Origin of the sequence: Bradyrhizobium sp. Rc3b, assembly GCF_900114915.1 — a bacterium.
Classification (GTDB): domain Bacteria; phylum Pseudomonadota; class Alphaproteobacteria; order Rhizobiales; family Xanthobacteraceae; genus Bradyrhizobium.
Genome location: NZ_FOUS01000023.1, coordinates 57,672 through 115,342, shown reverse-complemented (window position 1 = coordinate 115,342; position 57,671 = coordinate 57,672). Strand labels below are relative to the sequence as shown.

The 57,671-nt window shown below is 58.1% G+C and carries 41 protein-coding genes, 2 pseudogenes and 1 riboswitch (1 of these 44 only partly in view); of the genes and pseudogenes, 19 read left to right on the top strand and 24 right to left on the bottom strand.

Annotated features, from left to right (window positions below):
* Positions 1 to 1,092: 1,092 nt before the first annotated feature.
* The 3 genes from BM190_RS36615 to BM190_RS36600 all read right to left on the bottom strand — a co-directional run bounded on the left by BM190_RS36615 (position 1,093) and on the right by BM190_RS36600 (position 3,602).
* Positions 1,093 to 1,314 (bottom strand): hypothetical protein, encoded by a 222-nt coding sequence (locus BM190_RS36615; protein WP_244550878.1) that lies wholly within the window; start codon positions 1,312 to 1,314, stop codon positions 1,093 to 1,095.
* 724 nt (positions 1,315 to 2,038) lie between these two features.
* On the bottom strand, positions 2,039 to 2,350 hold the full coding sequence (locus BM190_RS36610; protein ID WP_177237500.1) for a hypothetical protein: 312 nt from the start codon (positions 2,348 to 2,350) through the stop codon (positions 2,039 to 2,041).
* Positions 2,351 to 3,347: 997 nt separating this feature from the next.
* Positions 3,348 to 3,602: a hypothetical protein gene (locus tag BM190_RS36600; RefSeq protein WP_244550869.1), complete on the bottom strand. Its 255-nt coding sequence runs from the start codon at positions 3,600 to 3,602 to the stop codon at positions 3,348 to 3,350.
* A 1,275-nt stretch (positions 3,603 to 4,877) separates the two neighbouring features.
* On the opposite strand from BM190_RS36600, the gene BM190_RS36595 reads away from it, so the two are divergent.
* The 4 genes from BM190_RS36595 to BM190_RS36575 all read left to right on the top strand — a co-directional run bounded on the left by BM190_RS36595 (position 4,878) and on the right by BM190_RS36575 (position 8,885).
* Positions 4,878 to 5,276 carry a hypothetical protein gene (locus tag BM190_RS36595; RefSeq protein WP_143109167.1) on the top strand — a complete coding sequence of 133 codons (399 nt, stop codon included), beginning with the start codon at positions 4,878 to 4,880 and terminating at the stop codon, positions 5,274 to 5,276.
* A gap of 638 nt (positions 5,277 to 5,914) precedes the next feature.
* Positions 5,915 to 6,424: a PAS domain S-box protein gene (locus BM190_RS41420; RefSeq protein ID WP_244550868.1), complete on the top strand. Its 510-nt coding sequence runs from the start codon at positions 5,915 to 5,917 to the stop codon at positions 6,422 to 6,424.
* 187 nt (positions 6,425 to 6,611) lie between these two features.
* The gene (gene fixJ / locus BM190_RS36580; RefSeq protein WP_092262374.1) at positions 6,612 to 7,217 is read left to right on the top strand and encodes a response regulator FixJ; all 606 of its coding nucleotides are present in this window, start codon (positions 6,612 to 6,614) and stop codon (positions 7,215 to 7,217) included.
* A 1,068-nt stretch (positions 7,218 to 8,285) separates the two neighbouring features.
* A complete protein-coding gene (locus BM190_RS36575) occupies positions 8,286 to 8,885 on the top strand; it encodes a hemerythrin domain-containing protein (protein WP_092262347.1) in 600 nt (199 codons plus the stop codon).
* A gap of 917 nt (positions 8,886 to 9,802) precedes the next feature.
* Here the strand turns inward: BM190_RS36575 and metE are convergent.
* On the bottom strand, positions 9,803 to 12,145 hold the full coding sequence (metE, locus tag BM190_RS36570) for a 5-methyltetrahydropteroyltriglutamate--homocysteine S-methyltransferase (protein ID WP_092262346.1): 2,343 nt from the start codon (positions 12,143 to 12,145) through the stop codon (positions 9,803 to 9,805).
* A gap of 102 nt (positions 12,146 to 12,247) precedes the next feature.
* Positions 12,248 to 12,450, bottom strand: a riboswitch (cobalamin riboswitch).
* A 956-nt stretch (positions 12,451 to 13,406) separates the two neighbouring features.
* On the opposite strand from metE, the gene BM190_RS36560 reads away from it, so the two are divergent.
* Positions 13,407 to 14,189 (top strand): nodulate formation efficiency C protein, encoded by a 783-nt coding sequence (locus BM190_RS36560; RefSeq protein ID WP_244550867.1) that lies wholly within the window; start codon positions 13,407 to 13,409, stop codon positions 14,187 to 14,189.
* 543 nt (positions 14,190 to 14,732) lie between these two features.
* Here the strand turns inward: BM190_RS36560 and BM190_RS41415 are convergent.
* Positions 14,733 to 15,029, bottom strand: coding sequence for a hypothetical protein (locus BM190_RS41415; RefSeq protein ID WP_244550866.1), 297 nt, complete (start codon positions 15,027 to 15,029; stop codon positions 14,733 to 14,735).
* 355 nt (positions 15,030 to 15,384) lie between these two features.
* Here BM190_RS41415 and BM190_RS36550 point away from each other — a divergent pair, with 355 nt between their 5' ends.
* From BM190_RS36550 to BM190_RS36535, 5 genes are all read left to right on the top strand, one after another.
* The gene (locus BM190_RS36550) at positions 15,385 to 16,125 is read left to right on the top strand and encodes a thermonuclease family protein (protein ID WP_244550877.1); all 741 of its coding nucleotides are present in this window, start codon (positions 15,385 to 15,387) and stop codon (positions 16,123 to 16,125) included.
* Between the two features lie 10 nt (positions 16,126 to 16,135).
* Complete coding sequence (locus BM190_RS36545; protein WP_092262342.1) at positions 16,136 to 16,879, top strand: carbonic anhydrase; 744 nt, start codon at positions 16,136 to 16,138, stop codon at positions 16,877 to 16,879.
* Positions 16,880 to 17,267: 388 nt separating this feature from the next.
* Positions 17,268 to 17,480 (top strand): hypothetical protein, encoded by a 213-nt coding sequence (locus BM190_RS40060; RefSeq protein ID WP_143109166.1) that lies wholly within the window; start codon positions 17,268 to 17,270, stop codon positions 17,478 to 17,480.
* A gap of 90 nt (positions 17,481 to 17,570) precedes the next feature.
* Positions 17,571 to 18,737 (top strand): acyl-CoA dehydrogenase family protein, encoded by a 1,167-nt coding sequence (locus BM190_RS36540; RefSeq protein ID WP_092262341.1) that lies wholly within the window; start codon positions 17,571 to 17,573, stop codon positions 18,735 to 18,737.
* Between the two features lie 258 nt (positions 18,738 to 18,995).
* Positions 18,996 to 19,355 carry a hypothetical protein gene (locus tag BM190_RS36535; protein WP_092262340.1) on the top strand — a complete coding sequence of 120 codons (360 nt, stop codon included), beginning with the start codon at positions 18,996 to 18,998 and terminating at the stop codon, positions 19,353 to 19,355.
* A gap of 13 nt (positions 19,356 to 19,368) precedes the next feature.
* On the opposite strand, the gene BM190_RS40055 is transcribed toward BM190_RS36535, so the two are convergent.
* Both BM190_RS40055 and BM190_RS36530 read right to left on the bottom strand, forming a co-directional pair.
* Positions 19,369 to 19,581, bottom strand: a complete 213-nt coding sequence (locus BM190_RS40055) for a hypothetical protein (protein WP_143109165.1) — start codon at positions 19,579 to 19,581, stop codon at positions 19,369 to 19,371.
* 514 nt (positions 19,582 to 20,095) lie between these two features.
* A complete protein-coding gene (locus BM190_RS36530) occupies positions 20,096 to 20,743 on the bottom strand; it encodes an FkbM family methyltransferase (protein ID WP_092262373.1) in 648 nt (215 codons plus the stop codon).
* Between the two features lie 1,053 nt (positions 20,744 to 21,796).
* Here BM190_RS36530 and BM190_RS41995 point away from each other — a divergent pair.
* The 3 genes from BM190_RS41995 to groL all read left to right on the top strand — a co-directional run bounded on the left by BM190_RS41995 (position 21,797) and on the right by groL (position 24,042).
* Entirely contained in the window at positions 21,797 to 21,967 is a 171-nt protein-coding gene (locus BM190_RS41995; RefSeq protein WP_092262339.1) for a hypothetical protein, read from the top strand.
* Between the two features lie 35 nt (positions 21,968 to 22,002).
* Positions 22,003 to 22,317, top strand: a complete 315-nt coding sequence (locus tag BM190_RS36520) for a co-chaperone GroES (RefSeq protein WP_092262338.1) — start codon at positions 22,003 to 22,005, stop codon at positions 22,315 to 22,317.
* An 84-nt stretch (positions 22,318 to 22,401) separates the two neighbouring features.
* Entirely contained in the window at positions 22,402 to 24,042 is a 1,641-nt protein-coding gene (gene groL, locus BM190_RS36515; RefSeq protein ID WP_092262337.1) for a chaperonin GroEL, read from the top strand.
* A gap of 619 nt (positions 24,043 to 24,661) precedes the next feature.
* Here groL and BM190_RS36510 read toward each other — a convergent pair.
* Positions 24,662 to 25,229: pseudogene (locus BM190_RS36510) on the bottom strand (class I SAM-dependent methyltransferase); the annotation flags it as partial.
* A gap of 195 nt (positions 25,230 to 25,424) precedes the next feature.
* Between BM190_RS36510 and BM190_RS36505 the strand changes: the two are divergent.
* On the top strand, positions 25,425 to 26,975 hold the full coding sequence (locus BM190_RS36505; protein WP_092262336.1) for an acyl-CoA dehydrogenase family protein: 1,551 nt from the start codon (positions 25,425 to 25,427) through the stop codon (positions 26,973 to 26,975).
* A gap of 226 nt (positions 26,976 to 27,201) precedes the next feature.
* Here the strand turns inward: BM190_RS36505 and BM190_RS36500 are convergent, their stop codons facing one another.
* Entirely contained in the window at positions 27,202 to 29,952 is a 2,751-nt protein-coding gene (locus tag BM190_RS36500) for a Ulp1 family isopeptidase (RefSeq protein ID WP_244550864.1), read from the bottom strand.
* Between the two features lie 2,081 nt (positions 29,953 to 32,033).
* Complete coding sequence (locus BM190_RS41990; RefSeq protein ID WP_502687024.1) at positions 32,034 to 32,441, bottom strand: DUF7694 domain-containing protein; 408 nt, start codon at positions 32,439 to 32,441, stop codon at positions 32,034 to 32,036.
* 3,766 nt (positions 32,442 to 36,207) lie between these two features.
* Here BM190_RS41990 and trpD point away from each other — a divergent pair.
* From trpD to BM190_RS40050, 4 genes and pseudogenes are all read left to right on the top strand, one after another.
* A complete protein-coding gene (gene trpD / locus BM190_RS36470; protein WP_092262330.1) occupies positions 36,208 to 37,221 on the top strand; it encodes an anthranilate phosphoribosyltransferase in 1,014 nt (337 codons plus the stop codon).
* Between the two features lie 255 nt (positions 37,222 to 37,476).
* On the top strand, positions 37,477 to 37,662 hold the full coding sequence (locus tag BM190_RS36465) for a hypothetical protein (protein WP_177237499.1): 186 nt from the start codon (positions 37,477 to 37,479) through the stop codon (positions 37,660 to 37,662).
* A gap of 376 nt (positions 37,663 to 38,038) precedes the next feature.
* Positions 38,039 to 38,394 (top strand): annotated as a pseudogene (locus BM190_RS36460) (M20 family peptidase); the annotation flags it as partial.
* Between the two features lie 946 nt (positions 38,395 to 39,340).
* Positions 39,341 to 39,604: a hypothetical protein gene (locus BM190_RS40050; RefSeq protein ID WP_143109164.1), complete on the top strand. Its 264-nt coding sequence runs from the start codon at positions 39,341 to 39,343 to the stop codon at positions 39,602 to 39,604.
* A gap of 83 nt (positions 39,605 to 39,687) precedes the next feature.
* Here BM190_RS40050 and BM190_RS40045 read toward each other — a convergent pair whose 3' ends face one another.
* Positions 39,688 to 40,038 (bottom strand): hypothetical protein, encoded by a 351-nt coding sequence (locus BM190_RS40045; RefSeq protein ID WP_143109163.1) that lies wholly within the window; start codon positions 40,036 to 40,038, stop codon positions 39,688 to 39,690.
* A 71-nt stretch (positions 40,039 to 40,109) separates the two neighbouring features.
* Between BM190_RS40045 and BM190_RS36450 the strand changes: the two genes are divergently transcribed.
* The gene (locus tag BM190_RS36450; RefSeq protein WP_092262327.1) at positions 40,110 to 41,426 is read left to right on the top strand and encodes a preATP grasp domain-containing protein; all 1,317 of its coding nucleotides are present in this window, start codon (positions 40,110 to 40,112) and stop codon (positions 41,424 to 41,426) included.
* Positions 41,427 to 41,870: 444 nt separating this feature from the next.
* Here BM190_RS36450 and BM190_RS36445 read toward each other — a convergent pair whose 3' ends face one another.
* The 13 genes from BM190_RS36445 to nodC all read right to left on the bottom strand — a co-directional run.
* A complete protein-coding gene (locus tag BM190_RS36445) occupies positions 41,871 to 42,548 on the bottom strand; it encodes a 2OG-Fe(II) oxygenase (protein ID WP_092262326.1) in 678 nt (225 codons plus the stop codon).
* Between the two features lie 6 nt (positions 42,549 to 42,554).
* Complete coding sequence (locus BM190_RS36440) at positions 42,555 to 43,649, bottom strand: GFA family protein (protein ID WP_244550863.1); 1,095 nt, start codon at positions 43,647 to 43,649, stop codon at positions 42,555 to 42,557.
* Between the two features lie 1,230 nt (positions 43,650 to 44,879).
* Positions 44,880 to 45,722 carry an electron transfer flavoprotein subunit beta/FixA family protein gene (locus BM190_RS36435; protein WP_092262324.1) on the bottom strand — a complete coding sequence of 281 codons (843 nt, stop codon included), beginning with the start codon at positions 45,720 to 45,722 and terminating at the stop codon, positions 44,880 to 44,882.
* 492 nt (positions 45,723 to 46,214) lie between these two features.
* On the bottom strand, positions 46,215 to 47,969 hold the full coding sequence (nifA, locus tag BM190_RS36430) for a nif-specific transcriptional activator NifA (RefSeq protein ID WP_502687023.1): 1,755 nt from the start codon (positions 47,967 to 47,969) through the stop codon (positions 46,215 to 46,217).
* A gap of 252 nt (positions 47,970 to 48,221) precedes the next feature.
* Positions 48,222 to 49,058 (bottom strand): SDR family NAD(P)-dependent oxidoreductase, encoded by an 837-nt coding sequence (locus BM190_RS36425; RefSeq protein WP_092262371.1) that lies wholly within the window; start codon positions 49,056 to 49,058, stop codon positions 48,222 to 48,224.
* A 481-nt stretch (positions 49,059 to 49,539) separates the two neighbouring features.
* A complete protein-coding gene (locus BM190_RS40040; RefSeq protein ID WP_143109162.1) occupies positions 49,540 to 49,743 on the bottom strand; it encodes a hypothetical protein in 204 nt (67 codons plus the stop codon).
* Positions 49,740 to 50,849 (bottom strand): nodulation protein NodZ, encoded by a 1,110-nt coding sequence (locus BM190_RS36420; protein WP_092262322.1) that lies wholly within the window; start codon positions 50,847 to 50,849, stop codon positions 49,740 to 49,742. The genes BM190_RS40040 and BM190_RS36420 overlap by 4 nt, the downstream gene beginning before the upstream one ends.
* 165 nt (positions 50,850 to 51,014) lie before the next feature.
* The gene (locus tag BM190_RS36415; RefSeq protein WP_092262370.1) at positions 51,015 to 53,042 is read right to left on the bottom strand and encodes a carbamoyltransferase family protein; all 2,028 of its coding nucleotides are present in this window, start codon (positions 53,040 to 53,042) and stop codon (positions 51,015 to 51,017) included.
* Positions 53,043 to 53,358: 316 nt separating this feature from the next.
* On the bottom strand, positions 53,359 to 54,147 hold the full coding sequence (locus tag BM190_RS36410) for an ABC transporter permease (protein WP_092262321.1): 789 nt from the start codon (positions 54,145 to 54,147) through the stop codon (positions 53,359 to 53,361).
* A gap of 3 nt (positions 54,148 to 54,150) precedes the next feature.
* The gene (gene nodI / locus BM190_RS36405) at positions 54,151 to 55,071 is read right to left on the bottom strand and encodes a nodulation factor ABC transporter ATP-binding protein NodI (RefSeq protein ID WP_092262320.1); all 921 of its coding nucleotides are present in this window, start codon (positions 55,069 to 55,071) and stop codon (positions 54,151 to 54,153) included.
* A 1-nt stretch (position 55,072) separates the two neighbouring features.
* Positions 55,073 to 56,782, bottom strand: a complete 1,710-nt coding sequence (nodU, locus tag BM190_RS36400) for a nodulation protein NodU (protein ID WP_092262319.1) — start codon at positions 56,780 to 56,782, stop codon at positions 55,073 to 55,075.
* Positions 56,783 to 56,795: 13 nt separating this feature from the next.
* Complete coding sequence (gene nodS, locus BM190_RS36395) at positions 56,796 to 57,425, bottom strand: nodulation methyltransferase NodS (RefSeq protein ID WP_092262369.1); 630 nt, start codon at positions 57,423 to 57,425, stop codon at positions 56,796 to 56,798.
* Between the two features lie 11 nt (positions 57,426 to 57,436).
* Positions 57,437 to 57,671, bottom strand: the final stretch of a protein-coding gene (nodC, locus tag BM190_RS36390) for a chitooligosaccharide synthase NodC (RefSeq protein ID WP_143109161.1). The gene runs 1,133 nt beyond the window's last position; 235 of the gene's 1,368 nt are visible here — the last part of the coding sequence; the start codon falls outside the window, past its right edge; it ends in the stop codon at positions 57,437 to 57,439.

Here is a 57,671-nt window from a genome sequence, read left to right as displayed (position 1 = left end):
ACGGTGGACGCCCGTGATGGTTGCGATCAATTTGGGCAAAGAAAAGGGTGCACCGGTCAACTTGCTGTCACGAATAATGCACGTCGACCCTTCCTGGGTGATAAACTACTCAAAGCTGCTAGAGAAAAACGGTCTCCCGCGGCATCGCAAGCGATGTCGGGGTCGCGATGATGTGGTTGACGGCGGAACACGCAAGCATCTAGCGGCGCGACAGTCGGCGCAGGATGAGCTCGCCTTTGATGAACGCGACCTTGACCGATCAAGCGCGTTCGTTCATTGCCAAGGCTGCTGCGATGAGGCATGGCTTGGAAAAGGGCCCGCTCTGCCATCCAGAAGACCAAACGTACGACTGTCAGAAATGAGCTCGCTAATCATGAGTCTCCCATCCTTCGAATATGTCTTGAAGCAGCGCGGTCGAAGGTGGTTTGTGGTCGGTTCACAACGCCGACGCCGCGCAGGTGATTACCGGTTCAGGAAGTAACCGCTCCGCCGCCATCTAGCAAGCTAACAGAGCGCTTTTTCAATTGCTGCTGAGCGTGCCATATCGCCTTGGAGCTCGAGCTAGCCAACAGGCTCGGCAAGGTCGGATTACGCCCAAACTTTAGCCGGGCATGAGCTTCGAGGATGAGCGATTAGCCGATGAGTTCGGCCCCGCGCGGCCAGGACTGCCTCGGCGAAGCTGAAAAGCTGCTGGCCGAACGGATGCTAGATTCGGCCCTACGGGAGCTCGTTTGAGACGGGTTAGCTTCTCGAAAGCTAACGGGCCTAGGGCTGGGCGTTTTGGCCCCATCGCATGCGCTTTCGGGAACGAGCGTTTGGGGATTTTATCTTTCGAGACAGGCCTACGGCTAAGACAATGTCTTCACTCGCAATCATACATCGCAAGCGGCCGTCGAAACCGCCTTTCCAAAACACTTGATCAAAGATAAGGAGACCCTGGATCCCGTTCCGCGGCAAAAGGCCATCCAGCACGCGCGCGTGAAACACTCTCTCAGCGCGGAGCGGCAAAGCTATTTGTGCGACAAAGTTTCTATGATCAAAGAGGGCGGCCCGCGAGCCGCCCTACCGCGCCATTAGCCAGCGTTGTTGAAATTAACGCTGATGTCCGAGTCCGATTCCGAGATTTAAGGCCTTCTGGCGTAGCGCGCCGACGCTGCGCTTTGTCATTTTTGCTATTTTGATTACCGGGGTCCGAACCTTCGAATGGACTTTTAGGTCTTTGATATCTTCCTTTGTCCACTCGCGCCGCTTAACGCGTATCTTGGTTGCTTTTTTCACGATGAATGCTCCTTCTGAGAGGAGCGCTTGTAGCATAGTTTTTTCGGAGCGACGACCGTAAAAAAAAGGCACAGTCATCGGAACTCGCGCCAGGTATTAGCTTGGTCATGCCTTCGGAAGACAAGGCTCTGGACTACTGCAGCTGCTGAACTTTAACTTTCGTACAGACGCTGTGTTGAGGGAGCTTCGTTATAGTTGAATGCAGCCCCAAGCGACGCCCCTTCTATCCAAGCTCAGCACGTAGACTAACGTATTCTGGAATGAGCAAGCCTATCGCGATAAACCTCAATAGCTGCATGTCACGGAGGTCCGTCATTTGTAGTTATGCCTAGAGCGATCAAACATCGATGCTCTATGAGATCCGTGACGGTCTCTTGCTATGATCACCTATGACGATTTAGCGCGCGCTCGTTAACTCAGTGCCGGAGCATCCTCGGGGCGTGCGCGAATACTAGATCGGTCTCGTCTTCGTGTCCGTCGTCCGGGCTGGGCTCAACGCGTCGGAGTGCACGAAAGACATCAGCCCCTCCCTCACTTGGATGAAGCCAGATCATCCTTGGTCGCGTTGAACCGCTTCACAGTGCCAATAGCTGCTGCATTATCTCCAGACTTAACTTGCGCGATCTAATCGGGGTACTCGGCCATCAGCAAGGGATTGAGCGGCAGGCCGTCACGCTGATGCGCCCCTACGTCAGCTCAATTGCTGGCCGAGGAGCGCTTTGTGCCCGCTCGTTGGTAGCTGCGAAGATTATATGGGCGGCTACTCATCTTCGGGCTGTTTTGAGATCTCCCGCTCAACCTGCCCCTGCATAGCACGCTGATCTAGCAGTTCGAGCCCCTCAAGAGCCTTCCTTCCCTCGTCAGTGATACTCCACCACCCGGCCTCTTGCTTGACCAGCCTTTGGCCGAAAATATCGAGCTGCGGCGCGCGGCTCGCGATTCGCTTCATACGCGCCGGCCACTCTGGGCCGCTGCTGTAATAGATCGCCAAATGCTGTTTAACGACTTCGATGCTCGCCCGTCCGTGCCGCTGGCCTGCAAGTATCTTCAGTATGGACAGCTGAAAACTCACGCGCGCACGCCATCGAGTCGAGGAAAAGCTCCATAATACTTATCCTGAGGGAAGCCGCAGCGCCTTGCGCCGCTTTTCAAAAGCAACCTTGCGTTATAAGCCTAATGAAGCAGGATACCCACCTGCCGTGGACGCGGTAACCAAGGTCTCGACGGCATCGGCGACATCCTGCCCAGAGTGCCTTGAAGAATGGGTCATCGGAGATAGCCGCGTTGGCTACGCGTTTGACGGGGTCTCGACTGCCGTCTTCGACCGATTTGAGATCAAACTACGTCGGTGGTAACCGCGCTGTTGCACATCTTGGCGAATGACGTCGCTCACTGAGCGCACCGCCCGCTTCTTTCGCCTCCAACTGCCGTCCAACCCTGCGGGGATCGCAAACCCTCGCGGAACCACCAAAAGATCGCGTCTTCCGTTCAAATAAATATCGAACATGTCGCCCTCGTTTGGCACGAGCGTAGATCGCCGGTTCATCCATTTGGTGACATCGAAGCAACACCTGCGCTCAAAGACTCTACGCCAGTTTTCACCGGATTTCGCCCCCACTGGAGCGTGCCCGGCGCAATCCCCTTGTCCCTTCACGCGCTCCTCATCGCCGAAAATACAGAAGCCTTCGGATGCTTTTTTATCGCTAACAGATCCTCGGGGCGGCGGTCTCGATAAGGTAATAAGCCTTGCAGGTAACCCGGGATCGATAACGAGGTGGTTGAACCGAATTGCCCTCAGTAGACATGGGCAGATCTATGATGCGACGATCTCTTGCCGCTCGGACGGAGTTGATTGAACATTGCCTACCGTGGCAATTTTCCTTTGTTCTGAGCATTCCCAATCGCACGATCAATCGTCCGACTCGGGGACTGCTGGTCCACTGTACGTGAGGACCGTCGCGGGCACGATCGTGCCGCCGGACGTGGACGTGTTCACGTCGTGTCGGGGATCACGCTCAGATTACAGATTGATCCGATTCAATTCGCAGACCTTCCCCGCCAAAGTCAACCTACCCAGCCCATGCCGGTGGCAATCCAGGCGGGCTCCGAAGCTCTATCACATCGGCGAAGACCGTCCAATCGCGGACACTGTTTTGCTTGCAGAAATCGGCCTCAGCCTGCTGTGCAGCGGCACTCAGCGAGGCGGCATCGACCTTGAACGCTGCCTGACAGGCACGATGTTCGTGGCCGGTATCGTCACGAACGGTCTTGATGAACCGGACGTTAAATGAAGGCATGGCCCCCTCTTCTTGCGGATTGCTCATTCACCATCCTGCCATCCGCGCCCCACCAGAGTATTTGATCTGCCTCAAGCAGCATCCCCAATAAGCTGTCCGCTCCTTCATCGAGAGGTCGAGACTTTGGCTGTCCAGCTCGAGCGCTTTGTTGTTCCGCAGACCACGCGATCTCTACTTATCTAGCTTGTCGGATCGCACTCTATTTTAGGCCGAGGTATAACGCCTTCTGGTCTGCTCATGCCCTTGACGGACAAAATTGATTTGTCGATGAATCGGGTAAGCCTTGAACAGACAATTGAAGGCAGCATGCGCTGTCACGCCCGAGATGCCGCCTATTGTTCTCTACCGATCCCATACCCGGCCGCTGGTATGGAGTCTCGAAAGACCGCGAACTTTACACGCGATACTTGGTCGTCTTACGAGACATTGCCGCAAATACCAAGTCAGTGCGCCAATCATCCGGGCAAAGCCATTTCTGACGCGTGCCGGCGGCGGGGGCTATCGATTGGGGGACCTGGCATACGTGATCGTGTGCAAATGAGGCGAACCGCCCCGATCTCGCTTCTGACGGTCCATCCGTGGGTCGTCACAGTAAAGCTGATGACCACGCTTGCCGCAGCCAACGTTTCGATAAGTCCAGGGTTCAGGACTATTTCTGGCATGTGCCCGGCAAGGCCACCGATAACGCGAGGCGAGCGATCAATTGACGATCGGCTTGCCGGCTAGCCAGCACTGGGACAATGCTGTCGCGGCCCATTTGCGAGCGGTGCGCCGCAAATGAACGAGGCTACACGCTTTCGTGTTGCGGACCAACGCGAGGCCACGTTGGATCGCCCGAATTGGGACATGTCGCCTGCCAGCGCGCGGCTCGCAGCGGCCGCTCGAGCTCGGCCATTCTGGACGCGCCTCAGCTCTTTTTGACCTGTATCAATACTGCGGCGACTGCCGACTGATACAAGCGAGCTTCCGTCCAAGGTCACACACATGGCAGACAGAAGGGCTTGGTGTCCCATCATCTTTTCATGTCCACATACCGGCGATCGAGTTCAAGGAGTGCTGCCGGAAGTACCTAAGCCGCGTGCCGATGACCTGCACGCAATGACCTGCGCCGCGTGCGAAGGCGACCACTTCATCGACCCGCGGACGGGCGCGATGATCGGCGCCGAGCGCAGCTAGGCTCTCCCAACGGGGTCAAGCCGAATGATGTCAAGCGGGTTCCGGCATCTTCTGACTCTCTGGGATGCCGCCGCGCTCACAACGGCGCGGCTGACCTCATCACAACCGAATGGCCCAGGTGACGCCGTGGGACAAGAAGATTTCCCGCCAACGAAGGTGTTCGACATGACAGATTACAGGGACATTCGTCCCGCCGCGGGTCAGACTGCGGGAGCGGCAATCCAGTTCAACCTCTGCAGAACAGCGGTTAACACCAGCCGTCGACGTCTTGAGCTGATCCAGATCGATTCGATCGAAAACCGGGGGTTGTTTCGCAGCGCCAATCCTAATCTTTCGGTTGGCGAGCCGATCATGTCCCGCCAGGATAGGTTCAACGGCGCCCCGGCCGATAAAAGCCCGGCCACGACTGGCGCAACTGAGACCACGCCGCCTGGCCAATATTGCGCCGAGCCTACTCGCGGCGGCAACGCTATCTCGTGCGAACTGTTTAAAAGGTTGCCTGAATTTGTCAGCCAGCAGCGATGAGCATCGTTCAATATCTACTGGCGACCTGATCTGGGAGCGGCTCGAGACGGCGCCGCCCTTTGATCGGGATCTGGAGATTGCGGTGATCGAGGGTAATACCATTCACCGGGTGGTCTTTCCTTGCCGCCGGGCCTTCGGCGGTTGGATCAAGGCCAAGACCGGAGAACACGTAGCCGTGCAGCCTACGCACTGGCGCATATGGCCTAGATAGCGGCGACCATCCTGCACCATAAATCCGTGTGAGTTGAGGCGCGTTCTGCCTCGCTGGCCTGTCGTGGGAAATAACGTAGAGTCAATCGAATGAAAGAGTCCGCCAGGGAAGGTTTCCGATCGCGTCTGGTATTGCTATGGCACTGCCGCGACCGCCGCCGCGCGGGTTCTCGTGCTTTGCCCGGCGCAAACTCCATATCTCCAGGAGCCCACGTTCACGAACATCTACCTTCCAGTCTCGTCTTGCCGCTTTCGTGCCGGCCGCGGCCCGGCGAACGTCGCTCCCCTGTTCTGCTTCATCATCCGCGCGGCCTTTCTAGTCAAAGGCCTCATTATCGATCTCGCAAACATGATCGATATCGCGGAGTTTGCGAGCGCCATGATCGTGATGGAGGAGAAGAGGATTTCGCTCGTTCAGCGCCCCGGCGGTGCGTTCATTTGGTTGGTCTCCGGACGCTGCGGTCGGAAATGTATCGAGGTTAATGCCGCACCTTTACCGCGCCGAGCACGATCGCTATATCGAACGGTATTTGACGAACGGCGAGCGCCACATCATCGACATCGGCCGCATCGTACTCGGCGAACGGAGCGACGGTTCGACCTTCTTGGGTGAGGCCAAAGCGCGCGCCGAGCAGTCCTTCACCGGTTTCATCCGAAACTCACGAAAGACGGGCGCAGAAACGTCGGTTGCAGTCTGCGGGAATTCGCTGCCAGGGGGGCGCACCTTCCGCAGACCCCGCCCACGCTCCTTTGAAGAACCTGTTGCTCTGGTTCTAGTCAGCAGCAAGGAGCAAGGCGTGGGCGTGATGACCCGCAGTGACCGCGACATGATTGTCGACAAGATCCAGGTTCAGCAGGTCGCCTTGAAGATGCAATCAAGGCCATGGCTTCCTGCCCGCGCCGCGAAGCTGCCAACGTCGATAGGTATCCCTTGCTGATAAGGTCCCAGGCATCAGCGCTGATATCGCCGACGGACTGTTCCGGCCCTTTGTCACGATTGAACGGCATGGCGCGGGTGTGGAGCTATCAATCAACCGGTCGATCTCGAGCCACATGGTGGCCACATCGTCGGGCGACGGCACGATCCTTCAGTTCACCGCCCGATTGCGGAGCTTAGTAAGAGAAATGATTGTACGACGCATTCTTGTGATCGACGATGACGCCGCAATGCGGGACTCGCTCGCGTTTCTGCTTGATGTGAACGGCTTCTACGTAGCAACCTACGAGACGGCGACCGCATTTCTCGATGACGTCGCGGGCGGACCAGTCGATTGCATCGTGTCGGACATCCGTATGCCGGGTATGAGCGGTCTCGAACTGGTCAGCAAAGCGAAGGCCAATCGCGTCGACTGCCCCATCATCTTGATAACTGGTCATGGCGACGTATCGCTCGCAATCGAAGCGATGAAGGCGGGTGCGGTCGATTTCATCGAGAAGCCGTTCGGGGAGGAGGTGCTATTGCGTGCGATCAATAGTGCTTTGGAATTGCGGCCAACAAAACCAGCCGATGACGCATCGAAACTACAGGCGGAAGCCCGCCTCGCGGCGCTCTCGTCGCGCGAGCGTGACGTTCTGCAGGGACTATTAGCCGGCAAAATTAACAAGGTGATCGCCCATGATCTCGGCATTAGTCCGCGAACAGTCGAGGTTTACCGTGCCAACCTCATGGCCAAGATCAATGTCCGCAGCATGTCCGAGTTGATGCGGATCGCCATTACCGCGGGACTTTAGCACCAGCCCAGATGGCTTATTCACGTATTCAAGCTGCAATCCAGACGACGAAGCGAGGGTTCTCAGGCGCACCGCCACCTGAGCAGATCATCTCTTTGATAACGGCTCCCGATGCAACACACGCTGTTGGCTCTTGAACCACGACGGCAGATGAAGCAGAGCAATCAATCGGCCACAATTGTGCTCCGTTGGACAGCAGGTCTGGTACCCCGGAGAGCGGCATCGGCCATATCCTCTTCCAACCCCCAACAGAGCTCCGATGCGGGCTGCCATGATCGGTTCGATTTTCCTCAAATGGCACTGCCGCACGGAACCCCGGCATAGCGCCGCGCGCTGAGTGCGGTTCCGGAGCCGCGCCGGCCTAACCATCGTCACACATCGTTGAGGACCAACCACAGCAGTATCGCATGATCATCTTGTCCGTCGACCACGTTGGCCAGCGTACGTCGATCGGGATGGTGTCACTATCCGCCTCGTCACCTGCGCGGCCGCCCCGTCGAGGATCCGGGTCAAGGCGCCCGAACAAGACTTGCCACGGCGAACCGAAATGGGGACGACAACGTTTCGGCTGGCTGGAGCTCTTCACGGGCGCAGCTGTGAGCTTCTGACTGCTCCCATGGACGCGGCCGGCGAAGCCAGCATGCAGCTTTCTAATCTTACTTGAACATGTTTGAGCAACAGGACCGTGCCAGCCCGATCAAGACGCTCTCCTCATCGGACTTACGTGTAAATACTTAGGGGCTTCTACTTAGGGAAAACATCCAGATTTTCCAGTTCGTCGGGAACAGACAATCTGCGTCCCATCGACGTTCGCAAGACAAGGTCCGCCATGCACGCCCAGTCCGTCAGTTTTATCGAGAGCAGCCGCCATCAGACCAGGGTCTTGCGGGGCCAACCTCAACGCTACGGCTAGGTTGCTTACGCCAGCTCAAATTGAAGCGCGCTACCTTTTTCGCGTCGTATTGCGCGGGCACATTGCGGCGCAGCGAAGGACACAGATTTGGCTTGGGCGATCTTGCAAGCCGCAGAAACGCTTCGAGCCTACATTGTGCCTCCAGGAGCACCGCAATGATCATCGGCCTTTTACTTCGAGAGCATCGCAACATTGATCTGCTTCTGGTCGCTCTCCAACGCGAATTGGAGATTTTTGAGAAAGGGATCCGTCCCGATTATGAGGTCATTCGCGCCATTATCAGCTATTTCGAGGTTTACCCCGAGTTGTACCATCATCCACAGGAAGACTTGATTTTTTCCAAGCTCAAGGCTCGCGATCCGGATGCAGCTGCAGTCGTCGGCGATCTCGCGCTTGAACACGAGGAAGTCGTCGACCGTTTGCACCACTTCGCGCGGGCTACTGACGCCATCCTCGCGGATCGTGAACTTTACCGGCAAGACGTCGGCAATATCATACGCGAGTTTATAGTACGCGAGCGGCACCACATGATGTGGGAAGAACGAGATTTCTTTCCGGCAGCCTTGAAGGCTCTCTCGGCTCAGGATTGGACCGAGATTGCTTCCGCCCTCACCGATCACGGAGATCCGCTGTTCAACGAGACAGCTGCAGCGACTTCCGATGTCCTCAGAGCGCATATTCTGCAATTGGAGCAAGAAGCTGAGGCGGAACGGAGCTCCGTCGCGCTTTCCTCCGCCAAGGTCGGCAACCCCTGACACGGCGCCGAGACAGACGGGCCGCAGGAATCGTTGTTTTTCACAGGAGGAAGTGGACCTCGTGGCTCATCCTATCGAAATGACAATGGGGGTGCTGGCCGCGGGTGAGGCGAAGCACTCCCACTCCGTTTGCGGTCAGCCCGGTACGCTCTGAATTAGCTGACTGCAGCCGGTTCGACCCACTGCACGCCAACGGCGAGGTACTGCCGTGCCCGATCCGTAACAGGAAGGCGCTGGACGTCGATCGCCACGACCAGTTCTGGTTCCATTGAATTACAACGAGCTATGGCGATCCACATCGTAAAGGATGCTCATTCATTACGTGTGACCCTTTATTCGCGATCCAACATACCTGTATGTAGCGTGCAGCATGCCCTTCCAATGCGGCTTGGAGCGGCCGAGCCATCAGCGACACTCCGATAATCGGGTTCAGCAAGCAAGAAAGGCATCCGAACGCGACCGGACTTGCACAAATGTGCGGCCTGCAACGCCTACCGCGTTACACCAGCTATCCGTCGTTCTCGCACATATCAGCGTCCGTTCATGAGTCGGACTGCGGTGTGCGCCCGGCATCAGTGCCCCTCGTTGCTGTCCTAGTCGTTGCCGGCGTGCTTATGAGCGACAAACCTAGGTGTAGATTTATAAACCTCAAGCTATACCGTCGCATACCACGGCATAATTGAGCTGCGGTGAGCTTCTGACTCACACTCGGCTCAGATTTTCGGCGAATGTCCTCCCCGTTATCGAATCGGCGGCTGTCCTCCCTCCGCCGATGCGCGATGCGTCAGCGTCGCTCCTCCCAGACTTTGGCCCGGCCCGCTAAGCGGGACCGGGCATTTTTTGTTTCCAAGGATCCCGAAAGCGCCAAATGACCATAAGCGCGGATCCGCCTTGTCGAGAAGAGACCCAAGCCTCCATCAACGTGGCCGATTGAATGCAGCGCGCAGTTCGCGGGCGGCAGCGACCATGTTCGCTAGCGCCGGCCGAACCTCCTCCCATTTGCGCGTCTTCAGGCCGCAGTCCGGATTGACCCAGAGCTGCGAGTCCTGCAGCCGCGTCCGAGCCAACGCCATCAGCTCCTTAATTTCGCCCGTCTCAGGAATGCGCGGAGAGTGGATGTCGTACACGCCCGGCCCGATCTGATTCGGATATTCGTAGTTACTGAATGCGTCGAGTAATTCCATTCTCGAGCGCGACGTTTCGATCGAGATGACATCCGCGTCCATCGCGGCGATCGCGCCGATGATGTCATTGAACTCCGAGTAGCACATATGTGTATGAATTTGCGTTTGATCAGCGACACCTGATGAGCAGATGCGGAAGCACTCCACGGCCCAGTCGAGATAAGCCGCCCACTCCGATCGGCGCAACGGCAATCCCTCGCGAAGTGCAGCTTCGTCGATCTGGATCATGGTCGCACCAGCATTCTCGAGATCGTGGACTTCGTCGCGAATCGCGAGCGCAATCTGGCGGCAGACGTCGCTTCTGGGAATATCATCGCGAACAAATGACCAGTTCAAGATCGTCACCGGTCCCGTCAACATCGCCTTCATCGGCTTTCTCGTTAGTGATTGCGCATAGCGCCACCAGTCTACGGTGATAGGCTTCGGCCGCACTACATCGCCAAACAGGATCGGCGGCCTGACGCAGCGCGATCCGTACGACTGCACCCACCCATTCCTGGTAAATGCGAAGCCGGCAAGTTGCTCGCCGAAATACTGCACCATGTCGTTGCGTTCGAACTCGCCGTGCACGAGGACGTCAAGACCGATATCCTCCTGCCAACGTACCGCGCGCTCAGTCTCCTCCTTGAGAAACCTTTCGTAACGCTCGTCGCTCATCGCGCCTCGCGCATGCGCCGCACGGGCATTCCGGACCTCTGTGGTCTGCGGAAAAGATCCGATCGTCGTGGTAGGAAACGCCGGCAGTCCGAAACGGTTGCTTTGGATCTCGGCACGACGGGCAAATGGGCTCCCGCGCCGGAGCATGGTCTGATCAATCGCTTTCATCCGGACAGCAACATTTTCATCACGGATTTTCGGCGAGGTCCGGCGGATAGTCGCGGCACATTCCGACTCGGCAAGAGCTAGCGCAACGTTCTGATCGCCTGCGAGTGCCCGCGCCAGGATCGCAAGCTCCCGGATCTTCTGGACCGCAAAAGCAAGCCAGCTCTTGACCTCGAGAGCGAGCCCGGTCTCGAGTTCAACATCGACCGGCACATGAAGCAGCGAACAGGATGGGGCGATCTGTACACGATCTTTCCCGAGCTTCGCAATCGCGGGTTCGAGCCGCTGGCGCAGCGAGGACAGATTCGATCGCCATACATTCCGGCCATCGATGATACCGAGGGACACGACGAGATCACTTCGGCCGCCAGCGATGATTTGGTCCAACAACTGTGGCGCTCGAACCAGATCGAGGTGCAGTCCAGCAACTGGCAGGCTCAAGGCGGTGTCCAGATTCTGGCCGAGGTCGCCGAAATAGCTGGCAACCATGATCTTGATGGCCGGCACCTCCCTGGCGAGCCGGTCATAGGCATGTCGGAAAGATTTTCGCGCCCGCTCGTCCAGATCAAGAACCAGGTAGGGCTCGTCGAACTGAACCCAGTTAGCCCCACGTTCGGCCAATTTCTGCAGAACCTCGATATAGACCGGTAATAGCTCATCGAGTAACGAGAGTGGCTGGAACGCAGGATCGGAGCTCTTGCCGAGCTTTAGGAATGTGACCGGCCCGATCAGGACAGGGCGGGTCTGAAAGCCGAGGGCCTTGGCTTCCTCATACTCCTCGATCGGCTTGCGAGAGCATAGCCTAAAAGTCTGTCCTGCGTAAAACTCGGGGACCATGTAGTGGTAGTTGGTGTCGAACCACTTGGTCATCTCCTGGGCGGGTGCGCCAATTCCGCACGCTCGATGACCGCAACTCGCATCCTGGTGGTCGAATTGTGACCCGCGGGCCATGGCGAAGTACGTCTTGAGCGACACGAATTCCGCTTTCGAGCCGTAGATCTCCGGGATCGCGCCAACCATGACACTTGTGTCGAGCACCTGATCATAGAGCGAAAAATCGTTCGATGGAATGACCGTGACGCCGATAGATTTCTGACGAGCCCAGTTCGCGGCACGCAGGCCAGCTGCGTCCTCGAGCAACTGCTGTTCGCTGCTTTTTCCAGCCCAGTAGCTTTCTAGAGCCAGTTTGAGCTCGCGCCTTGGACCGACGCGTGGTGTTCCGAGCGTGGCAACCGGAAGGGAGGGAAGAGACATAGCAGAAACCCCATGTTCGGGGCAAAGGCCATGGCGGACGCAGGCAGGAGAAGTCGCGCGGCGCGACGGCTGCTTAGCGCACCACCGGGACACCCCGCCCGTGGACGATATATTGTCGGGGCAGGTCTCCTGGCTCGCGGGTCATCGCTGCTGTCCGGCCTTCCCGAAGCCTCGCAGGCTTCAGTGACATCGTTGGACAGCGGCTCGTCGCTCACAGTTGCGGGGGCAGCGCCGGCATGTTCACCGGCTTCCCTCTTAGCTCCGGATCAAGTGAGAACCGGAGAACCTCGACGCCTTGGATTATCGGCAAGACAAGTCTTACGTCAACCTCTCAGATTACGTCTCAAGCTGGTGGTGCGACATCCGCTACGCGAATGACCGAGCATCTTTATCGTTGAGTCGATGTAGAAGCGCTCTCCACTCAGCCATATTGTAATGACAATCGCAGTTGCCCCTGACCGCGCGCGAGATCGGTAGAAGGGACCAATGCGGCTTCCGCAGTCGGGACTGCTCCCTGGAGCAGAACGCATTTGATGCGTGCCGCGGCTCCTAGCGGTTCTTCGAGCGCGTCGGCCATCCAATCGCCCTCTCGACCAGCTGGATCCATGGCCAAGAGGAATAAGACACCTGGCACGGCCAGACACATACTTGGCGAGCACGTTGATTCGCGGTGCCAGCCAGAATCCAAATGCTCGGCGGTGACGATCGGCTTTGCGTCGTTGGCCTCCTACTAAAAAGCGCACCTGACGGAGGCGGCTCTCGACTTCACGAGTGCTGCATGTTGCGAAAGAAGCGCCAAACGCGCTCTAGCCGCTCGGCCGCAAAGTGGCGGCGAACGTGCTTCTCATCAGGAACTTGACGTCGAGGCGTTCAGGTGCGTCGTTGAATATTCGGTGAGTGACGAGGATGCATAAGCCGCCGCGCTCGATAACGCTGAACGGAAACATCGCGACGTGCGCAAGTCGGAAAGCCGACAAAGAGGACATAAAAGCGGTGCGAATTGCCGTCTATTACCTGGCACGAGGAATGCAAGGCTTCGGCATGCCCAGTCTCCTCCTGCTGGGCATGCCCAGCACAGCAACTTGACGCTGTCGCCGGCAGCGAAGTTAGCGGCGCGCGACATAGAGGGGAGCGCCTGCTCGCACGGGACACCATCGGTCTCCCCGTCGCGTCGCCGCTAACTTCTTGCGCTCGCGCATAAACAGGATTGAAGTTGCCCGCTTAGAATGACGTGGGGATGAAACCAGATAGGCCCAGAGTCATGAGAAAAGTGCCTGGAAGACGCGCGTTGTGGCTTTGTCTCGGTTCATCCCTGATCTGCCTGGCCTGGCTGGCTGCGACGAGCAACAGTGCTCGCGGCATCGAGAGCCCCCATATCGAAAGATTCAAGTCGACGTGGCGAGCGCAAGACGGTGAGACAATAGAGCAAATCATCTCCAACGTCTCGAAGGTGGCACATTTCGTCCCTCGAATGTGGGGCGTCGCTGAACTTGACGAAAACGACTATGTTTTCGTTTCGTGGACTAGGCACCCGGATGATACATTAGACGAACAGTACGTTATCACCTGGAGGATCGCGCTCGACGGCACGTTTCAACTTGCATCGACCTATGCAAAGCCGATGGAATTGGGCTGGCAGGCCCTGGCACTCTGGTTGATCGCCAGTGAAGTCAAGGATGGCGAAAGGGACGCAAATCTTCGCTTTCTGCATGACCCGAGCAACTTCAACTTCGTGACGACCACGCAAGGCCGGCTCGGCGATCTTCTGCGGCAGGGCCGCTGCACCATCATTCAGCCTGTTGGAGTGGACTACTTGCCGAAGCAGAAGGACAAGCCGGCCGACAAAGGTGATCTGTGGCGCGTTTTCCTTTTGGTGAACTGTAATATCCCAGGGCCCCGTTTGTTTACACACAACGGGGTCATCACTTTCGAGAAGAGCGAAGGACAAGATTGGGAGCCGCAATCCTTCTTTGCCAAGCGTATCGCAGCCTATCCTCCTGGCTCCTGGTTCGCTCGTATGGAGTCAAAGGAACGGGAAGAGTAAGAGAGGAGCGAAAGCCTTGGGTAGAATGGTCGCGGGGGAGCAAGATCGCGCCGCAGCTCCTTTACCGCCGACTGCCTCAGAGCAACTGCAAGACATATCAGCGCTAAAGTGTCCGTGCTTACGCCCTGGCAACAGTCGCGAGCCTTTCCCGCAGCCTTCAGCCCGTCAGGAAAAGTCGGGCAGCACGATTACTCGAGTCTTTCTACGTCGACCGCAGCGGCGCGTGCCAGATGGCGAAATTTGCACGGACGCAGTGAGAGGAACACCAGTCTGCGAGAGAACCAGCTCTCCATGCTACTCTTCAAGATACTAGACCTGGAGATGCCTCGGGCCCAAGCCAGGTCCGGAGTGCACGCCATGCATCGCGCGACTGACTGGTGAGCACGCCGACGCCGAGGCGGCACGATCGAGTGCTGCGACGAAAAGCTACAGGGGCAATGTTAGCCGGCCGGCATACCTGTCGAACACCGGCCCTTTTCCGAGTTCCCCTGGCGAGGAGCGCAGGCGCCCTGCGCGAGGGATCGAGGACCGACTGAGTCGGGGCTAAATTTCCTCACGCGCGTTCGTCTGCGCGTCATAGATCTGGATTTGAAGCATGGGAAAACGCTTCTTTAGTTCTGCTCCACCCGCCCTGGCGCCGTCTCTAGTTGCGAATTCGGCTCTGACTCGGCCATCCACTTCAAGCGCGTAAGAAGAAACCGGCAATTCCCGCGGGGCTGCAACCATTTCATTCCCATCGTGTAGTGAGATCGTTGAGATTGATTTGTAGCTTGAGTCGGCTAAACCGCACCAGAGCGAACTGCCCGAGCGCCGCAATGGGGCAACGATGGTGTGGTTCACGCCTCGCATCGAATGCCGTCAGGATGCACTCGCGATCGTCCGAACACGACGACCGCTGGATCCTCGAGATTGACAGCCGAATTTTGTTCTTCAAGCGCGCGAGAAACAGCGGTGCGAGGTTCGGCTTTCTCCCGCATACCGGGTTCGCGGCTGAGTGATGGGACTCTCCTCCGCGGGTCGAGAGGGTGCAGTGCGCGCCCCGAGATACCGCGACACGTAAGCCGGAATATATTTCTTGAACCTCACGCAGCGTCAGGTCGTAGCTTGGAAACCACGGCTTCGAAGGTTGCAGGCCAAATAACGGACATAGTGCGTTTAAGCAGTCGAATGTGGCCGCGCCGGATCGTGCGTGAACATGGATCAAGATCGAAAGGTTATTGTCGAGATGAAACACCGCGTAATGATGGTCGCATTGTTCGCTGTTATCACATCTCCGGCGTGCGCGGCGAAGCTCAGCGGCCCTCCGCGCATCCTCGACGGCAATACGATTGAGATTGAGCAAACCAAGATCCGGCTCTCAGGCATCCAGGCTCCTGAGACTGATCAGATTTGCCTCGACGCCCACGGCCGGAAATGGACGTGCGGCGTGGCTGCTCGCGACGAACTTATCAAGCATTCGAACGGACGAACGTGGGATTGTCATACCACGGGAGTTGATGAGTACTGGAGGTCACGGGGCAGTTGCTTCATCGAAGGCGAGGACGTGAACGCCTGGATGGTACGCTCGGGCTGGGCACTCTCGTCGGGTCCGTACGTCATCTATGAGGTTGTGGCGAGCAAAACCTGTGCGGGGCTGTGGTCGGGGGCGTTCATCGCCCCCTGGGACTGGCGTCGCCGCAATAAGGCGACGATCATCATCGGCGCGAGCTCGGTTCCGGTCGACGCTCAGGAACTCCTCCTCGGATCCGCCCTGCTATCGGACCCGCCCTCGTCGGAGTGTGTGATAAAAGGCACCGTGGGCCGCAATGGCGAGCGCATCTATCACCTGCCCGGGCAAATCAGTTACGAACAAATCGACATGACGAAGCCCGGTGAACGCTGGCTCTGTAGCGAAGCGGAAGCCGAAGCCATCGGGTGGCGTAAAGTCGCGCAATGAGGTGAGATGCATGCAAGCAGGCCATTCTCCGAATATGTCCTATCTGACTAAGTTCGCGTCTTCGCGCCGCTCGCTGTTGCTGTTAGCTGTTTCGGCGGCTTGCCTGCGGCTTGGCAACAACATTGTCGATGGGAAGGAAGCAGAAGCGCCGCCCAAGCTAGATAACCTGCTCTCCCCGGATGCTGCCCTGAAGCGGCTGATGGAAGGCAACAACCGCTATGTCCAGGGCGCATCACGAGGCGACAATTTCAAGCGCGAGCGCCCGGTTTTGGTCTATGGGCAAAATCCATATGCCGCGGTTCTGAGCTGCGCCGATTCTCGCGTGGCCCCTGAACTTGTCTTCGGTAGCGGACTTGGTGATCTGTTTGTCTGCCGTCTCGCCGGCAACTTCGCCAACGATGACACGCTCGCCAGTATGGAATATGCGGTGGCCGCGCTGAACACGCCGCTGATCCTGGTACTTGGCCATGATCATTGCGGTGCGATAGACGCCACGATCAAGTCGCTCCTCGATGATAAGCCGCCGCCGGGTCACATTTCATCCCTCGTCGCTGCGCTTGCGCCGGCAGTGAAAGCCTCTCGCCAGCAAACGGGTGACACATCCGCCGAAGCAACCCGACAAAATGTGGTCGATAACGTCAACAAACTCAAATCGACGGGGCCGATTCTGAACGCGGCAGTTGAGCAGAACAGACTGAAGGTCGTCGGGGGCCTTTATCGGCTCGACACCGGCAGGGTCGATTTGCTGAGCTGACGCTGTCTCCTGCGCGCGGCCGATTACTCGCTCGCCGCCTACAGGCTTCCATCGAGTTACGCGCAGTTCGCTCGTGCATCAGCTGCAGAAGGAGAACGACTGAAGTAGACCTCGACCGCGGACCAGTCGGCGCCGTGTTCGGTTGGTGACGTCTTGTGCCTGAAACCAGACACGTGAGGCGCGAGCATCCTGCTGGCGTGTGCAAGCCCCACGTGATCTCGCTCGATTAAGAGGGGGCCGACAGACCAAGTTGGATGGCACGTCGATTGCTGGGGAGCTGGAAAAGAGCCGCAGGTTTGGGGGACCTCGCGGTCGCCCAGTCAGGATTTTACAACGTGGTTCGAGGCGGCCGGGTCCTAATTGTGACACTTCGTCCGTTGGAGACGACATGACAAAGCGAGAGCTGCCGCCAACCGTCGAAGACATAGTGCAGCAGAGGCGGATCCATCTCGCCGCCGCATATCGGCTGCTTTGCCGTTTCAGCCTCAAAGACAGCTCGACAGCGGCATCTCTGTTTGCCTGGCCGACCCTCAAGACCTTTGCTTTGAGCCAATACGTATGGGGGCAACCGTTTCAATCGGCTTCGACGATCCCTTCCTAGTGGGTGTCAATCCGGACGGCTCCGCCATGCGCGCGTAATCCAGATCAATGAAGCGCGGCGTCGGCCGGCTCAAGACACGGAGGACAGGTTATGAACGCTCAACCAGAGAAGATCACTGCAGAAACCGACGCTACGGCTTCGACCTGGGACAATCTTTCGCCGTTACTGGACGATATCCGCGCGCGTCGAGACGAGTTCGCTCGCGCGCAGAAGATTCCAGACGAGATCATCGCGGCCTTCAAGCGCGTTGGCGTCTATCGGGCTTTGGCCGCTAAGCGATTCGGCGGCGATGAGCGAGCGCCGGCCGACTTTTGTCGCCTGATCGAGCGCATTTCCGAAGCCGACGGCTCCGCCGGTTGGGTCGCCAGCTTTGGCGATGGGGCTCGCTACCTCGCTGCTCTTCCGGACGCCACGCTTCGCAAGGTATACGCGAATGGACCTGACGTGGTGTTGGCAGGTGCGCTTTTCCCGCTCCAGCCCGCCAGGCGAAGCACGAATGGGCTCGTCGTGAACGGCGTCTGGCCATTCGCCAGCGGCTCACCGGGGGCGGATCTGATAGGAGTTGGCATCACTGTAGAAGACGATCCGACCGGTGGCCTTGCGCGGGTAGCAGTGATACCGGCGGAAAAGGTGACAATCCGCCCCAATTGGGACGTCATCGGCCTGCAAGGCACGGGCAGCCACGACGTCGTTGTCAACGATGTCATTGTGCCGGAGGAATGGACCCTGATCCGCGGCGGTCCGCCCACAGTCGACGCGCCGGTCTATCGATATCCGTCCGTGACCTTCGCTGCGCAGGCGCATGCGATTGTCGGCGTCGGTATCGCGCGCTCCGCGCTGGATGAGGTGATCGCGATGGCCGGAAGCCGCGCCTCCATCACTGGAGCGCCCGTAATGGCAGAGCGCGCCTATATCCAGCTGGAGGTGGCCAGAGCCGAAGCTATGCTGCGTTCCGCTCGTTCCTTTTTCTATGAGGCCACCGAGGAACTGTGGAAGGAAGCGCTTAAGGGTGCGGTAAACCCGAGCACAACGACGCTAATGCGACTCGCCGCGACGAACGCCGCGCGGCAGAGCGCTGACGTCTGTAACATTGCAAGCGGTCTCGCTGGAAGCGCCTCGCTCTATACCACCAGCAATCTGGCGCGGGCTATGTGCGACAGCTTCGTGGTTGCCCAGCACGCAGCTTTAAATGAGGGAACACTCCAGAGCGCCGGCCGAATCCTGCTCGGAAGTGCAGCGCCGCCGGGATTTCCATGAAGTCGTTCTCCACATTCCGCACGCCTCAGCAACGTTTGCCGGACCTGCGATTTGGTGTGGCCTGCAGCTGCAAGACTCAGTGGCCTGCCGGCCTTGTTTCAAGGGCACGAGAGAGAGGCCCTTACAGTCAGGCGCTTCTCAAGAACACCACTTCATATCCGTGGAGCATCCCGGGCGCTCTAATTCTGCGTCAGATTGTGTTGAACTGTGCACCCAAATTTCAATGGCCTCCGTGCAACCAGCGATCATTCTTCATCCATGTGTCGCCTCGTGTGTCTAACTGCTACTATCATCCTGTCGCTGCTGCCGCTCGTAGCGAGAGCTGCGCCAATTCAAAAGGGGCCCAAGCCGATCTGGCAAGGTTACGGCTTCCTGCCCGGCTATCGCCAGCCGCTGAGCGACAGCATTCCGCTTTACAAGCAGAAGGAGTCGATGGGCCGGCTCTCGCGCCCCAACCGACGCCACTGGTATATTGACCCGGTTCCTGAGTATTACGGTTGGGATGGCGAGTGGCACTATTTCGGCCACCCCGACTTGCGCGGCGGCCGCTACAATGGCGGCAGTTTCGGGCCGTGTTGGACGCGGACGCCGATTGGGCCGATCTGGAATTGCGGCTAGTGGGGCGGCGCGGCTAGGAGAAACTTCGCGCCATTGGGCCGGGATATACGTCGAGGCGTTTACTGACGTCCTCGGCGATCTTCGTCATCGCGCCGCAGCCGCACCGGCAGAGCCGTGCTCGCAGATCGATGACCAGCTCCACCTGCGGCAGATCAGCACGCAAGTAACGCCGATTGCGATGACCATCTTCATCCGATCCGGCGTCAGATCGGCCGGTGATGATCACCGTCGCCTTCTCCTGCGCCGCGTCCGGAACACTTTGCCGGACAATCGGCTGCTGCAGTTATGCTCGACGCGTCACGGCCATCTTGATTCGGAATGAACAGATGCTTCAGCTCGCTTTCTCGTTGACAAACGGGAATTGCGAGAACGGATGCGATTGGTTTTGGCATTGATCGAAGCAGTGCACCAGCTTACTAGAAGGCCAGACCGTGCGGCAGCCCGGTCAGACAATTCAGCGCTTCTGGCGCCGGTTGGCAGTGTTGATTCAAGAATCCGAAACGGCTCGGCCTGCTGACCGCGATGTCGTCGGTCGTGCCGGCACTCTAAATACATGGCAGAAACCCACCCCCCGCCCAACGCCGACGTGATGCGTGGGTGTGCAACGGCGGTAGGAAACCGGAGTGCTCGTTCGGCTACTCCCCCCACCTAATGATCACCAGTTGTACAGCCTCTGACTGGCACAGACCGCGCTCGTCACGTCTTACAGCGCTGAATGAGGCGCTGGATAGGGCCGGCCACTAGAAGCGCGTATTTTTGAGCAATACATCCCCCTCCACTGAGCGTGGATAGTGGGCCGCCACTTCGAATGATGGCAACAGGTCAAGAATGGCTTGCAGGGACAACTGCCCTTCGTAAAGCTCGCGGTCGCTATATTCCGTGTAGAGGAAGCGCGTGTTACTTAAGGTCTGCGCCCCGCCGGCAATAACATCCGCTTCGGCTCCCTGGACATCCATCCAGATGAAATCGACCGTGTTCAGCTCCGCTTCGCTGCACCAGTCGTCCAGCCGCCGGGTTTCAACCGAGACGGGGCGATCGAACCTAACCCAATCATACTCAGTAAGATGATTCTTCGGGCGGCGTATTGAGCCAGAGAGGTCCCATTCCTTCGCATCACCATCTGCATTGCTTGGATGGAAGTCGATCATCCCATTTCGATCACTGATGGCGATTTCAAGCAGCTTCACCTTGTCGAGGGAGGAGCCCAGCTTCTTCTTGAAGCGCGCGATCGCTCTGGGGTCTGGCTCAAAGCAGTAGAGCTGCGCTTGGGGGCAGAGGTCGAGAAACTGTTGCGTATCAGTCCCGTCATTGCATCCGATATCCAGGATGATGGGATTCGGCTTCTGAAGAAGTGAGACGATGTGCTGGTGTACTTCTACAGTGGACACAGGTGCTTTTTCCATTTGGCGCGGAGATCGCGTGAGTTTCGAACTTCGAAGCCGCAATCACACGCCAGACGCGCCGGCACAATGTATATCAACGTATATCGTTCATATGCCGCTCAGTCCCCTTGATCCATGGCGGCTATTTAGATGCCATCAATATCAAAGGAGAACCTCTCGGACAGACAGCTACAGCGACTGCCATCCAATGCAAATTCCAAGCGAGCGTCGACAGACGCGCCTCCAGATCGTCCTCGGCGGTTCTTTTCTCGGAGTGGCCGAAAGATCGGCTTCGCTCGAATATCACGTATCGGCTACTCTCCGAGGAGCGTGTCCCGGGCAGAGCGATCTCTCATCCACAGCAATAGCCAATCAGCTGGATCACAGTCGAGCGAAATGTGTTCTGCCGACCAAGGCTCGGCCACTCGTATTCCTGACGCAGTTTGCGAGCAGCTCCGGGCGATCTTTTCCTCGGGTTGCCGCGCGCAAGCAAACCTCCGCGGCGATCATCTTCGATCAATTGATTGGGGTAAATTCAACAGGTTTGAGCGACCGTGGCACGGCTGGACATCGACAATTCGATGATCGTCTCTCTTGGAGCACGCCGCTTCTTACAGTAAACATCGCCTGAATTTTCCAGATAGTTGGCTATTATTGCGACTACGTCAGGCTGATTGAGCGCTGCTCATCTATGAGCCTTGTGTACCGCAGATTCGCCGGCGTCAGCTGCTAGATGCTGCCGTCAAGGAAGCAATCATGTACCGCGCCCCGCCGTCGTCATTGAAACACGCGGCGCTTCGATCGATGCAACGGCCGCCAGTGCAATTTTGAGGAAGCCTGGGCTCAATCCGAGTGCTTCTGCGAAGCGCAATGTCATTTTCGCAACAGCTTGGCGGGCTGCGCACCTGAAGGCGTTTGCTTCCGGACAACGACACGCAAGGCCAAGCTACGTTCAGCAGAACTGCGGGCCTCGATCGTTTAGCCCGTTTTGGCCTGACTCTTGTTGTAATTCGGCTTGTCACAATGTGACTATCTCCAACTCGAGCTCAGGAGTTCTTGATGAAATTCCGTCCGCCTCACGACCGCGTCTTGGTCAAGCGCATCGACGCCCAAGAGAAGAGCGTTAGCGCCGTTATCATTCCCGAAACGGCCGAGCAAAAGCTGCACGCATGGATCGTTCAACTCATTCTTGGCCTGACCCTTGCTATAACTTGGCTTGTTACAAGGTGACTATCTCTAACTGTTCAAACGCTCAGGAGCCATGCATGAATTTCCGTCCGCTTCACGACCGCGTCGTGGTCAAGCGCATTGACGCCGATGAGAAGACCGCTGGTGGCATTATCATTCCCGACACCGCCAAGGAAAAGCCCTCCCAAGGCGAAGTCGTCGCTGTTGGCCCCGGCGGCCGCGACGAAGCCGGTAAGTTGATTCCGATCGACGTCGAGGTCGGTGACCGCGTGCTGTTCGGCAAATGGTCGGGCACCGAAGTCAAGATCGACGGCCAGGAGCTGTTGATCATGAAGGAGAGCGACATCATGGGCGTTCTCACCGATGTGTTTTCCAAGAAGAAAGCCGCCTAACCCGGCGCTCGCACAGCTCGCCCCTGACGAGCGCCCGCTTGGACGCGCTGAAGGATGAGAGAATAAGTACTGAGGGAATTCTTTATGACAGCCAAGGAAGTTAAGTTCGGAGTGGACGCGCGAGACCGCATGTTGCGCGGCGTCGACATCCTCGCCAATGCCGTGCAGGTCACGCTCGGTCCTAAGGGCCGAAACGTCGTGCTCGACAAGTCGTTCGGCGCTCCCCGCATCACCAAGGACGGCGTTGCCGTGGCCAAGGACATCGAACTCGACGACAAGTTCGAGAACATGGGCGCGCAGATGGTGCGCGAAGTCGCTTCGAAGGCGGCGGATGCTGCCGGCGACGGCACCACCACAGCGACCGTTCTGGCCGCCGCGATTGTTCGCGAAGGCGCCAAGTCGGTTGCCGCCGGCATGAACCCGATGGACCTAAAGCGCGGTATCGATCTCGCGGTCGAAGCCGTGGTTGCGGACCTCCAGAAGAACTCCAAGAAGGTCACCTCGAACGACGAGATCGCCCAGGTCGGCACCATTTCGGCCAACGGCGATGTCGAGATCGGCAAGTTCCTCGCCGACGCCGTGAAGAAGGTCGGCAACGAGGGTGTCATCACCGTGGAGGAAGCCAAGTCGCTCGAGACCGAGCTCGACGTCGTCGAGGGCATGCAGTTCGACCGCGGCTACATCTCGCCCTACTTCGTCACCAACGCCGACAAGATGCGCGTTGAGATGGACGACGCCTACATTCTCATCAACGAGAAGAAGCTCTCCTCGCTGAACGAGCTGCTGCCGCTGCTCGAGGCCGTGGTGCAGAGTGGCAAGCCCCTCGTCATCGTCGCCGAGGACGTCGAAGGTGAAGCGCTCGCCACCCTGGTCGTGAACCGCCTGCGCGGCGGCCTGAAGGTCGCGGCCGTCAAGGCGCCCGGCTTCGGCGATCGCCGCAAGGCCATGCTGCAGGACATCGCGATCCTGACCGGCGGCCAGGCGATCTCGGAAGATCTCGGCATCAAGCTCGAGAACGTCACGCTCAACATGCTCGGTCGCGCCAAGAAGGTGATGATCGACAAGGAGAACACCACGATCGTCGACGGCGCCGGCAAGAAGGCCGACATCGAGGCGCGCGTGATCCAGATCAAGGCGCAGATCGAGGAGACCACCTCGGACTACGACCGTGAGAAGCTCCAGGAGCGTCTGGCCAAGCTCGCGGGCGGCGTTGCGGTGATCCGGGTCGGCGGCGCGACCGAGGTCGAGGTGAAGGAGCGCAAGGATCGCGTTGATGACGCGATGCATGCGACTCGCGCCGCTGTGGAAGAAGGCATCCTGCCGGGCGGCGGCGTCGCCCTGCTCCGTGCCTCCGAGCAGCTCAAGGGCCTGCGCACCAAGAACGACGACCAGAAGACCGGCGTCGAGATCGTGCGCAAGGCGCTGTCCTGGCCGGCCCGCCAGATCGCGATCAACGCCGGTGAAGACGGCTCGATCGTGGTCGGCAAAGTCCTGGACAACGAGCAGTACTCTTATGGCTTCGATGCGCAGACAGGCGAGTATACCAACCTTGTCTCCAAGGGCATCATTGACCCGACCAAGGTGGTGCGCATCGCGGTTCAGAACGCTTCCTCGGTGGCGGCGCTGCTGATCACCACGGAAGCCATGGTCGCCGAGCTGCCCAAGAAGGCCGCGGCTGGTCCAGCAATGCCTCCAGGCGCCGGCATGGGCGGTATGGACTTCTGATCCAGTCTGTCATGGGTCAATGACATGCAAAACCCTGGCACGAATGCCAGGGTTTTTGTTTCGGGCGAGCTTGCAACGTAGCCCTTGCAAGCCGCGCCAGAGGTCCACCCCCTCGGCATATCCATATGAACGGCGGTAGGGCCCAGACCTAAATTGCCGGTGACTTCTTCGGCGGCGACCGCCCCCCGGCCAAGGTTAAACGGTCCCAGCACTACGATGGAATTGGGCCTGTTTATTTGTGTGTCACGAAGCTGCCCCTGCCGAGTGTTTGAACGCTTCGTCTGCGGTATATCCAGTGCCGCCTACCCGGTTTCGACCTGCTTGCTTAATGGTTCGGCTGTCAGCCTCAACACGCTCACCTGGTCGCTATGAACCCGAAAGCGGACCTATTATGCTCACGTCGTCCTTCATCACCCTTGCGGACCTTGTACTGCAGCCCGCCGATAAAAGGCGGTCCTGACTTTTCAATTGTAAGTTTCGACAAAGAACAGCAAAATTAAACGCTCCCTTAAGGGGGCCGTTGAATGGGGATTAGCCGGCGCCGCATCACCATTCCTATGATTTGCGACAGCGTGGACGATCCGAGAGAAGTCGAAGAAAGCCACGCTGGCCGCCGGCTTCAGGGAACAATGCCCCGGCAGGCCCACGCGACGTTCGCAAACGACCTCGGGCCGTCGGGCCGGCCGGCTTCGTAGGCATCGCGCACCGCTGCGTCGGTGCGTGCTCGCTCAGCGGCACCGAGGGTCGCCACATACTTGCCTAGCGGCCCTTCGCCCGCAGCAATCGGCGCCCAATAGTCCTCAAAGCTTTGGTAGTCCATGCGGATCATCAACTGAGTTTCCGTAATGTTCACAAGACCCTGATCGAAAAAGGTCCGCTTCATTTCGCCCGGCTGCATCATCGGTTGGAAGCAATAGAACTGCGCAGCTGGCGCCCGCCTTCGCTGAGTGCCGCCACCGTGTCGATCATCATGCGCATGGCGGGCATTCCGCCGAGATGGTCCCACACGGTTGCCGCGACAACGCCACCCGACCGAACAACGCGACTCATCTCGCCGACTGACTTGGCCGCTTCGGGAACAAAGTGGAGCACCAGGAGCGCCAAGGCGCGTCGAACGTATTGCCCTCGAGCGGCAAGGCGCAGGCATCGGCCTGCTGGATTCTTATTCGGGGATCGGTGTTGCGCCGGATAAGCGAGCGTGCGCCTCCCATGGGTTTCATATCGAAAGGCGCATCTTGATGAGAGCCCCGCAGCGGCCGCAATAAATCTAAGTCCCGGAGAACGTGCTTATACTGAGCTTGCATCCACACTATACCAATGTGTAACTGAGCTAGCCACGGGGATGAATTGGCACGAAGCGGGACCAGGTTCATTGTGGGCTTATGGCCATATATACTCAGGTTTACGCCAAATTCACGGAGGCGCAGGAACGCACAGCCGAAGGCCGTGCGGCTGCACTACACTCCAGTTTGATCGCTGACCTCAGTCAGTTGAATTTCGCAGACGCGGATGACCGCCGAGCATTCCCTCCGACACTGCATAGCATTTTGGCCAGGCATGGTCTGTTCGGGCTCACCACACCAGGAGAGCACGGCGGCTTAGCTCTTCCCTTGCAGGAGGCCATCAACCTCATCTCCGCCACTGCATCCTTCGATGTCTCCGCTGCCTCTACCCTCGTCATCCATAACTTCCTCGCCTTGCCCTGCATCCAAGCGGCACCGCACATTCCCGAACAAACAGATATTATCCGGGGTGCAACACGCGGCGATCTCTGCGCTTTCGCTTTGACGGAGCCTGGAGCCGGCTCGGCCCCGAGGCACATAGAGGCTTCGGCTCTCCTGCGCGAAGATAAAGTTCGTATCTCCGGTCGCAAGATCTGGATCGGGCTCGCTGACTGGGCTCGCTGGATCGTTTGCTTTGCGCGCGCGTCCGGACCGGATGCGAAAGGTCGGCTCGTTGGTGTACTCGTTGACAGGCAAGCTCCGGGCCTCAAGGTCACGCACGAGCATCGCACACTCGGTCTACGGGGCATCATTCAGAATACCCTGGAGTTCCAGGATGTCGAGGTGCCGCGATCTTACGTGCTGTCTTGCGATCAAGACGGCTGGGGCGCGGCAGCATCTAGTATGAACCGCGGCCGTGTCGGTGTGGCTGCTATGGGTCTTGGAGCCCTTGAGCGCGCTATCCAGGTCGCAGCCTTTTATGCAAGCCATCGTCGGCTCGGCAAAGTGCGTATGATCGAGAACAGCTACATCGAGCAGTTATTTGGGCAGATGGTGCTGCGGCGGGAGGTTGTGAAGACGATGCTGGCCGCATCCTGCCGACTTGTTTCTGGGCAGGGCGCGCCAAACGTCCACCTTGCGTCGGCAACGAAGGTTCTGTCCTCGGAATGGTGCGGCCTTGTCGCTGATCAATGCGTCCAGCTGTTAGGTGGCCGTGGTTACGATGAGGGAGCGCCTTTAGCCAAGATCTATCGAGACGCTCGCATCCTTCGCATCTTCGAAGGTCCGACTGAGGCGCTCCTATCACATCTCGGCCGCTGCCTCCTCTCTAAAGCCACGCGTGACGAAATAGCCGATCTCTTTGGGTCAGTTGGAGCGGCGTCAGTCCATGCTGCTGCGATTGATGAGCTCTCTGGGCTCAACGAGACAGACGGTGCCGTGCTGATCTATGCGGGTTGGCTCACCACATTGGGATTGGCAAAGGCTGTCATGTCTGCGGGTTGCTTCTCTGCCTCAGATTGCACCGCAGCAGCTGCTGACTTGGTCAGTTCCGAACTAGCAAGTCTCCGTAATCGCGCGCCGGCACGGCAATCTGTCGAAGCCCGCAATCGGGCTAGTCGGACTCTGACCACCTTCCTTCAAGACGCGGCTTGTTCTATTCGCTCACCTGTCCTCACAGACGATTACCTTAGGCTGGTGCAGTATGTCTGACATCTGGCGGAAGGCGGACGTCTTTCCACCTGGTGGTCCCGCGCGCGACGATGGAACTGCGGAAAAGGAAACCATCTCTGAGCACTGTCACCTCTAAATTCCGGCAGGCTTCGCTATGAGCGCCTAACTTACTCAGCTCCTCACGAGGCACTATGATGCTCTCCGAACCAGCGATTGCGGATCTTCGATCGGCGAGGAGCGCATTTCACTCCGTTGCGCGCTCTGTTCAGTTGTAGCCGGCACCGGCGCCTAGTCGGTCCCGTAGTGCTTGCCGACTGACTACAAGATTGTTGAGGTTTAGGTACGGCCGTCTTTCGGCCAATCGCCTAACCAGTTCCCGGGTGCCGTCCACGACAAAGACGCCGCAGTCATAACCGTTCTGCTGCTGTCTTATCGGGGCCTGTTGCAGGTGAGCGTCGAGCCGTCCTGCAAGTTCCGCTGCGGGCCTATTATTATATCCCTGGATGGAGTCATAGTGATAGGCGACCGGCCAGCTCCGATCGCGGCGATCAACCAGCAGCAGCGACCAGTGACTGCCGCGCCGATATCTATCCGTGTCGCTGGCATCGCTTACCGGCAGGAACAGGAAGTCGGCTGTATTATCGCGAACCCACCCTAATGCTCGTTCGGCGACCTCCTTGGAGGGGGATCGCAACATTTGGGCTATCAGGGGATCCACGAACAGCGCCCGGGCGGCGAGACCCGGATTGTTCTGCTGCAACTCCTGCGCCAGGAGCTCATAGTCCCGTTGGATATGCTCGTCGCCCAGCCACTGCATGGGGCCCAGTAGGGGTCCGCCGCCGTCGCCGGAAGAGGCAACGGTAGCCGAGGGGCCGATCTGAGTACCCTGGCCAGCGGACGGCCGAGGATGATGGATGAATTGCGCACCGCCACCTCCTCCCGGCCCCAGTGTGATCGGGCAGGTCTCACCGTTGATGGAGACCTGGGTTGGGCCGCTGAACTGGGTCGGCAGGACCGCGATGTCGTCCAGGACATCAAGCAAGAAATCAGGCAGCGGCTGGGAGCGATCCTGCCAATCCTCGTCCACTCGGTATCCGGCGCTCTGAAGCTCCTGAAGTACGCCCGACCGCCCGACGGAGGATGTGGGTTTACCGGCAAGGCTGACCACCGGCGCTGACTGAGCATCGTCATGCATCTGCTGCGGCGTGTACGGCAGATCAACGAAAGAGTTGAGACCGCGGTAGATGTCTGAAGACGGAGCCTGCACCTCTGATGGTTCAGTGAAGACCGGCGGTCTAGCGGCAGCCCCACCCACCGGCGCTGACTGAGCATCATCTCGCATCTGCTGCTGCGTGTGCGGCAGATCAACGAAAGAGTTGAGACTGCGGTAGATGTCTGACGACTGATCTGGCACGTCTGATGCTTCAGTGAAGACCGGCGGTCTGGCGGCAGTCACACCCACCGCCGCTGACTGAGCATCGTCTCGCATCTGCTGCGGCGCGTACGGCAAATCAACGAAAGATTGAAGTCCCCCGAAGGTGTCTGCCGATTGAGCAGGCACGTCCAATGGGACGGTGAAGAGCGGCGGACTGGCGGCAGCCCTACCCACCGGCGCTGACTGCGCATCATCTCGCAATTGGTGCGTCGTGTACGGCAGATCAACGAAAGACTGAAGACCCCCGAAGGTGTCTGCCGACTGAGCTGGCGCGTCCGATGGTATGGTCAAGAGCGACGTTCTGGCGGCAGCCCTACCCCCCGGCGCTGATCGAGCATCGTCTCTCACCTCCTGGGGCGTGTACGGCAGATCCACGAAAGACTCGAGACCTCGGTAGACCGCCGACGACCCATCTGGCACCGCTTCCGACGTCCGCGACTCAAAATCGTACGGCACGTGCGGCGACCAGTTCGACTCGCCACGCCGCGGCTCCCCGCCCGCCTGCTCAGGGGAGACGCCCAGCGCAGCGTTCGCCTCGACGAGCCATAGGTAGTTCCGAAGCCGATCGAAGCCCATGTCCGCTGTTCGAGTGCCTTTCTTAAAGACCATGTAATCGTCGTTCAACGACTGTTGCTGCTTACTGGTGCCGGTGAGTCGGCTCACCATGCTCCCCCGCCCCTGCCTTTCGAGCCAAGCACCAAATCTTCGTTGGTTGCGGGCCAGACCTTGAACAACTTCTCGCTGGCTAGTCTCCTCGGGTTTGAGGACGCTCAGCTCTGCCTTTTCCAGGCCATCAATGATGCGGGCGTCATCGGGATAAAGATGTAATGTAGGCGACGGGACAGCATAGCCGCTGGGCTCCCGAGAGGCAGCCGCGCCGGAAACGTGCTCGGCATCGCGAATTTTGGTTAACGCGAACAATAACAGCTCGTCCTTTGGGAACAACTTCTGAGCAAATTCGATGCGCGCGGCGTGGTCTAGCCCGGATATCGAGTAGCCCTCAACATTAAGAGCGTTAGAAAATCTGCGAAGACTACGATCATGACGAGCAGCGCTGCCCGACGTCATGCCACTGGCATTGAGTCGCTCTGAGAGGGGCGCGTCTTCGGCTGAGGGGATCGTGCGCGGCCGCCCGCCAGAAACTACATAGCTCGGATCACGATACGCACGAAGGACACTCAGCCCCTTCTTCATGTCTTCGTTGTTCGGGAAGTAAGTCTTGACGTAGCGGACCAGCGACTGGTGGTCCCCCAGATCAATCGTTTGGCGGTGAGCGCCAAGATGATTTCCAAGTCGGCGAAGCAGCTGAGTATATCGCTTAACCGTGTTCGGTTTTGGGCTTTTCTGAGCCACATAGTGGGCAATCGCCTTATCGATAATCTCCCGATCTTCTGCAGAGAGATGGGGATGGTGGTTTCGGCCGCCAACAGAGAGAGGACCCGGATCAGCTGGGCGCGCCTCGGCCAAGTGCAGCTCAAAACCCTGTTGCCCGGCATCGCCCCCTTGGTGCTCTTCCAACACGGCGTGCTGTACCTGGGACCAAGCTGTTACATTGGACGAATCGAAATTGTACGGGTCCACGCTAGCCTCACGTGCAAGAAATCAATTGAGCTGACCCTATGATGAATAGGCTTTCCAGACTCTGACGAGGCAGTCGGTCGTGAATCAATGCATTGCCACATCTGCAAAACGAAACTGTCCCGCTGCTGTTAATTGTCGCGCTCCGCACTTGTCCGCGGTCGATCTTCTCCCCCAGCCGGAAGCTTATGCGCACGGTCGGTTTAGCGGCCATGAGCGGCGTACGGTACAGCGATCGCCGAGAAACTGGCGATCAAGGCGACTCGACAGCTCATCAGCAGCGCAGAGATCAAACCAGCGGTCCAAGGTTCGTGTTCTTAGGATCTAATGTTGACAGGTTCTTTCGTCGAACCACCGCAAACCGCTCACACCGCTCTCGTTTTCTGAATCGCGTCGGGTTCGTCAGCTTTCGGAAAGCTAGTCCGTGTACAGTGATGTTGAAGTTAGCGGCGCGTGGCAGGGACAGCGCTTGCCCCGTGTATGCGTGGGGCCGTGGGCGCCGAGTCACGTTTCTGCTAACTTCAACCAGTGCGGGCGTGGCAGGGACAGCGTCTGATCCGTCCAACCTGCCCAGCGCCGCGCCCGCGCTGCTTCCGATGTGAGACCGGGATCATATGTAACCACCGAGCGTCGTCTTTCACATCAAGCTAATAGCCAACTTGTCTACTCCGCGGAGAGGACACCGGGCCGTAAATTCAGAGTGTCACACGCATTTCTCGGGATTTAAATTGTCCGCTGACCCTGCAGTCCAGCTTGGTGCAAGGTTTGACCGTCAGGCCTGAAACGAACAGCATAGTGTTATCCCTGCGTCGGTTCCGTTTTCGACGTCACCAGAGCCGAACGTCAGCGCAAGCGCAGTGGCGAGGACGGCCGGACTTTTGCGGAGCTCGTGGCGAGCGTCGACTCGGTCGTGCCCTGGTGCGGCGATATGCATCGTGGTTGACAGCAGCTGCTTTGGCTGGCGAGCTCAGTAGGGAAGTGGCCGACAACGATTCCGAAGTAGACGAAAAGGCGTTTTGCCGGCTTTTTGATGCGTGATGCCCGCCCTTAGCCTTTAAGTGCGAAGGTCGTAACCCACGCCAGGAGCTTGGCCAGCTTTCAGGCAAGCTCCAATCGGCCAACGAACCTGCTTGAGTGCAAGCGCAGCCCATTCAGGCTCTGGCACGGGAGGTCACGCGCTCATCAACCTGAGTGACAGGCAAGCGTCTCTCTGAACATTCTTCTCTCCTGCACGACTTCCAGCGACCTACCGTCGAGCGTATCCCCCAACGACCGGTGGGCCGCGGTGAGCTGCGCTCGCCCGTCGGGTGCACGTTCAGGCGCCACAATCCATGTTGACTGTCGTGATTGCACTTTCGGACCCGATGCGACTCTCCGGCATCTATCGAATCCGATCCGTGGGGCCCGGCAAGGTCTGTTGCAACTTCCGAAACACTCACGTCATTCTTGGTGTGACGTCAGTCGATACTTCATGTCTGTTCAGGTTCCTGTAACGGTCAGTGAGACTTTCGAACAACTCACGCATCTGACCTGACCGAACAAAACTTCTCTCAACCAGATAAGTGCCGAAGCTATTGGCCCGCGCGTACTCTGTGTCGCCGCCGCCACTGCACATGCCCCGCTCGGGTGCGGGGTAGTGGCCGACGAGCTCATGACTGTCGCTCAGCGACAGCAGGTCAATCCGGATGTAGTCAGGATGATGGCGACCCTGGACAACGCGTTCGTCAAACTAACTTCGACCGTCGCGTTGGCCTTGATCTCACCCTCACCGCGTTATGCTGTCGACCGGTACACACTTCTCGCGCCAAATATTGCGCAATTCGCGTCGTCGGATCGGCCAGTAACTGCCTTGTTGCTGCCGAACCACCTTCAGCACGATTCCGTAATCTTAAACTGGATCGGTGCACTGTTGGCTCCTACCTGACAGCAGCCAATTTCAGGCTCAGCCCGCCCGCACACGGCGACAGCCGATCGATCGAGACCTAGACCCATATATGGCGCCTCAGTTCGGGGGGGGGGCCGAAGCGGTGTTTCTGCAACCGCTCGGCGTCACCTTCCACTCGGATATTGCCAAACTCATCTCCTCATGCTGTCGCGCTCATCCGCGCGAACAACATTGCTGCGTCTGAGGGCCCTAGTCCAACAACGCCTACAAAGCTTGGCGGCGGCGTCGGGATCTCCCGATGAGTTGGTCTCCACAGATGAAGGCAATATCGGCTGTTATTCACGTACTGCGAATGTGGTGGATGCAGTTGCATGACACACTCCTCTTGATCCCAGAACAGGTCTTTGACAAAGCACATCTCCTCCCAGTTCGGACAGCGCCGCGGCGTCGAGACAGCAACATGCTCCCAGCCGGGACGGACGAATCCAGTTATCTTCAGTCCACACCCGCAAGGCCCCTGCACAAGGAACACGCCGCAAGGTCCCGATCCCGGAGCGGTACCGAACCGGCCGTGTTGCACGCGGCCGGCCTCCAGCTTCTCTATCATCTGCGCGCGCACGCCCGCTCCTTTGCCTCCCGGGTGGCCTTCAGCTCGACGCAGGCTGCAAACTCGTCGATCAGCTCGATCCTGGGCCCAGCGCTCCTAGACCACTCTTCAGTGCACCATCTGAGAAAGGCGCAGATGTCCATCATCACTCGTTCTCCTATTATACTCTTCTCACTTACACTGCGGGCGGCGAACGCTATCAGGGGCCACTCATTGCCGGATTATGACCGGTAGCACGATCCGCGCGATGCAACTCAGTCCGCCGAATTGCACCTTTCCGCTCACAATCCAGCTCTGTCATCGCGCCTCTCTGAAGGCATCTTACGCATCGAGACCAGCCAGTATCGGTCGCACATCGCCGAACAGAGCGCCATCAGCAACAATAATGTCCGCCATCACTCTCTCGCACTTCATGCAAGCGTTAGCGCCCATTCATGTTTGATGGCGACCTGCCTGAGCACAAGAAATTGGCGGCTCTTGGCAGCCACCCACTCTTCAATGAATTAGTCGTAATCATGGCACGCCCCTTTTATGACGTTTGACATCCACATCTGATGATGCCTCGCAAAGTGCTGGTGGCAGTTGGTGCTTCGCGGCGATATCAATGCTCGGTGAGATCATAGTACTTGATCATTCGCGGCTTTCTGGTCGAGCCCGGATACTGCCAATGCGCTCACTATTTGAATGCGATTGAATTGTGCGGGGTCAACTCGAACTGGCCTACACCAGAGTCGCCGGCGCCTGGCATGAATTGTCTTCGAGTTATTACATCCAGCGGACTGCCTACCTACTCGATGTCTCCTCGTAAGCTAATGGTCAGAAACAATGATTAGTCGATCTCATTGAGTGCGACCGTTGGCCGATCTTCCTGCTTCACTACGATGCTAGTCCCAACTCATTGCTCACGGTATGGTGCTCGCGAACGCGCTCACGTCTTTGCTGCTAATGCGGGTGTTGTCTTTCCGACGTGAACGTCGCGAATCCGACCTCGGGCAGCGACTCTGGGTCGCCAACGCCCGAGAGAGGCGCCTTTGCTTGCATCAAAGCGGTCCCGACACTTCCCCGTCGTGGCACGTAGATTGCTGCGGTGACGGGAAGCGGCCTTAACTGTACCGACGATACACGAGCATTCCATCGCCGGATGCTCGCCGCGCAACAGGCAACGATTCTAATACTCTTCCTATAAAAGAGGACTGCGAACTTATGAGTGGTACGAGGCATGCAAAGCCCGGCATTTCTCCGTGGATCAGCGCAACGTCTGATGAAATGACGCACTGGCGCACACCAAGGCACCCGACGACCAAGCGTTACGGCGCCGATTGTCGCTCCGGGCAGGCGCAAAGGAGGTGGAATCTTTGGCCGTTGCTCGCACTCCTCATAAATGCGCTGCTTTGGGCGGGTATCTACTGGATCATCGCAGCGTTCTTCTGAAATAACCTGTTCGGATGAAGCCTGGAGGGGCTTTCCGACGCCTTTCGCACGCAACGGCCGTATTGTATGCGCAGAATGAATCGGACGTGGAGAGCTCTTTCACGGGCTCGGTTCGCGTGCACATTTCGCGCGACCACCTAGAAATCGACACCGCGCCCACCCAGAGGAGATATTGAGGCCTGACGCAGATACCTCGAATTGGCGAACTGATTGCCATTGCAGCCGCGACGAAGTGCCAAACACCGACCTGCAACAGCTCAACACATCCGCACACGGATGGCATCCGGGCTTGCAGGTTAAGCGCGACGCATTGACTGCAAATAGAGGTCTAGGGTTCCACATTCCCGTGATATGATAATTAGCTTTCGAGAACCTGACAAACAAGGAGACCTGAAGGAGCGTTCGGCAGGTGGCTTGCTCTGCCTTCACGTACGTGTCGCAATCTGGAGCGCTGCACAGGACCGTCAGGATGCCTCCCTACGGAGCCCTGAACGTCCCTTCCACTACTGACTTGCTTGATTGAGCGGAATTTGCGTGGTGGGGGTGGGGCAGCGATCAACACGCCGGGACCTTTTGCTGATCCACAGCGACGCTTTACAGCGCTTCCTCAGGCCACGCATCGTCCTCGTTTCTATGCATCTGCCACACCTGGGCACGCCGAGCCAGCTCGTCGTATTCCACGGCAATTTTAAGCAGCCTGTCTTTGGCTGTTCCCTCAGCGAGCGCTTCCGCTTTCTTCCGCGTTGCTTCCGCACGGCCTCGCCAGTGGTCGGGTTGGTAGAGTTTACTTTTCGGATTCATGCCGAGAGCATGCAATTCGCAGATCAAGGAAATGCGACAATGTCACTCCGTAAAATCACGTAACAGCAATGCTCGTGACCTCGGTTCGCGAATCGGACGGTCGCTCCGCATAGCCGCTATTCTCAAGCATCACAGTGCGCGTTGAGCCGAGGCTCGTATTATACACAGCCCCGACATCCTCCGACGATCGGATGCACGAAAGGGCTTGAATCGCACGTAGCGTTAGATTGTACGATCCTGGACACGTCCGACAATCCAGACGTCCCGGACACGTCGTGAGAACTGCGAATGCTTCAGACACCTAAACTCAAGTGGCGCGACGCAATCAGCAAGATAAGTTCCTCGGAATGCATTCTCGTCCGCGCTTCGTCGGAGCTGTTCCTGTCGCGACTGGACGAAATCGCGCGTTTTGAGATCTGCACGGCTGGCGCTTCCATGACCGTAGCCTCTTCCATGACCGTAGCCTCGCCGGAACGAACGGGACACCGAAGCTCCATTCCGGATAACCCACCCACCGTTTTCACATAACGCGGAACATAGGTGCGATTACATCAAAAATGGTCTTGGCGCCATCATGGTTCGCTCTGAACGATCGATTGCATCATCAACAGACGCTTGAGCGCAGCTGCGCTTTTTACCTGATCTCTGGCCCTTTCAGCTCGACGTTGCGCGGGCTACGGCGGCTGGCGGGTAGGCTCAGCCAAAGTACCTGGCAGATGTCACGTTCAAGCAATGCCACGCAACACCCATGCATACATTGAACCAGCGGAAGCTGCGGGATGATCACCTACTAGGCCAGCTCAGCCGGCACTGCTCCATTGTTCGTGGTGCTCCGCCACTACGCAGGGGTCGTGCCTGTTATACCGGGCAGATGACCAGCACTGTACGGACCGCAGAAAGAGAACAACGAGCATGCCGGCACCGTACCTAAGCACTTCCGGCCTATTTTCCTGGTCGGCAGGCGCTTCGCACAGGAACAGCAATAACGCAGTTACACGTAATAGAAGGGATCTCATGGCTCACAATCAACGAACTCGGTTGACTTCGCGCCTCAAAATCTTCCTCTGGGCCATCGCTCTTGTCCTCGCAATCACGGCTGTAATCCCCGGGCCGGTCATCGCGCGCGATCAGGCGCCGAGCGCAGAAGAGAAACAGGCTTGCATTGAGGATGTGTTCCGCCTTTGTAGCAGCCACATACCAGATCCCACCGCTATCACTGCCTGCCTCAGATCCAAGCAAGAGAGCCTCAGTCAGCAATGTCGCTACGTGATCTCGGTGCGAGACACTGGCCACAAGAGCAGTAACTCGAAGTGAATATGTGGCGGCTGGAAGTGGAGAGCTTGACCCTCACGTAGCGTCAGGTTGTAGCCTCGCCAACAGTGCCCACACTCAGCCGGCTGCCGCCTCAAGCGTCAATCAGGCTATGCCGCTTGGGGCAGGCCACTGCATTAAGGCAGTCGGTGCCCGGTCTCTTCACGATGTCTCGCTCAACGGAAGAGCTCGAGCTTTGGACAAGGAGTGTGTGTAAAGTTCGATGGATGTGCTTAGATCGATCATCGGTAAACTTGCCACGGGCGGCACCCTGACGCGCGAGGAAAGTGCGTCAGCCTTCGACATCATGATGTCGGGTGACGCAACTCCCTCGCAAATCGGTGCCTTGTTGATGGCGATGCGGGTCCGGGGCGAGACGGTCGCAGAAGTTACCGGCGCCGCCTGGGCGATGCGGAATAGAATGCCGCGGGTTGAGACGGCATGCGACCCCGTCGGTCTCGCCGGCACGAGCGAGACCCTTATGTATTCGGCCAACGTATCGACGTGTGCTTCCTTCATCGTCGCCGGGGCAGGCATTCCTGTGGCCAAGCATACCAGCCGCGCTGCGTCTTCGAGTTCAAGCGCCGCAGACGTATTGGCGCACCTCGGTGTGAAGGTCGATCTCAAGCCTGAGGCCATCGCACGTTGCGTGCAGGAAGCCGACATCGGCTTCATGTTTGCGCCCGCGCGTTATCCCGCGATGCAGCGCATCGGGCAGATCCGGATCGCCGTTGGAACCCATACGATCTTTAATCTAACTGAGGCTGTGTGCAACCCGGCGGCGCTCAAGCGGCAGATCGTTGGGGTATTCTCTCCCGAATGGGTGCAGCCCCTGGCGTACGTCTTGAAGAACCTTGGTGCCGAGTCGGTATGGGTTGTTCATGGCTCGGACGGGCTCGAGGAACTAACCCTCACCGGCCCAACGTTTGTTGCTGCGCTTGAGGCGGGTACAGTCCGCACCTTCGAAGTGACGCCGGAAGAAGCCGGGCTGCCCCGCTGCCGCAACGACGCGCTGGAGAGCGGGGATGCGGAGGCTAATGCCGTCGTGCTGCGAAATGTACTTGACGGCGTACCAAGTCGATTTCGCGACGCCGCGCTTTTGAACGCGGCGGCGGCGTTGATCGTGGCCGGGCGGGCCTCGACACTGACGGAGGGCGTAGCACTTGGAAAAGAATCACTTGATTGCGGCGCCGCGGCCGGTCGACTGAAGCGCCTGATCGCGGTTTCGAACGCCTGACAGCCGAGTTGGCCGAATGTCTCGTATTGCGACCAAGTCTGCTGCTCACGGGCACGAAAGTTTTTCAGCCTCGAATGCGCGTCACTTCTGCGGAGTTTCAAGGAGCGTGGGCCGCCTGTGCTCGCCCACACGAAAACAATTCACGCTGAGCACGCGGCCCGAGAGCCAACTTTTGTCGACGAGAGCCTGTTGCAGGCCGGGTCGCTGAGGTGAGGAGCCGCAATGAAGCGCGCTGCGCCCCAAAGGAGGCAATCGATGATGTCCTGGCAGAGGATTGATACACTCGGGTCTATCGCGGTGATAGAACACATCATTCGGAAGTTTCGGGAGTTGATCGATACGGATAGCTCGATCCCGCCCGAGCTGCGCGGTGCGTTGCACGCGACGCTCGATCAGCATCTTCTCGATGCAAAAAAACGTGTTCTCCTAAACTTGCATTAGGTGCACCGATGCCGTCTACACGCGGCGAAAGCCTGGCAGGCGCGCCGTACTGCAATCGACATCATCGCGACCTCGCGGGGCCCAGCGAGGCTCCAGCCCAGCCTTGTCGGATCGGGACCACGGCTACTTGTGAACTGGCGCGTCGCCGGATTGCTCAGCGCGGCTTCCTGTTTGATGAGAGCCCTGTGAAAACACGTGGCGGCGGCAATCCTCAGTTCTGCCGCTGCGGCCGCCGATCCGGCGTAACGCGCCGAGATATTGCACGTCGTCCGGTCATGATTGTACCTGATGAAGTCGAAGTCATACCGGTCTCACTCTGACCCTACTCGTCACGTAATTTCCACACCGGGTACTCCATTACGCGCGCAATAGATCGCGCGTCCCGACCATGGCTCATGCCGACCAGCTGGCGCGAAAGATTCTCGGCATCAGCGACCGACAGCGTCAGCATGAAGGTATCGGGCGAATTGAAGCGTCCGCCATACGAGAAGAGCAGCGTCGGTGCCGCGCTTTACGCGTGCCAAAAAGCTCTGGAGAGCCTGGCTTCGAGCTGCTCGACACCTTCAGCGGCGGTGGCTCGGATGGCAATTTCACCGCGCGGCATACCGCGATCCTTGACCGCCTTGGCATCGACGGCACGCGCCCCTCATACGCATTATGAGCAGCTCTACATCTCGTCGATTGAATCCTCGCGCGCGGCTGCTGCACCGCCTCTACCAGACGCTGCAATAACCCCGGCACCAGGCGAATTCAGTGACCGCGACGTGCCTTGGAAAATGGCCGCAGGCAAATTCCAAGGATCGTTCCTCGCCTTCCCAAAAGGCCACAGGCTGCTCCCCCATCAAACCGACCTCATCGAAAACTATCGGCCGGATGCCGCAATTAGCATTGCAGCGTCAGCGTAGGATACAAGTGACTGGGCTATTCAATGACGGCGCAGCGGAGGCGAGAGGCTGGCGATCGGCTACAGGGTAGCCAGCACTTGGTCGCAAAAGAGCGAGCGTTTCCGACCATGGGCCCATGGGCAGCGCCCCTGAAGACCCAGATCGCAGCGCTGAACGCGCGACACCAGACCGGCCGGCGGCCCGATTTGGGAGCTTGGGCACGTTCCCTAAAAGGGCTTGAATCGGACGTAACGTTAAGTTGTACAGTCGTCAGATCGGCACCTATTCGGTCTGCCGCCGGGATTGTGAAGGATTGCGAATGTGTCAGCTGGTCAGATACCCGCCCCGACGTCGGTCATGCCCCTCAGCCCCGGTGGCAGATCGGCTGGAAGGGCTCTGCAGCGCGTCCGGATCGCGGCGCTATGGCTCGCAAGTCGCTTTGGGAATGGCTCGCCGTTCCGGAAGCGAGACTATGTGGCTGTTTGGGGGCGGAGCACTAAAGAGCCGAGCAGATCAGAATTGACCGAGGTAGACCTCCTTCCCCGTCCCCTGCGTCGGGACGCTGCTTCCCAAATCTGAACCAAGCCCGTCCTCCAGCGCGACACCGCGCCAAAATCAGCGAACCGGCTTGCCGTTCCGTTCGAACTTTTTTCCCGTGGTGGCAAGTCAATCCCACCCCGCAAAGGTGCGACAAACGAAATGCCTGCGTAGTTTTCAAAAAGCCTGAGCTGCAACCGTCGCTCGGCGTGACTAGCTCGGCATAAGATAATCGCTTGGCATTATGGAGCAGCAAGTTGAAAGAGCCAGACGGCGTCAATAAGGTCCTGTTGATCGATCATATCGAGGGCCAATGCCGCTGCATCATCGGCTTCAAAGATGGAGATGCCAGAGAGGCCTATATGTGCGGCGAGCCTGTATATCAAAGACGCGGCAAGAAACTCTCCTCGTGGTGTGCCTATCACTACGGCCAGATGCACACGACCGCCGCCCAGCAGAACAGAGAGAGTGATCAATCCGCTGAGATCCCCCAATCAATATCCATTGTTCGCAACCGATGAGAACCACCAAAAACCGTGTCCTTTCCGAGGCGGTGTGATCATAGCCTGCACAAGGGCGCAGCGTGTGATCGGGCTCTCGCCAATCAATTTTTGGCTGCTGCGAAGGCAACTCGCGGCAAGCGTATTATGCGGGCCCGAAGCGCATGAACGACGACTTTGATCTCTGCAGCCTGATCGATCGAACCGTTGCGCATGCTCCGACAAAATGGCAATCCATTTCGAAGGGCAGCCGCAGCTGCGTCAGCCTCAACCGACAGAATGAGCGGATCGCTCACGCCTTCAATCAGCTCGGCGTCCAGAAGCAAGATCGGATCGCGATCCTCAGCTTCAGCGGGTGGAATTCTCTGGAGCTGCAATGGTCGATGAGAAAGCACCGACCTATCCTCTTTCGGATCAAGACGGTGCCAAATCAAGCTTCGCTCAGTGCTCACCATGTGGCGGCAAGTTCCCCAATGTTGGCATCACGGTCCGTGTCTGATCGCACCCAAATGTCTGGAGGTCACGGATGCCGCGGATCCTGATCATGAATGCCGGTACAGCTCAGATGTCCGGCGCCGAACTGACACGAGCCCAGCGTTCGCTCGCCGCAAATTCGGCATACCGTTCAGCGTGGTTTGCTCATGAAGGTGACCTGATAGTCTCCCCGGTAGTCATCCCGGCGGATCTGCTATCCTTCATTGGCGCGACGCTCGATTTCGACGTATCGAGTCTTTATCTGCTTGTACCGGAAGGTGCCCGCCAATCTCCAGTCCTTGATGATTGCACACTTCTGTCCAAAGCTGTTGTTGAGCGGATCAACAGACATATTCGTCAGAAATCGAACTGGCGATTGTATCCCTGCTACTCTACCGAAGGCGTCGCACGCCTGGCGGCCAGGCTGGGCATACCGCAGACCGGCGACGACTTCGCTCTGCAGCGAGGGCCTGATCTGCTGAACCGCAAGAGCCACTTCCGTCAATTGGCGACAAGCGTCGCACTTCCGTTGCCCAATGGATCCGTCACCGCGGACCCAAACGAACTATTCAGAGCCGTCACTTCTCTCAGAGACGACACCGGCAGCGTCATTGTAAAGCTGGATAATGGAGCCGGTGGGGTCGGAAATGTCATCCTGACCGGCAATGAAAGCGATCCACTACCTGGGGCAAGAGATACCCGGCAAATTCCATGGCCGTCGTTTGATTCTGACGCGCTTTGGTCTGAGATGACAACTGCATCTTGTAAGACGCTGGTGGTGGAGTCGTACCACTTGGCCAAGTCTTTCTTCTATCTCGAGTATGAAATCGAGGATGATGGTTCAATCGTTTTCATGAACAGCGGAAACATACGACTGCGTAAAAGCGCGGATCGATCCGAAAGAGCTCTGATCTGGACAGGACTTGAGCTTCCAAGCGACCTGGACGACGAGCAATGGTTGACTGCTCAGGCGCATGCCTACCGGTTTGTGGCGCTTGTGCGAAACCTGGGATATCGTGGAATGATCAACATTGACGCCATTATCGCGGATGACGGACGGTTGCTGTTTAACGAAGCGAACGGTCGCTGGGGTGGCGGCTCGGTGTTACACAGCATTGCCGTCCGGTTGCTGGGCTTCGACTATTCCGGTTGCAACGTTATTCTATCTGTAAGAAATGTTCGATCACAATCTCTCCAAGCAGCGCATGATCGTTTCGTCCAGGACGAAATTCTGTTCGACCGCACACGCAAGGAGGGGGTGATCCCGCTTGCCTCGGACGCAGAGGCTGGCACGGTGGAGTGCCTTGTGATTGCGCGCGATAGGCCCGCGGCCCGCGATCTGGAGGATCGGCTGCTGCGAATGGTTTGATTGAGATCTCGAGGATGCGGCCGACCTGATGAATGGAGACTTTCATCGGCACGCCGCCACCTGCATTGGCGATCTCCCGCAACTGTTGTTCGAAAACCTCTGCATCTGCCGACGAGGAAACCGACAAGTTCTCTTCGGGCCCCGCTGCCCGACTCCTGCAACCCCGCGGCTTGAGGTAAAGTCCGTCCGTTCTCACTTAAATACTCAGGGCTCGTCTGATGTAGGACAATCGAGCAAAAGACCAAGCGTGCCCAGAGGCTTCAGAGCCTTCACTGCCGATGGAGCCTGCAAAACCTCAGTGCGCGCATATGCCGTCTCAATCCGAGCATTCGGCTGTTTGCTCGGTCTACTAGCTTTCGAGAACCTAACCACAACGCCGGGCTTCTTGTGCCCAGCGCGAGTACACCATTGCGCGCGCCGACCTCCCGGTTCGACGCACCCACCTCATAGGCCAGCGGTAGAGCTTTCGATGATCCGGCGGTTCGCGCCGCTGCGTTTTGAACAGAAGTAGACCAGCGAGCGGCGTTCGCCGGACAGCACAGGCCTCACCTCGTGCCGGAGCTTACATGTGGTGACAAGAACGGCGCCAAATGGAGGTCGGAATACCTGGTGTTCGTACTCGCTTGGATAGACCACGAACTCACCCCCCTCGAAGCCCCTCGCCAGCTGCACAATCACCGCGTACTCGAAATCCGGGTCGCTCGCAGCATCCAGATGAAGGCCAACAAACGAACCCGGAGGCATCCGATGCATTTGGCATCGGCGAATCACGTAATCCGACGTGGCTCCCAAAATCTTTCTTAGCGCAAAGCTGCGGTCTTTCCTTTCAAGCAGTTCCATGATCTGCCCTGGACCTGCACCGCTCACGTCGCTAGGAGCGCGGCCGGGCGGGTCTAACCTCACGCGCTTAACGAATACATTGTGCGAGTCGCCGGCATCTCCTTCCCTCACTTCTTCTTCGCGAATCTCAGCCTGCAGCTGATCGATCTTGGCCAAGTCATCTTGGGTGAACAATATCTGGGGGCCGATCACGACCGTCCCCTTCACCAACAGCTCTATGCGGTATTTTGTCAAAGCTTCTTCTGAAAGCAGACGGGATTTATAATTCGTCGCGCGTGCCATTCGAATTCACTCCAGGGTTGTATGCTCGTTGCAGGACTCCAAGTCCTGGTGCATCGAGCGGAATGCTTGCTCCCAATGCTTGCCATCGAACTCGCTCATTGTTATGCGTTCGATCGTCCTGTTATCCAGGCATCGGATATTTACGCTGAATCCGGCAGGGTTCGAGCGCGGCCTATAGAATGGCTTTACGCCACAAACCCGGCAAAACGTATGCCGAGCGATGTTCTTGTTGAACTGATATTCCGTGAGGAATTCTTCGCCGGACTCTATGCGAAGCTTGTTGCCGGGCACGAGCAAGTGCACAAATCCCGACATTTGGCAGATTGAGCAATTGCATCGAACTGCAGAAAGCTCTCGCGGTGCTTGGACGTAGAACTTGACGGATCCACAATGACAACGGCCACAGTGTTCGATCTCCGACTGATCATCTCCGTGAACTGAGGCAATTGGGACAAGATCGCGGCACCACTGTAAGCTGAGCCGATAGGCGCGATCGAATTCGCTCAAAAAGCGATCATTACGGTCAGCCGGGACAAGCTCCCCAATCAGCCGGCTTGTCATTTCTCCGTGATACTTCTCCGCGGGATCTTCTCCGCCGACATGGCTGCGGAAGTACTCAAGATCGTTGGGTCGCGCCTTAAAGGTTCTGACCAGAGTGGTCCACAGCGACTGGATCATGTCAGCGGCATGTAGCTCAAAAGCAACCATGTAAGCGCAACGCACTAAGGGATCTTTCGATGACAAACCGGCATAGAGAGAATGCAGGTACCGCTTTGTTGTGGCGCTGTAGTTGGGTCGTATTGGTCTGCCGAGTAGCTGCGAGGCATCCTTTCTAAGTAGGTTAGAGTGGAACTTGTCAGTCACAAGAATATCGGGTAGCGCCGCCTTGCCGCCCCGCAGAATTTGGCCATAACCGCCCGTCTCATCCCAACAGATGAAATTTGCGACCACGCTCGTCATTTCGATGTCTCTCGCGAGGTCTCGATTCTGATTCATTGCATCAAAAATGAGATCCCGTTGCGATCCCGCCTGGAGGTACGGGAACGCCTGCGACATCGCCAAATATTCAGGCAGCAGGCTAGCGAGCTGTTCCTCGGACATCTCCGCAGCGAACGGGTGCGCGCCCAACAGGGCTCGCGCTCGCTCAGTCAAATGCTCGCAGCATATCTGCGGAGGCTGATCGGGTGTAAATCGGAATACTTGAGATGTCATTTAGCCCCTGGCGATGAGGAGAGAACGATTCTTGACGGAGCCACTTTGTGTCCGGGCCAACTATTCGCTACCGCGAGGCCGTTGGTTTCGACGGGCTCGTGATGCCATTCACCATCCAGGCGACATTCTCGCTGGCGACCTTCACGGTAGCAGGCAGCGCCACGCTCAGTTCTGCTCACGCGCATCGAAGGGAGCGCGTAGATCAACCGGCCGGCGGCGATCCAGACGGATACTGGTCTACGAAAAGTCGGATGCCGCGAATTCCCGGCACCGTCAGCATTCGCTTGCAGAGTCATGGTGAGATATTGCGCCGCACAGGCCGTCGCGGTTGCTGCTCCTGCCAGTTGATCGAACCGCTATGAGCTTCGTACAGCATTGCAAGCACTATCCGCATCTACCTGGCTCTTGGGCCCTTCGGTCACAATCTGCGCGAAATGCCGGCTGCTGGCTGGCACGAGCTTCCACAGAGACTGCCGCTACGTTTCGGGTTCGCCAGCGCCACCACGCTATCTTCTTGGCACTTACAGCAATCACCGTGCCAACCCGTGCATTCGCTTCACAGTCTGAATACATTGGCAAAATGCTTGCGACCGGCTCCTCAACGCAACTGTATTGAACCTGACAGCGCTTGCACGGCGGTCAGACACCAGACGGTGAACAGCCGGCGGCCACTCAGACTGCGTATAGGATGCTGAATTGCGGAGATTGGTCAAAAGGTGCCACATAGGTAAGCTTCGCGCCCTGAACAGCGCGACGGCGCTTTTGGCGTTTGGGCGTTAGCATGGTGACTCGCTGACGCATTCCTTCGTCGCTGGTGACAACTACCGCGAAGCAGCCGCCTCAACTCGGCCGAACACGACCATATAGCGGGATGCGAACGCCATGCGCGCCCTTTTGGCGATGCGCCTGCCAATCGCAACCAACTCCGAGCATCGATCGAGGCCATAACGTGGTCTAGGAACATGCGAGTCCCGGGGATCGCGAGCAATCGAAGAAAGCAATGGGCCGGAACGCGCAAGTCGTGGGCTGAGATGCCTAGCTACATCTTGCGCGCTCACTGGTCGGGGTGCCTGATGGTGTTGGCGCATCCTTGACCGTTTCGATCAGCACTCTTCCAGATCAAGCGTCACGGACAAGTGCCGCAAGGTCGGCTTCGAGCTTCGGCTGATGTTTGAAAATAGCGTCTATCAACGCCTGCGCCGGTTGCTCGCCGGCCTCAACCAGCGCCGCCTTCTCAGCCCGCGCAGATGGAGCGAATACTCGCTTGACGACGGTCGGCGATCCCCTGAGGCCGCATTTGGAGACGTCTTCGATACCGGCATCGTTTGCGCTCCATTTCACGATTTGTGCACGCGCGGCACGCAAGGCATCGGCCATCGCGCCGCGCCGAACCTGATTCGTTGCCTCCAGCATGGTGATGAGACAGGGCAACTTCGTGTGCAGCACCTGGACACCACCTTCGGAGCGTCGTTCCGCTTCAATTGTATGGGCAGCGAGATCTAACGATCGGACCTTCGCAACGTAGGTTAGCTGCAGTACGCCCAGCCGCTTTGCGATGCCGGGCCCAACCTGCGCCGTATCGCCGTCAATGGTCTGCTTTCCCGTAAAGATGAGGTTTGTCGGACCATATTCCTTACCAATTTTTCGGATGGCTGTTGCAAGTGCATACGTTGTGGCCAAGGTGTCGGAACCCGCAAAGCAGCGATCGGTGAGTAGGACGGCGCGATCGGCGCCATAAGTCAGCGCCTTTCGCAACGAATCTTCCGCCGATGGCGGTCCCATTGTAAGCACGGTAATTTCTCCGCCGAACCGATCGCGCAGCTCTAGCGCGGCCTCGAGCGCGTAGAGGTCGTATGGGTTGATGATGGTCGGCACTCCCTGACGCATGATTGTATTGGTCACGGGGTGCACGCGGATCTGCGCCGAGTCCGGAACCTGTTTGATGCAGACGACATTGTGCACGGTGTTGCTCCAAAATTTGCGACAGCTGCGAAGGGCACAGCAAGTGTTGTACCATCGTCCGCCCTCTTGGAATCTCGGTATCGCAGAGGCTTAGACCGGCTGATACGCCCCAACCCCACTTCCCGACGAATGAATGCCAACATACGTCAGGGCTGCGCCAGCGCCGTTGGCAGGGCACCTCGTTTGAGTGAGGCCAGGACAGCTTGCGACAGATTACCGCCGCGAATCACCACCGGACGGCCGACGGGTGACGCTCAATGAGCATGCCCGCTCACCAGTCCGAGTTTGATCGACGGACAGGCAAGATAGCTTGTTAGATGTTGAGCAACCGGCGGTTCGCGATTGGATGGGGCGCAGGTGACGCTCAGAATGTCATGGCGCACCGTCCGTCCGCGAGGGCGGACCTACTCATTCCCTTCGGATTGCGATCGCCTATCAGAGATGGTCCTCGTATAGCTATTTGGCACCAGCAGTTCCGAGCGATGTTGTCGTTCAGAACCGCTTTATCTCGATTCCATATTTCCTCAGCGCGTAGCCAATCTGGCGCGGCGTCAGTCCGAGTAGGCGGGCTGCTTTTGCCTGTACCCAGCCGGACTTTTCCATGGCCGCAATGACCCGTTCGCGATCGGCGACCTTCGCGCCACTAACGAGAACTGTGCCAGGCGGCCCCAGCGAGGCCAGTTCGCCGCAGGCAGACTGGATCGGCTGGGTCGCTTCAGCTAGCGGGCTGATGGACTTTGCCGGCACCGGGGGCATGGGTGCGGGCTGGTCTGGCCTCTCCTCCGGCACGCTTTTCCACAGCATCGCCGAAAGACACTGGCCCTGGCAGCATGCAAAGTCACTTCTCACGATCGATGATCCAGCACACAGCGTCGCTGTCCGCTCGATGCAGTTTTCGAGTTCACGGACATTCCCGGGAAAGCCGCAGTTCATCAGTACATCGATCGCACTCGCCTCCAGCGTCAGATTACGGCCGTTCTCGTTATTGAATTTTCTCAGGAATTCCTTAGCAAGCAGCGGAATATCACTGCGTCTTTCGCGCAGTGGTGGCAATAACAAGGGAACTACGCTGATGCGATAGTAGAGGTCCGCGCGGAACTCGCTCCTTGCGACAGCCTCTTCAAGGTTCTTGTTGGTCGCAGCTATCACTCGAACATCGACCTTAATAGTGTGGTTGCTGCCGACGCGCTCGAACTCCTGCTCTTGCAAAACGCGCAGCAACTTGGCCTGGAACGGAGCTGAGATCTCGCCGATCTCGTCAAGAAACAGCGTTCCTTTATCAGCAAGTTCGAAGCGCCCCTTGCGAGAGCTGAACGCACCGGTAAAGGCGCCTTTCTCATGACCGAATAATTCGGATTCCAGGACGGTCTCAGGAAGCGCGGCGCAATTCAGCTTAACGAACGAGCGCCGGGCGCGGGACGATGATTCATGAATAGCCTTGGCTACAAGTTCCTTTCCGGTACCTGATTCCCCACGCAGCAGAACCGTGCTGTTAGATCTGGCCACAACCGCAATCTTCTCGAGCAGCCCACGCAGCGCCGGACTATCGCCAATGATCCCATGGGCGTTTAGCTTCTTGCGCTCCCGAGCGGGTTGCCTGACCTCCAGTACTTGCTTTTGTACCCGGTCTTTCTCCGCCATCAGTCGTTCGTGATCGCAGGCGAACAAGCGATGTAACTTCACTGTTTGTCCCACAAGGTTGGCGATCATGGCGAGCAGTCGCGCATCGTACTCGAGCCGGAGGCTCGACCAATCGTCCCTGATACGGTCAACCGTCAGCGTACCCACTACCTTCGAATCAATACGAATCGGAACCCCGATGAACGACACTGGCGTATCATCAGAGGCGCCGAGCACTTCCCGGTCGGCAGCGCTGAGTACCGGCTCGGCGGCCACGTTCTCGACGACAAGAGGGTTGTCCGTTGCGATGATCTGGTCGATTGCCTTCCGCGGCAGTTGCATCCGGTAACGTTCGTCGCTGCCTTCGCTCCAGCCGGCGCCCACTGTGATGTCCGGGATACCGTCCTCGTCGAACAGTGAGACGATGCCGTGTCGCATCTGCACAAACGATTGCAGAAGACCAACAACGTTGGCCAACGTGACCTCGAGCCGACAAGGAGCGGTGAGTATTTGCGATATTTCGAAGATGCCGGTCAGCGCGCTCTCACGCAAGGGCTCCCCCGCGAGCTTATCCTCCGGCTCAGGTTGCGAGGCAGAACTTTCGCGTGAGGATGGGATATCCAGCATGAGGCGGTCTCCGTTGTCTTGATCATCCTCCCTGGTACCTTGTCCCGGTTGGCGAGCTTCGTCTTGCATGTCACTCTCGATCTAACGCCAAGTGTTGACGAGATGACATAAAACCGTGACACCTTTTCATGGCACGACGGTAAACTTACGGTGTGCTTTCATTCATTTTTCGGATTGTGTGCGCGTCGTTAGCGGAGAACATAAGTACCGCTGCGGCAGCTCAAGTCAGCTGTGTCGCCAAGGTTGGCCGATTCACAGATGTTGCCCACCATTGATCGGCACCTCGGCCCCCGTGACATAGCTCGCCGCATCCGAGCATAGGAAGAAGATGACCTTGGCCACTTCATCCGGGGTTCCAACTCGGCGCAGCGGGATACTTGGCACAACACGCGCTTCTGTATCAGGCGATAACATGTCCGTCTTGATTTCACCGGGCGCGATCGCATTCACGCGAATGCCATGCGGCGCATAATCGTGGGCCATTTCGCGTGTGAGGCTCGCCAGCGCAGCTTTCGACGTCGCATAGGCACTGCCGGCAAACGGGTGCACCCGCGAGCCCGCAATCGAAGTCACATTCACGATCGATCCTGACGCGGCTCTTAGCTCGTCGAACAAACCCTGCGCCAACAAGATTGGGGCCACCAAATTGAGATGGAACACCCTCATCCAGGTCTCCGTTGACGTCGTCAATGACGTCATCCGATCGCCAGCGGGCGTTTTCGGTGAGACACCGGCATTGTTCACTAGCGCGTGCAAAGGTGCACCGGCCAAGCGTTTCTTGACCTCAGTGATCGCACGCGGCAGCATTCGATGATTGCTGAGGTCGATCTGGACATGATCTTTGTTCCCTGCCTCCCAGGGGCATCGCTCGCCCTCGAACGGTTGACGCGCGCACGAAATGATGCGCCAGCCTGCCTCCGAGAACAGCTTGGCGGTGGCATGACCAATTCCGCGCGATGCTCCGGTGAGCAACATCACCTTCTGTTCACCGTCATGAACATGGGCTTTGTCGGCCTGGAACGGGCAACCCAAATTCGTTTCGGGCACCGGAGCTTTGATCAGATCATCATTTGGCAGATCCAGACCCACGCCCGTCTCCTCTCCTGCTGCGCGGCGCACGCGTAGCAGGATTTGGGCCACTGCGATGCATGTAAATCGGCTGCCGTTTTGCGTCCTAATGTCGCGCACGCGCAATGCTGGGCAGGTTCAAGACACGGTGCGTGTGCTTTGTGACAGTGATGGCGCATCAGCCACGTAACGTCGCGGGCACACTCGCCTTCGTAAAGACAAGGTCACGAGCCGCGCTCTCTTCCCGATCGCACGGCCGGAAGAGCCAGAAGATGGCCAGCGTCTCTCGACGAGACAACGATCGATCAGGATAGGGCCGCGGCCAGGAGCCGCCTCAATTCAAAAGCTAACGTACAAGCTTGGCACGTTAGATTCGTCGGCAACTGGTGCGACCTCGTAGCTCCCTGCTCTGCTGTATGCAGCACTGGCACATCGACCGGTATTGATTGCGCACTCGACTTGCGGGGTCCCCGAGGGAAAGATGAAGGCGTGCTCCAACTGTTTAACGCGGCGGCACGTTAAGGTCATTGTTGTCGGCGCCGGGCTTCAGCGGAAGACATTCGGCTGCCGCCTCGTTCTCTTCTCCGGTGGAAGTTCGCGATAGAGCACCACTTTGGGCAGACAATTTCCGTCTCGAAAAAATCTGCCAATATTGCTCGATGCAAAAAGCAGCAATCAGATCGATTAGGCTGGCTACGACTTTCATGAAGCCACGAGCTCTTCCGACGTTTCTTCAATTAGGATCAATCGGCTCGGATCGTTCAAGTCGAATTCTATAACGCGTGGGGCCAAGAGACGCGCGTAGCGCGTGAAGGCGCTCGTCGGGGGGAAACGGATCACGGTGTCGCAGCGCGCAAGGAGATACATCTCAATGAGGGCGGAAAAGCCGCCCTCGGCTCCGAGCGCGGCGTTGTGCAATGGGCCGGCCTGAGGTGCCTGGAACTGTTTTGGGATCGTGAAAACATCAGGAAATATCGTCGAAACCTTCTCGAGAACGATTGCGCTGTCAGTGCACAGGAACGCCTTCACGGGTTTTGCATGGGATAACCCCCTGGCCTTATCAATAGCATTACAGACCTGTCGCAAGGCGCGATCCGGGTCCGCCCAGTAGGGAGCATGCCCCATAATATCCTCGCCATTGCCATGGCGGATGTGGATGCCGATTACGCTGTACGATTCAAAGTGCTCGCGGTAGATAGCATCAATCCGGGCCTGAACTTCAGGTCGTGGCTTGATGCTCCGAAAGATTTCTCGCTCGGCCTCCTGATCGCAGCGCCACATCAGGCAGGCGTCACACACAACTGTGTTAGCGTCACTATCTTTCTGACTTTGGAACAGTTGATCGAGTTCGTCGCGTTCCCGAAAAATCTGCTCATCCGGGCGATAGATGCAATCGATGGATGGCTTGTTCCACCATGCCGGGAAGAATGGTCCCGGAAATGAACACTGATTGATCTCCTCGTCACAAATCACCCGCACGCCAGCAATGTCATGAACTGGTTCGAAGAAGACTGGAAAGGCATTGGTGAATGGCGCATCGAGATAACAAGATCCCCGCCAATCAATGGCTAGCGTCCGTCCTGTCTGCTTTGCAAAACGCCAGGCTGCCGCCAGTGACCATAGGCAATCGCCGAACCCCGTACGTCGCCGGGACACTACGAACCGGTCATTCCTTGAACCGCTAATCATCTGCATTGCCTCTTCCGGTCCTCCAGTTTGGAGAAAAGACGTCACTGCAGACGTCTCACTCATCTCGTTCGACGCCACGGCCTGAAATCGCGGTGCCGGCGAGCTGCGTCGGTAGAACTTCATAGCAGCGCTATCCCTGGTGTGCCGCGTTCTTTCAAGTTTCCGTAATTTCTTCAGCGATGTTGCGTCGACGTACCGGATTTCCGTCGGATGGCCGATGACCCCCTTGCGTCGGATGGCCAGGCCTCCTCACATGCAGGCATAAGCATGGCCATGCTCCGAGTCCGGCTATGTTTCGCTTTGCAGTTTATTGCGTCCGCAAGCCCCGCGCGGCGGATGCAGGCGAACGCCCCGCAGCTCCCACACGAGCCGCAATTCCTTCACAAGATCTTCACGCTTGGCCCGGCCTAGCATGGTTGCGTCGAGAAGCGAGCCGAGCGATGCCTCGCCCTCGATCCGCATCAAGATCTCGAAAAGCTCATATGAGATACGCATACTGTCGCGGCCTGAATGTGCCGTGCGGATCTCGCAGACCGTTTCCTGACGATCTGGCCCCGTGTGGGAGCGAACACGATGAAGGGATGCATACGGCGGCAATGAGACGCCCAGTGCACTCCAATCCTGCAGTGATGCTGCCCGCTTCCTGACGAGGAAAGGCCCAACAGCCAGTCCGTCCAGGTCAGTCGTCAAGAACGTGGTGATCGCATCTGAAACGGACTCCACGATCGGCTCGGCATTGTTGTTAAATGACGTATTTAGAAGAACCGGGACGCCGGTTCGCCTCTTGAACGCATTAATTACATCCCAATAGGTGGGGTTTGTCTCGCGCGATACCGTCTGGAGCCGAGCGGTCCCATCAACGTGCGTGATCGCACCGAGCACGTTACGCTTGGCTTCACGCACACGAACCACGAAGTTCATGAAGGGGAGCTGCCGCGTGCCGTCCGGGATCTCAAAGAACTCGCTCGCATCCTCCTCCAGTACAGATGGCGCAAACGGGCGATAGCCCTCGCGCTTCTTGACCATCGCGTTTATGCGGTCCTTGTTTGCCGTAGGCCGCGGGTCCGCAAGAATGCTGCGGTTACCAAGCGCACGTGGGCCGAATTCAGAGCGCCCCTGAACCCAGCCGAGAACAGCGCCATTCGCCATCCAGTCTGCCGCACTGGATGCTATGTCATCACTTCGTTGAATGTCGAGGTGGCCTGACCATGCATTGAGCTCATGCTCAATGGCTTGCTCGTTGCCGAGATCGGGCCCCCAATAAACCTCCGCTAGTCGCTCCCGCGGCGCCGGCCTGCCCAGCTCATTTGACAGCATCAATGCAGCGCCGAGCGCGCAACCGGCGTCGTGCGCCGCGGGTTGAACAAAGATGTCGTCAAATAGCCCGGAATAAAGAAGCTTACCGTTCAGAGTGCAATTATGGGCTACCCCCCCAGCCAAGCACAAGCGTGTAATGCCCGTCGCTTCACGATGGTGCCGCAGGATGTGAAACACGATCCGCTCCAGCGCCTCCTGCAGCGAAGCGCTGACATCTCGATGCTGTTGAGTGAATGGCATTCCTTTTCGCCGAACCTCGATGTTGCGGACCAGGGCCGGACCGATCCGATCCAGGTGAACGCGATAGTCACCGTTTTCCAACAACTCGTATAACTGCGAGAAGAGCTCGCGATAGGTGGTGGGATTACCATACGGGGCAAGCCCCATCACTTTGTACTCGTCGAACAACCCGTAGCCGAGATATCGGATCGTCTCGAGATAGAACAGCCCCAGGGAGTTAGGTTCCGGGAAGCTTGCAAGTTGCGCAATTTCGGTGCCAGACCCCACCGCCAATAAGCCGGAGAGAAAATCGCCACCGCCGTCGATCGCAAAAACGAGACTTTGCTCGAACCCGGACATGGCAAACGCGCTCACGGCATGCGCTTCGTGGTGATTCACGAAGGAAAGCCGCGACGGATCGATCTCAGCGCCGAACTCCCGTGCCAGCAGCTGGCGCAGCAACAGTTTGGCGTCTAACGGAACGGGCTTAGAAACAGAAAGACGCTGGAGCATTGTATTGCAGTAGCCTTCAGTCGCGTAGAACGCGATACGGTCGATCTCGCCGAGCTCAACTCCTGCGGTAGAAAGGCAGTATCGGATTGAATTGCTCGGGAACTTGTTGGAGTGCTTGACGCGGTTGAGGCGTTCCTCTTCGACAGCAGCAATCACGCGGCCATCCCTCACAAGAACCGCAGCGCCATCGTGAAGAAATGTATTCGGCAGCTCCGGCGAACTTTCATAGATTCTGTCAAGTCCGCCACTCAGTCCCAGGCACAACATCTCATTCTCCATTCGGTGATGACGGGAACGTCAACTGCCGTTCCCCTATCTGTACAGTCACGCTCCGTCGGCTGCACGGCCAGATGGCATAACCAGGATCTTCAAGTACGTCTCGGCGGCTAGCGACAGGCGCTCAGAAATTAACGGTGCTGGCGTCCGCAACAATCGGCTGAACAGGCGGCCGTAAACCTGGCTCGATCGCGGCGCTCTAAGGGCATTCAGCAACTCCTGTGACAGACCAGTTCTTCCCGAGCTACCGCGGAAAGCATCGTGACCCTGCCTCGATTTGACTTTCTCCGTGATCGCTCAACTCACGTCAACGCAGCAGGCGGCGCCGAAACAGTGCTGTCGACACGAAAAAGGGCAATACCGCGTAAACGCAAAGCGCGCCTACGTGGAGGGCAACACTGTCGGCGCCACGCTCAAGCATCGCCGGGCGAATAAGATCGACCGAATGTGCGAGCGGCAACAAGCCGGCGAAGTGCTGAAATGAGCCAGGCAATTGGCTCATCGGAAAGACCGCGCCACACAGAAACACCATAGGACTGAGGAAAAGTGTCTGGTAAAACACGAAGTAATCGTAACTTGGCGCAAGAGATATGACGACCATCGCCAGGCTGGCGAAGACAAGGCCAGTAAGGGCGATCGTTGGCATCGCATACAAAATGGATGGCCAGGATGCATAACCCAGCGTGGCAGTGACGATCCCGATCGCTGTTCCCGCCAAAACGGACTTACTGGCTGCCCACACCAGTTCACCGAGAACGATATCGCCAAGCGTCAGCTGAGTAGAGAGAATCGCTTCCCAGGTGCGCTTTGCATCCATGCGCGCAAAGGCTGCATACATGGTTTCAAAGGTCGCAGACGTCATGGCGCTGGTCGCGACCATGCCCGCCGCCAGAAACGCGATGTACGACGTCCCGTCAACGCGCCCTACAATAAGCCCAAGGCCAAAGCCGAGGCCAAGCAGATTGGTTATAGGATCTGCGAGGTTGCCGAGAATCGATGCAGGTGCGGCTTTCTTCCATGCTAGAAAGTTCCGACGCCACACCGCGATCCAGTTGTACGCGTTAGCGGGCATTATCGCCGCATAGCTTTCACCCATCGCTCACTTCTCCATCTCGCGCCCGGTGAGCCGCAGAAACACGTCTTCGAGATTCGGCGGGCGCTGCAGAATACGAAGGCCCGCTTGCCCTCGCAGTTTCACGCGTACCTGCTCCGGATGTGGCGCATAACAGAAGAGAGTCTCTCCACTCACTTCGATGTGCCGAGCATACGGCCTGACCAGCTCGCAGAGCTGATGTGGATCCCCCCCATAGATTTCAATGACGTTGCTGCCGATATGCTCGTCGATCAAGGCGTCGGGCTTGCCTTCGGCGATCTTGCATCCACTCTCCAGCACGCACAGCCGATCGCACAGTCGTTCGGCCTCTTCCATGAAGTGAGTGGTCAAGAAAATCGTCTTGCCACGTGCAAGCAGTAGCCGCAGGCGTTCCCAAATCAGGTGGCGTGCATGCGGATCCAGACCAGTCGTCGGCTCGTCCATCACGAGTAGATGTGGATCATTAATCAGGGCACGCGCCAGCGTCAGCCGCCGCTTCATGCCACCGGACAACTCGGAGACGCGCACGTCCGCCTTGCTTTCGAGGCGCGCAAACTCGAGCAGCGAGGGCGCGATCGCCTCGATCTTGCGAGCGCTCATGCCGAAATAGCGGCCAAACACAAGCAGATTCTCTCGCACGGTGAACTCAAGTTCAAGGTTATCGAACTGTGGCACCACGCCGATGCGCACACGCGCCACACGAGCGCGGGAAGGTACAGGCTCATTGAGGACCGTAATCTTGCCTGCGTCCGGCGAAATCATGCCGAGGAGCATACGCGCAACCGTACTCTTGCCAGCTCCATTTGGCCCAAGCAGGCCAAAGCATTCTCCGCGCGCAACCGAGAACGACAATTCATTGACGATGACCTTGTCGCCAAATGACTTTTTCACGCCTGCAAGGTCTATCGCTACCGTGGACATGTTCATCCTAGGCTGACAGAAGTCGTTCCGCAGACGATAGCTTCTTGACGGCCATTTTGGTCCATAGCACGCCGTCGCACCACACATGTTCGACGCGCCCCCACTGGCAGGCCGCCGCAGCATCCGGGAAGAATCCGCGTCCGTGGAGGTTGGCGCTCGTGTTGCAGAGCAGCGGAATGTCCGTGAGTTGCTCAAACTCGACGAGAAGCGCGGCGATTTGGTGCGGAGAGGTGCGGGAGATTGTCTGCAGGCGCGCCGAGCCGTCAAGATGGACCACAGCGGGGATCTTGTCGCGCCATTCCGCCCGGGTCTGGTGATCGAACAGCATGTAAGGATCTGGCGTGCCTGGGCTGAAGATCTCCGGCGCCCGATCCTCCAGACAAATCGGCGCCACCGGTCGAAAGTGCTCGCGACGCTTGATGTCGTTCAGATGATCTTTCATTGCCGGGGAGCTCGGGGCTGCAAGAATGCTTCTGCCGCCCAACGCACGCGGCCCAAGCTCGGCGCGGCCGGAAAGGAAGATGATCGGCTTGTTGTCGGCGAGAATCGCCGCAAGTTCACGTAGACTGCACGGCGCGGCCTCCCAGTCCGACGGAAGCTCGCTGTCCTGCAGGGGCGGACCACTGTAGACTGACCATTCTAACGGCCCGAAGCCATTTTGCGCCGCCATCGCACCGCAAGCGGCGCCGATTGCGGAGCCGCTGTCATTCGGAAACGGCGGCACCCAGACATCATCGAACAATCCCGTCGCACGAAGCGCGCTGTTCCACTTGATATTGAGCCCGCAACCTCCGGCGATGCATAGATTTCGCGCTCCCGGAAGCGACGAGTGTCGCAGCAGGACCATCGCCATTTCTTTGACGAGTAGACGTTCCACGAACACATGAAAGGACGCAAGCACGTCCTCCGCTCGCTTGGCCGTCAGGCGCAGTGCGCTTGCCTCGAAAAAGTCGTGCAAAGCTGCGAGAGACGATTCCGCATTGTTGATGTCAGCGCGGTACTGACGAGCCAGCTCGGTCTCAGCAGCGAAGCGCTTTTCATAGAGCTCCTGAAAAACTGCCACGATGCTTTCGTCGACAGAGCCAAGCGCGATGTAAGCCATCAGCTTGCCGGCGATGCCCAAATCCCAACTGGAGTGGTTCGGCTGCTTGTAAGGGCCGAAGTGAAGGCCCGCGGCAGCATAGGCATGGCCGATCATCGGAAATAGCGATGCAATAAGCCGTGCCCCGCGAGGTTCTACATAGTAAAGACGTGGAAAGATGCAGCCGTCCCATACCAGACAGAACGCGGGTTTCTTCGCGCTGGCAAAAGGACTGGTGCTATATGCTGACGCGACGTGGCCCGTGACGTGCGGGTAGCTCTTATATGAGAAGGCCTTGCCTCCGAGGATGAGGCCAAAGCCGTCGACGGAATCAAGAAGGCCCTCAGCACGGCGCTCGACATATGGCGCCCCTTTCAGCGCGATCGGCATAGCTCCACTTAGGAGCTGGAACTGCGACTCAATCTCCCCATCCCAGCCGTCGATGACGAACTGATCGATATCCCGCGGCTCCAACCCATGCTCCGCCAAGGCGTGCACGACCGCATCGAGATCCTCGACGGATTGATAGCGCGGACTGTTGCCGCGTTTCTCTTGCTCGGTGCAAAACACAAGCCGCCCGTCCTCGACGACAGCAATTGCCCCGTCATGTGTTAACTTGATGCCGCAGATGCGCATACGATCCCCTGGTCTAGCGACCGACGTTAGATTTTTCTGACGAGTGACCCGGCTTCCGGAACCGGACGATCAAGCAGTCTTCGTTGACTGACTCGGTGTGGCAGTGCAGACGCTCGAGCTCCGACAGGCTCTCGGTAAAGAGAGCGATCACCGTTTCGGCACCAGCAGCATGACCCCATCGTTGACATGTGGCATCACGCGCGGACCCGAAAATCAGAGCTCCATTTGGCGCAAGCATACTCACCAGGTTACGGATAGCCGCATGCATCTCCACAATGTCCTTGAGGTAGTAAAGAACCTCGGCCACGACAATCAAATCGAACTTCTCAGTGGTCGAGAACCGCTGAATGTCACAGGTCACCCAGGTGATATGCGGCCACTTTCTGGTTCGTAGTCGCGCTCGATCGATGGCCTGCGGCATGACATCGACCACAGTGAGTCGCTCGCATAGCGGTGCCAACATGTTGGTGAATGCACCGGCCGCACACCCCACTTCGAGGGCACGCGCAACATCTCCATTGCAACGAGACATCCGGAGCATTTGCGCGTATCGCTCCTGCTCGAAAGAGCTACTGTCGAGGCGCCATGGATCGTCGGCAGTCAACTCTCGCTCTAATAACTGATGGTTTGCGTCCGGGATCATGAGCATATCGCCTACTTGCAGGCACTCGAGCGGTCGCGACCACTCTTCGTTGCGGTCAGGCTCGATTCCGGGTGCGAAAGCCCCGCTTGATGAACTGTTCCAGGCATTCCCCATTTACTTGCAGCACTTCGTCCGGCGCTCGGGTGCAGGATGACAGACTGCTTTTCCCCTTCGGTCGGCACATTGGCGAGCTTGCGCGATAGCCAGTCGCTGTTGCTCAATGTACAAAGCGCATAGGCCTTCAAG

Excerpts from the sequence above, each read along its gene's own strand:
- BM190_RS36615 (WP_244550878.1), bottom strand. The coding sequence starts at position 1,314 with ATGCTACAAGCGCTCCTCTCAGAAGGAGCATTCATCGTGAAAAAAGCA.
- BM190_RS36600 (WP_244550869.1), bottom strand. The coding sequence starts at position 3,602 with ATGAGCAATCCGCAAGAAGAGGGGGCCATGCCTTCATTTAACGTCCGG.
- fixJ (WP_092262374.1), top strand. The coding sequence starts at position 6,612 with ATGATTGTACGACGCATTCTTGTGATCGACGATGACGCCGCAATGCGG.
- BM190_RS36575 (WP_092262347.1), top strand. The coding sequence starts at position 8,286 with ATGATCATCGGCCTTTTACTTCGAGAGCATCGCAACATTGATCTGCTT.
- metE (WP_092262346.1), bottom strand. The coding sequence starts at position 12,145 with ATGTCTCTTCCCTCCCTTCCGGTTGCCACGCTCGGAACACCACGCGTC.
- BM190_RS36560 (WP_244550867.1), top strand. The coding sequence starts at position 13,407 with ATGAGAAAAGTGCCTGGAAGACGCGCGTTGTGGCTTTGTCTCGGTTCA.
- BM190_RS36550 (WP_244550877.1), top strand. The coding sequence starts at position 15,385 with ATGGATCAAGATCGAAAGGTTATTGTCGAGATGAAACACCGCGTAATG.
- BM190_RS36545 (WP_092262342.1), top strand. The coding sequence starts at position 16,136 with ATGCAAGCAGGCCATTCTCCGAATATGTCCTATCTGACTAAGTTCGCG.
- BM190_RS40060 (WP_143109166.1), top strand. The coding sequence starts at position 17,268 with ATGACAAAGCGAGAGCTGCCGCCAACCGTCGAAGACATAGTGCAGCAG.
- BM190_RS36540 (WP_092262341.1), top strand. The coding sequence starts at position 17,571 with ATGAACGCTCAACCAGAGAAGATCACTGCAGAAACCGACGCTACGGCT.
- BM190_RS36535 (WP_092262340.1), top strand. The coding sequence starts at position 18,996 with ATGTGTCGCCTCGTGTGTCTAACTGCTACTATCATCCTGTCGCTGCTG.
- BM190_RS41995 (WP_092262339.1), top strand. The coding sequence starts at position 21,797 with ATGAAATTCCGTCCGCCTCACGACCGCGTCTTGGTCAAGCGCATCGAC.
- BM190_RS36520 (WP_092262338.1), top strand. The coding sequence starts at position 22,003 with ATGAATTTCCGTCCGCTTCACGACCGCGTCGTGGTCAAGCGCATTGAC.
- groL (WP_092262337.1), top strand. The coding sequence starts at position 22,402 with ATGACAGCCAAGGAAGTTAAGTTCGGAGTGGACGCGCGAGACCGCATG.
- BM190_RS36505 (WP_092262336.1), top strand. The coding sequence starts at position 25,425 with ATGGCCATATATACTCAGGTTTACGCCAAATTCACGGAGGCGCAGGAA.
- BM190_RS41990 (WP_502687024.1), bottom strand. The coding sequence starts at position 32,441 with ATGATAGAGAAGCTGGAGGCCGGCCGCGTGCAACACGGCCGGTTCGGT.
- trpD (WP_092262330.1), top strand. The coding sequence starts at position 36,208 with ATGGATGTGCTTAGATCGATCATCGGTAAACTTGCCACGGGCGGCACC.
- BM190_RS36465 (WP_177237499.1), top strand. The coding sequence starts at position 37,477 with ATGATGTCCTGGCAGAGGATTGATACACTCGGGTCTATCGCGGTGATA.
- BM190_RS40045 (WP_143109163.1), bottom strand. The coding sequence starts at position 40,038 with ATGGTGAGCACTGAGCGAAGCTTGATTTGGCACCGTCTTGATCCGAAA.
- BM190_RS36450 (WP_092262327.1), top strand. The coding sequence starts at position 40,110 with ATGCCGCGGATCCTGATCATGAATGCCGGTACAGCTCAGATGTCCGGC.
- BM190_RS36445 (WP_092262326.1), bottom strand. The coding sequence starts at position 42,548 with ATGGCACGCGCGACGAATTATAAATCCCGTCTGCTTTCAGAAGAAGCT.
- BM190_RS36440 (WP_244550863.1), bottom strand. The coding sequence starts at position 43,649 with ATGTCCGAGGAACAGCTCGCTAGCCTGCTGCCTGAATATTTGGCGATG.
- nifA (WP_502687023.1), bottom strand. The coding sequence starts at position 47,969 with ATGCTGGATATCCCATCCTCACGCGAAAGTTCTGCCTCGCAACCTGAG.
- BM190_RS40040 (WP_143109162.1), bottom strand. The coding sequence starts at position 49,743 with ATGAAAGTCGTAGCCAGCCTAATCGATCTGATTGCTGCTTTTTGCATC.
- BM190_RS36420 (WP_092262322.1), bottom strand. The coding sequence starts at position 50,849 with ATGAAGTTCTACCGACGCAGCTCGCCGGCACCGCGATTTCAGGCCGTG.
- BM190_RS36415 (WP_092262370.1), bottom strand. The coding sequence starts at position 53,042 with ATGTTGTGCCTGGGACTGAGTGGCGGACTTGACAGAATCTATGAAAGT.
- BM190_RS36410 (WP_092262321.1), bottom strand. The coding sequence starts at position 54,147 with ATGGGTGAAAGCTATGCGGCGATAATGCCCGCTAACGCGTACAACTGG.
- nodI (WP_092262320.1), bottom strand. The coding sequence starts at position 55,071 with ATGAACATGTCCACGGTAGCGATAGACCTTGCAGGCGTGAAAAAGTCA.
- nodU (WP_092262319.1), bottom strand. The coding sequence starts at position 56,782 with ATGCGCATCTGCGGCATCAAGTTAACACATGACGGGGCAATTGCTGTC.
- nodS (WP_092262369.1), bottom strand. The coding sequence starts at position 57,425 with ATGATCCCGGACGCAAACCATCAGTTATTAGAGCGAGAGTTGACTGCC.